The sequence below is a fragment of the Nocardia sp. NPDC004278 genome (genome assembly GCF_053602975.1).
The window spans coordinates 55,533-112,565 of record NZ_JBSGEQ010000027.1 but is presented as its reverse complement, the minus strand read 5'-3'; the positions used below and the strand labels follow the sequence as shown (position 1 = coordinate 112,565).

General features: G+C 66.0%; 55 protein-coding genes. 26 read left to right on the top strand and 29 right to left on the bottom strand.

The window, feature by feature from the left end; translation table 11 throughout:
* Positions 1-53 precede the first annotated feature (53 nt).
* Both dapD and menD read left to right on the top strand, forming a co-directional pair.
* Positions 54-1,001 (top strand): 2,3,4,5-tetrahydropyridine-2,6-dicarboxylate N-succinyltransferase, encoded by a 948-nt coding sequence (gene dapD, locus ACWEO2_RS32495; RefSeq protein WP_452408825.1) that lies wholly within the window; start codon positions 54-56, stop codon positions 999-1,001.
* Positions 1,002-1,281: 280 nt separating this feature from the next.
* Positions 1,282-2,925, top strand: a complete 1,644-nt coding sequence (gene menD / locus ACWEO2_RS32490; protein WP_452408824.1) for a 2-succinyl-5-enolpyruvyl-6-hydroxy-3-cyclohexene-1-carboxylic-acid synthase — start codon at positions 1,282-1,284, stop codon at positions 2,923-2,925.
* 134 nt (positions 2,926-3,059) lie between these two features.
* Here the strand turns inward: menD and ACWEO2_RS32485 are convergent, their stop codons facing one another.
* The gene (locus tag ACWEO2_RS32485) at positions 3,060-4,358 is read right to left on the bottom strand and encodes a phthiocerol/phthiodiolone dimycocerosyl transferase family protein (protein ID WP_452408823.1); all 1,299 of its coding nucleotides are present in this window, start codon (positions 4,356-4,358) and stop codon (positions 3,060-3,062) included.
* Positions 4,359-4,438: 80 nt separating this feature from the next.
* Here ACWEO2_RS32485 and ACWEO2_RS32480 point away from each other — a divergent pair, with 80 nt between their 5' ends.
* The gene (locus ACWEO2_RS32480; RefSeq protein ID WP_452408822.1) at positions 4,439-4,693 is read left to right on the top strand and encodes an acyl carrier protein; all 255 of its coding nucleotides are present in this window, start codon (positions 4,439-4,441) and stop codon (positions 4,691-4,693) included.
* Here ACWEO2_RS32480 and ACWEO2_RS32475 read toward each other — a convergent pair.
* From ACWEO2_RS32475 to ACWEO2_RS32460, 4 genes are all read right to left on the bottom strand, one after another.
* On the bottom strand, positions 4,690-6,150 hold the full coding sequence (locus ACWEO2_RS32475) for a class I adenylate-forming enzyme family protein (RefSeq protein WP_452408821.1): 1,461 nt from the start codon (positions 6,148-6,150) through the stop codon (positions 4,690-4,692). The genes ACWEO2_RS32480 and ACWEO2_RS32475 overlap by 4 nt on opposite strands.
* 164 nt (positions 6,151-6,314) lie before the next feature.
* On the bottom strand, positions 6,315-6,521 hold the full coding sequence (locus ACWEO2_RS32470) for a hypothetical protein (RefSeq protein WP_452408820.1): 207 nt from the start codon (positions 6,519-6,521) through the stop codon (positions 6,315-6,317).
* Between the two features lie 293 nt (positions 6,522-6,814).
* The gene (locus ACWEO2_RS32465; protein WP_355176853.1) at positions 6,815-7,204 is read right to left on the bottom strand and encodes a PPOX class F420-dependent oxidoreductase; all 390 of its coding nucleotides are present in this window, start codon (positions 7,202-7,204) and stop codon (positions 6,815-6,817) included.
* 56 nt (positions 7,205-7,260) lie between these two features.
* The gene (locus tag ACWEO2_RS32460; protein WP_452408819.1) at positions 7,261-8,688 is read right to left on the bottom strand and encodes an acyl-CoA synthetase; all 1,428 of its coding nucleotides are present in this window, start codon (positions 8,686-8,688) and stop codon (positions 7,261-7,263) included.
* Between the two features lie 131 nt (positions 8,689-8,819).
* On the opposite strand from ACWEO2_RS32460, the gene ACWEO2_RS32455 reads away from it, so the two are divergent.
* A complete protein-coding gene (locus tag ACWEO2_RS32455; protein WP_452408818.1) occupies positions 8,820-9,668 on the top strand; it encodes an oxygenase MpaB family protein in 849 nt (282 codons plus the stop codon).
* Positions 9,669-9,794: 126 nt separating this feature from the next.
* Here the strand turns inward: ACWEO2_RS32455 and ACWEO2_RS32450 are convergent, their stop codons facing one another.
* On the bottom strand, positions 9,795-10,424 hold the full coding sequence (locus ACWEO2_RS32450) for a TetR/AcrR family transcriptional regulator (protein ID WP_452408817.1): 630 nt from the start codon (positions 10,422-10,424) through the stop codon (positions 9,795-9,797).
* A 185-nt stretch (positions 10,425-10,609) separates the two neighbouring features.
* Here ACWEO2_RS32450 and ACWEO2_RS32445 point away from each other — a divergent pair, with 185 nt between their 5' ends.
* Positions 10,610-11,485, top strand: coding sequence for an oxygenase MpaB family protein (locus ACWEO2_RS32445; RefSeq protein WP_452408816.1), 876 nt, complete (start codon positions 10,610-10,612; stop codon positions 11,483-11,485).
* A gap of 101 nt (positions 11,486-11,586) precedes the next feature.
* Positions 11,587-12,456 carry an oxygenase MpaB family protein gene (locus ACWEO2_RS32440; RefSeq protein WP_452408815.1) on the top strand — a complete coding sequence of 290 codons (870 nt, stop codon included), beginning with the start codon at positions 11,587-11,589 and terminating at the stop codon, positions 12,454-12,456.
* A gap of 107 nt (positions 12,457-12,563) precedes the next feature.
* On the opposite strand, the gene pruA is transcribed toward ACWEO2_RS32440, so the two are convergent.
* From pruA to ACWEO2_RS32420, 4 genes are all read right to left on the bottom strand, one after another.
* On the bottom strand, positions 12,564-14,201 hold the full coding sequence (gene pruA / locus ACWEO2_RS32435; protein WP_452408814.1) for an L-glutamate gamma-semialdehyde dehydrogenase: 1,638 nt from the start codon (positions 14,199-14,201) through the stop codon (positions 12,564-12,566).
* Positions 14,202-14,262: 61 nt separating this feature from the next.
* A complete protein-coding gene (dapC, locus tag ACWEO2_RS32430) occupies positions 14,263-15,378 on the bottom strand; it encodes a succinyldiaminopimelate transaminase (RefSeq protein ID WP_452408813.1) in 1,116 nt (371 codons plus the stop codon).
* On the bottom strand, positions 15,375-15,698 hold the full coding sequence (gene fdxA / locus ACWEO2_RS32425; protein ID WP_014987978.1) for a ferredoxin: 324 nt from the start codon (positions 15,696-15,698) through the stop codon (positions 15,375-15,377). The genes dapC and fdxA overlap by 4 nt, the downstream gene beginning before the upstream one ends.
* Before the next feature lie 200 nt (positions 15,699-15,898).
* Complete coding sequence (locus ACWEO2_RS32420; protein WP_452408812.1) at positions 15,899-18,502, bottom strand: bifunctional FO biosynthesis protein CofGH; 2,604 nt, start codon at positions 18,500-18,502, stop codon at positions 15,899-15,901.
* A 204-nt stretch (positions 18,503-18,706) separates the two neighbouring features.
* Here ACWEO2_RS32420 and ACWEO2_RS32415 point away from each other — a divergent pair, with 204 nt between their 5' ends.
* Together ACWEO2_RS32415 and ACWEO2_RS32410 are read left to right on the top strand one after the other, a co-directional pair.
* A complete protein-coding gene (locus ACWEO2_RS32415; protein WP_354959240.1) occupies positions 18,707-19,204 on the top strand; it encodes a PH domain-containing protein in 498 nt (165 codons plus the stop codon).
* A complete protein-coding gene (locus ACWEO2_RS32410; protein WP_452408811.1) occupies positions 19,201-20,892 on the top strand; it encodes a PH domain-containing protein in 1,692 nt (563 codons plus the stop codon). The genes ACWEO2_RS32415 and ACWEO2_RS32410 overlap by 4 nt, the downstream gene beginning before the upstream one ends.
* A 1-nt stretch (position 20,893) precedes the next feature.
* On the opposite strand, the gene ACWEO2_RS32405 is transcribed toward ACWEO2_RS32410, so the two are convergent.
* Positions 20,894-21,766, bottom strand: a complete 873-nt coding sequence (locus ACWEO2_RS32405; protein ID WP_452408810.1) for an alpha/beta fold hydrolase — start codon at positions 21,764-21,766, stop codon at positions 20,894-20,896.
* A gap of 134 nt (positions 21,767-21,900) precedes the next feature.
* Here ACWEO2_RS32405 and ACWEO2_RS32400 point away from each other — a divergent pair, with 134 nt between their 5' ends.
* Positions 21,901-23,739, top strand: a complete 1,839-nt coding sequence (locus ACWEO2_RS32400) for an APC family permease (RefSeq protein ID WP_452408809.1) — start codon at positions 21,901-21,903, stop codon at positions 23,737-23,739.
* Positions 23,740-23,772: 33 nt separating this feature from the next.
* Here ACWEO2_RS32400 and ACWEO2_RS32395 read toward each other — a convergent pair whose 3' ends face one another.
* The 6 genes from ACWEO2_RS32395 to typA all read right to left on the bottom strand — a co-directional run bounded on the left by ACWEO2_RS32395 (position 23,773) and on the right by typA (position 30,583).
* On the bottom strand, positions 23,773-24,189 hold the full coding sequence (locus tag ACWEO2_RS32395) for a hypothetical protein (RefSeq protein WP_452408808.1): 417 nt from the start codon (positions 24,187-24,189) through the stop codon (positions 23,773-23,775).
* Complete coding sequence (locus ACWEO2_RS32390; RefSeq protein ID WP_354959244.1) at positions 24,186-24,344, bottom strand: hypothetical protein; 159 nt, start codon at positions 24,342-24,344, stop codon at positions 24,186-24,188. The genes ACWEO2_RS32395 and ACWEO2_RS32390 overlap by 4 nt, the downstream gene beginning before the upstream one ends.
* A gap of 20 nt (positions 24,345-24,364) precedes the next feature.
* Positions 24,365-25,831 carry an amino acid permease gene (locus tag ACWEO2_RS32385; protein ID WP_452408807.1) on the bottom strand — a complete coding sequence of 489 codons (1,467 nt, stop codon included), beginning with the start codon at positions 25,829-25,831 and terminating at the stop codon, positions 24,365-24,367.
* A 126-nt stretch (positions 25,832-25,957) separates the two neighbouring features.
* On the bottom strand, positions 25,958-26,830 hold the full coding sequence (mshB, locus tag ACWEO2_RS32380; RefSeq protein ID WP_452408806.1) for an N-acetyl-1-D-myo-inositol-2-amino-2-deoxy-alpha-D-glucopyranoside deacetylase: 873 nt from the start codon (positions 26,828-26,830) through the stop codon (positions 25,958-25,960).
* The gene (locus tag ACWEO2_RS32375; RefSeq protein ID WP_452408844.1) at positions 26,827-28,578 is read right to left on the bottom strand and encodes an ABC transporter family substrate-binding protein; all 1,752 of its coding nucleotides are present in this window, start codon (positions 28,576-28,578) and stop codon (positions 26,827-26,829) included. The genes mshB and ACWEO2_RS32375 overlap by 4 nt, the downstream gene beginning before the upstream one ends.
* A 106-nt stretch (positions 28,579-28,684) precedes the next feature.
* On the bottom strand, positions 28,685-30,583 hold the full coding sequence (typA, locus tag ACWEO2_RS32370) for a translational GTPase TypA (RefSeq protein ID WP_355176839.1): 1,899 nt from the start codon (positions 30,581-30,583) through the stop codon (positions 28,685-28,687).
* A 230-nt stretch (positions 30,584-30,813) separates the two neighbouring features.
* Between typA and ACWEO2_RS32365 the strand changes: the two genes are divergently transcribed.
* Positions 30,814-30,990, top strand: coding sequence for a hypothetical protein (locus ACWEO2_RS32365; RefSeq protein WP_354959248.1), 177 nt, complete (start codon positions 30,814-30,816; stop codon positions 30,988-30,990).
* A gap of 66 nt (positions 30,991-31,056) precedes the next feature.
* Positions 31,057-31,353: a 4a-hydroxytetrahydrobiopterin dehydratase gene (locus tag ACWEO2_RS32360; RefSeq protein ID WP_452408805.1), complete on the top strand. Its 297-nt coding sequence runs from the start codon at positions 31,057-31,059 to the stop codon at positions 31,351-31,353.
* On the opposite strand, the gene ACWEO2_RS32355 is transcribed toward ACWEO2_RS32360, so the two are convergent.
* The gene (locus ACWEO2_RS32355; protein ID WP_354959250.1) at positions 31,292-32,518 is read right to left on the bottom strand and encodes a mannosyltransferase; all 1,227 of its coding nucleotides are present in this window, start codon (positions 32,516-32,518) and stop codon (positions 31,292-31,294) included. The two genes, ACWEO2_RS32360 and ACWEO2_RS32355, sit on opposite strands and share 62 nt — an antisense overlap.
* Positions 32,519-32,975: 457 nt before the next feature.
* Here ACWEO2_RS32355 and ACWEO2_RS32350 point away from each other — a divergent pair, with 457 nt between their 5' ends.
* Together ACWEO2_RS32350 and ACWEO2_RS32345 are read left to right on the top strand one after the other, a co-directional pair.
* On the top strand, positions 32,976-33,761 hold the full coding sequence (locus ACWEO2_RS32350; protein ID WP_355176835.1) for an Rv1157c family protein: 786 nt from the start codon (positions 32,976-32,978) through the stop codon (positions 33,759-33,761).
* A 118-nt stretch (positions 33,762-33,879) separates the two neighbouring features.
* Complete coding sequence (locus ACWEO2_RS32345) at positions 33,880-34,257, top strand: hypothetical protein (RefSeq protein WP_355176834.1); 378 nt, start codon at positions 33,880-33,882, stop codon at positions 34,255-34,257.
* Positions 34,258-34,326: 69 nt separating this feature from the next.
* Here the strand turns inward: ACWEO2_RS32345 and ACWEO2_RS32340 are convergent, their stop codons facing one another.
* From ACWEO2_RS32340 to ACWEO2_RS32330, 3 genes are all read right to left on the bottom strand, one after another.
* Positions 34,327-35,034: a DUF1906 domain-containing protein gene (locus tag ACWEO2_RS32340; RefSeq protein WP_452408804.1), complete on the bottom strand. Its 708-nt coding sequence runs from the start codon at positions 35,032-35,034 to the stop codon at positions 34,327-34,329.
* Between the two features lie 182 nt (positions 35,035-35,216).
* A complete protein-coding gene (locus ACWEO2_RS32335) occupies positions 35,217-36,344 on the bottom strand; it encodes a hypothetical protein (protein ID WP_355176832.1) in 1,128 nt (375 codons plus the stop codon).
* Between the two features lie 236 nt (positions 36,345-36,580).
* The gene (locus tag ACWEO2_RS32330) at positions 36,581-36,703 is read right to left on the bottom strand and encodes a hypothetical protein (RefSeq protein ID WP_452408803.1); all 123 of its coding nucleotides are present in this window, start codon (positions 36,701-36,703) and stop codon (positions 36,581-36,583) included.
* A 333-nt stretch (positions 36,704-37,036) separates the two neighbouring features.
* On the opposite strand from ACWEO2_RS32330, the gene ACWEO2_RS32325 reads away from it, so the two are divergent.
* From ACWEO2_RS32325 to ACWEO2_RS32310, 4 genes are read left to right on the top strand one after another with little or no spacing between them, the layout of a single operon-like run.
* Positions 37,037-37,687: an ABC transporter permease gene (locus ACWEO2_RS32325; protein ID WP_452408843.1), complete on the top strand. Its 651-nt coding sequence runs from the start codon at positions 37,037-37,039 to the stop codon at positions 37,685-37,687.
* The gene (locus tag ACWEO2_RS32320; RefSeq protein WP_452408802.1) at positions 37,680-38,873 is read left to right on the top strand and encodes an ABC transporter ATP-binding protein; all 1,194 of its coding nucleotides are present in this window, start codon (positions 37,680-37,682) and stop codon (positions 38,871-38,873) included. Before ACWEO2_RS32325 ends, ACWEO2_RS32320 begins: the two co-directional genes overlap by 8 nt.
* Complete coding sequence (locus ACWEO2_RS32315) at positions 38,870-39,649, top strand: ABC transporter permease (protein ID WP_452408801.1); 780 nt, start codon at positions 38,870-38,872, stop codon at positions 39,647-39,649. The genes ACWEO2_RS32320 and ACWEO2_RS32315 overlap by 4 nt, the downstream gene beginning before the upstream one ends.
* Positions 39,646-40,611, top strand: a complete 966-nt coding sequence (locus ACWEO2_RS32310; protein ID WP_452408800.1) for a glycine betaine ABC transporter substrate-binding protein — start codon at positions 39,646-39,648, stop codon at positions 40,609-40,611. The genes ACWEO2_RS32315 and ACWEO2_RS32310 overlap by 4 nt, the downstream gene beginning before the upstream one ends.
* A gap of 99 nt (positions 40,612-40,710) precedes the next feature.
* Here the strand turns inward: ACWEO2_RS32310 and ACWEO2_RS32305 are convergent, their stop codons facing one another.
* Positions 40,711-41,370 (bottom strand): TIGR03086 family metal-binding protein, encoded by a 660-nt coding sequence (locus ACWEO2_RS32305; RefSeq protein WP_354958204.1) that lies wholly within the window; start codon positions 41,368-41,370, stop codon positions 40,711-40,713.
* 120 nt (positions 41,371-41,490) lie between these two features.
* Between ACWEO2_RS32305 and ACWEO2_RS32300 the strand changes: the two genes are divergently transcribed.
* Positions 41,491-42,462 (top strand): helix-turn-helix transcriptional regulator, encoded by a 972-nt coding sequence (locus ACWEO2_RS32300; protein ID WP_452408799.1) that lies wholly within the window; start codon positions 41,491-41,493, stop codon positions 42,460-42,462.
* Between the two features lie 291 nt (positions 42,463-42,753).
* Here ACWEO2_RS32300 and ACWEO2_RS32295 read toward each other — a convergent pair whose 3' ends face one another.
* The gene (locus ACWEO2_RS32295) at positions 42,754-44,211 is read right to left on the bottom strand and encodes an MFS transporter (protein WP_452408798.1); all 1,458 of its coding nucleotides are present in this window, start codon (positions 44,209-44,211) and stop codon (positions 42,754-42,756) included.
* Positions 44,212-44,286: 75 nt separating this feature from the next.
* Here ACWEO2_RS32295 and ACWEO2_RS32290 point away from each other — a divergent pair, with 75 nt between their 5' ends.
* Positions 44,287-44,769, top strand: a complete 483-nt coding sequence (locus ACWEO2_RS32290; RefSeq protein ID WP_452408797.1) for a MarR family winged helix-turn-helix transcriptional regulator — start codon at positions 44,287-44,289, stop codon at positions 44,767-44,769.
* Between the two features lie 52 nt (positions 44,770-44,821).
* Positions 44,822-45,430 (top strand): hypothetical protein, encoded by a 609-nt coding sequence (locus ACWEO2_RS32285; protein ID WP_452408796.1) that lies wholly within the window; start codon positions 44,822-44,824, stop codon positions 45,428-45,430.
* Between the two features lies 1 nt (position 45,431).
* Here ACWEO2_RS32285 and ACWEO2_RS32280 read toward each other — a convergent pair whose 3' ends face one another.
* A complete protein-coding gene (locus ACWEO2_RS32280; protein ID WP_452408795.1) occupies positions 45,432-46,256 on the bottom strand; it encodes an AraC family transcriptional regulator in 825 nt (274 codons plus the stop codon).
* 62 nt (positions 46,257-46,318) lie between these two features.
* On the opposite strand from ACWEO2_RS32280, the gene ACWEO2_RS32275 reads away from it, so the two are divergent.
* Positions 46,319-47,230, top strand: a complete 912-nt coding sequence (locus tag ACWEO2_RS32275) for a DMT family transporter (RefSeq protein ID WP_452408794.1) — start codon at positions 46,319-46,321, stop codon at positions 47,228-47,230.
* A gap of 62 nt (positions 47,231-47,292) precedes the next feature.
* Positions 47,293-49,653, top strand: coding sequence for a protein kinase domain-containing protein (locus tag ACWEO2_RS32270; RefSeq protein ID WP_452408793.1), 2,361 nt, complete (start codon positions 47,293-47,295; stop codon positions 49,651-49,653).
* An 814-nt stretch (positions 49,654-50,467) separates the two neighbouring features.
* Here ACWEO2_RS32270 and ACWEO2_RS32265 read toward each other — a convergent pair.
* Positions 50,468-50,776: an LmrA/YxaF family transcription factor gene (locus ACWEO2_RS32265; RefSeq protein WP_452408842.1), complete on the bottom strand. Its 309-nt coding sequence runs from the start codon at positions 50,774-50,776 to the stop codon at positions 50,468-50,470.
* On the opposite strand from ACWEO2_RS32265, the gene ACWEO2_RS32260 reads away from it, so the two are divergent.
* Positions 50,693-50,947, top strand: a complete 255-nt coding sequence (locus tag ACWEO2_RS32260; RefSeq protein ID WP_452408845.1) for a hypothetical protein — start codon at positions 50,693-50,695, stop codon at positions 50,945-50,947. The two genes, ACWEO2_RS32265 and ACWEO2_RS32260, sit on opposite strands and share 84 nt — an antisense overlap.
* A 37-nt stretch (positions 50,948-50,984) precedes the next feature.
* On the opposite strand, the gene ACWEO2_RS32255 is transcribed toward ACWEO2_RS32260, so the two are convergent.
* From ACWEO2_RS32255 to ACWEO2_RS32240, 4 genes are all read right to left on the bottom strand, one after another.
* Positions 50,985-52,871, bottom strand: coding sequence for a S9 family peptidase (locus ACWEO2_RS32255; RefSeq protein ID WP_452408792.1), 1,887 nt, complete (start codon positions 52,869-52,871; stop codon positions 50,985-50,987).
* Positions 52,872-52,937: 66 nt separating this feature from the next.
* Entirely contained in the window at positions 52,938-53,669 is a 732-nt protein-coding gene (locus ACWEO2_RS32250; RefSeq protein WP_452408791.1) for a helix-turn-helix domain-containing protein, read from the bottom strand.
* A 54-nt stretch (positions 53,670-53,723) separates the two neighbouring features.
* Entirely contained in the window at positions 53,724-54,305 is a 582-nt protein-coding gene (locus tag ACWEO2_RS32245; protein WP_452408790.1) for a helix-turn-helix domain-containing protein, read from the bottom strand.
* Between the two features lie 175 nt (positions 54,306-54,480).
* Positions 54,481-55,164 (bottom strand): GntR family transcriptional regulator, encoded by a 684-nt coding sequence (locus ACWEO2_RS32240; protein WP_452408789.1) that lies wholly within the window; start codon positions 55,162-55,164, stop codon positions 54,481-54,483.
* Positions 55,165-55,253: 89 nt separating this feature from the next.
* Between ACWEO2_RS32240 and ACWEO2_RS32235 the strand changes: the two genes are divergently transcribed.
* From ACWEO2_RS32235 to ACWEO2_RS32225, 3 genes are read left to right on the top strand one after another with little or no spacing between them, the layout of a single operon-like run.
* Positions 55,254-55,787: a YbhB/YbcL family Raf kinase inhibitor-like protein gene (locus ACWEO2_RS32235; RefSeq protein WP_452408788.1), complete on the top strand. Its 534-nt coding sequence runs from the start codon at positions 55,254-55,256 to the stop codon at positions 55,785-55,787.
* Between the two features lie 12 nt (positions 55,788-55,799).
* A complete protein-coding gene (locus tag ACWEO2_RS32230; RefSeq protein WP_452408787.1) occupies positions 55,800-56,057 on the top strand; it encodes a hypothetical protein in 258 nt (85 codons plus the stop codon).
* 17 nt (positions 56,058-56,074) lie between these two features.
* Positions 56,075-56,917 carry an SDR family NAD(P)-dependent oxidoreductase gene (locus tag ACWEO2_RS32225; RefSeq protein WP_452408786.1) on the top strand — a complete coding sequence of 281 codons (843 nt, stop codon included), beginning with the start codon at positions 56,075-56,077 and terminating at the stop codon, positions 56,915-56,917.
* Positions 56,918-57,033 lie beyond the last annotated feature (116 nt).

Below are 57,033 nucleotides of genomic sequence, written 5' to 3'. Positions count from 1 at the left end.
CCGGGTCGACGTGGCTCACCACCGTCATGGTTGGGTGGGTAACCTCTGTTGACGTGAGCATTCAGGGAGCAGCAGCAGTCGGTATCGCCAATGTGACCGCGGACGGGACCGTATTGGATACCTGGTATCCGAATCCGGAGTTGGGCGCGTTCGGCGATACGGGGACGAAGCGGCTGGATGAGGCACCCGCCGAGTACGCCACACTGCTCGGATTCGACGAGGCGCGCGGGGTGGATGTGATCGCGGTGCAGACCACGATCGCCGATCTGTCCGCGGCGCCGGTCGACGCGCACGATGTGTACCTGCGGCTGCATCTGCTCTCGCATCGGCTGGTCAAGCCGCACGAGGTGAGCTTGGACGGGCAGTTCGGGCTGCTCAGCAATGTGGTGTGGACCAACCACGGTCCGGCCGCGGTGGAGGGCTTCGAGGCGACCCGCGCCAAGCTGCGCGCGCGGGGGCCGGTCACGGTGTACAGCATCGATAAGTTCCCACGGATGGTCGACTATGTGGTGCCGTCGGGCGTGCGCATCGGCGACGCCGACCGGGTTCGCCTCGGCGCGCATCTCGCCTCGGGCACCACCGTCATGCACGAGGGCTTCGTGAACTTCAACGCGGGCACTCTCGGTGCCTCGATGGTCGAGGGTCGTATCTCCGCGGGCGTCGTGGTCGGCGACGGCTCCGATATCGGCGGCGGCGCCTCCACCATGGGCACATTGTCCGGCGGCGGTACCACCATCATTTCGATCGGCGAGCGCTCCCTGCTCGGAGCCAACTCCGGGCTCGGCATCCCGCTCGGCGACGACTGCGTGCTGGAAGCGGGTCTGTACCTGACCGCGGGCACCAAGGTCACCACCCCCGACGGCACGGTGGTCAAGGCCGCCACCCTCAGCGGCCAGAACAACCTGCTGTTCCGCCGCAACTCCACCACCGGCGCCGTCGAGGTCGTCCCCCGCAAGGGCACCGGCATCGAACTCAACGCCGACCTGCACGCCAACGACTAGGCTGGACCGCCTCCCCGAGTCTTTAGGCGCCGGACCAAGGCGCGACAACTGTGATGTTGGCGGCCAGCGGCGGGACGGGGACAAAGTTAGCCCGTCGCCGACGAGTTACCCATGTGCCGACTAAATGAAGGGCCACCGGTCACGGTACCCAACGGCACTGTGTGGCCTGCGGCCACTTTGTCATCGGTGCCAACCGCGCGCTGCGGCCGCGGGGGCTCCAGGGCGACCACGACGGAGGGATGACGTGGACGCCGAGATGACCGTCTGAGAGGCTGGAGTCGTGGATCCGTCCACAGCGCAGGCCTACGTGGTCGTCGACGAACTCGCGCGCGGGGGTGTCCGGGACGTTGTTCTGTGTCCCGGCGCACGGAACGCGGCGCTGGCCTTCGCTGTGCAGGCGGCCGATGCTGCGGGTCGACTGCGGCTGCACATCCGCATCGACGAACGGACCGCGGGCTTCCTTGCGATTGGGCTGGCGGTAGCCAGTCGGCTACCGGTGCCGGTCGTGATGACCTCGGGGACCGCGGTGGCGAACCTCGGTCCTGCGGTGCTGGAGGCCAGCTACGCGCGGGTGCCGCTGGTGGTGCTCAGCGCCGATCGGCCCTACGAGATGCCGGGCTCCGGTGCCAGCCAGACCGTGGAGCAGCTCGGTCTGTTCGGCACTCAGGTCCGCACCACCGTCAGCCTCGGCTTCGCCGATGAAGAGTCAGCGTCCGCCGACTGTGCGTCGTACGGGCACCAGAACAACGTGTGGCGCTCGGCGGTCTGCCGGGTGCTCGCCGCGGCCTGCGGCACCCGCTCCGGCAACGCGGGCCCGGTGCAGTTCGATATCCCGCTGCGCGAGCAGCTGGTGCCCGACCTCGCTCCCGGCGAGTGCGCGCCCGAGGGACGCGAGGGCGGACGGGCCTGGACGCTCACCCAGTACGCAATGCTCGATGTGCCGCTCTACATCGACCTGACCCCCGACACGCTCGTTATTTCCGGCCACGGTGCCAGGCTCCGGCCGGAACTGTCCGAGCTGCCGACCGTCGCCGAACCCACGGCCCCCATGCACGGCCCCGCGCTGCACCCATTGGCGCTGCCGCTGCTGAAGCCGCGCCAGGCCATCATCACCGGCCGTCCGACCCTGCACCGTCCGGTGGCCAAGGTGCTGGCCGATCCGAATGTCACCGTGTACGCGGTCACCACCGGGCCGCGCTGGCCCGATGTCTCCGGCAATGTGGTCGGCACCGGTACTCGGGCGATTGTCACCGGCGCATCGCGCCCGGAGTGGCTGGCGCATTGCCGTGAGCTCAGCGCGCGGGCGACCGAGGTGGTCCGGGCCGAACTCGCCGTGCACCCGAAGCCGACCGGCCTGCACGTGGCGGCGGTGGTGATGGACTCGCTGCGCGAGGGCGACCAGCTGCTGCTCGGCGCGTCCAATCCGGTGCGCGACGCGGCCCTGGTGTCGTACCCGCGGCCGGGTATCACGGTGCTGTCCAACCGTGGTGTCGCGGGCATCGACGGCAGCGTGTCCACGGCCGTCGGCGCGGCGCTGCACCACGACGGCCGCACCGTCGCGCTGCTGGGTGATCTGACCTTCCTGCACGACGCGTCCGGCCTGCTGATCGGGTCCGACGAACCGCGCCCGGCCGATCTGACCATCGTGGTCGCCAATGACGACGGCGGCGGCATCTTCGAGCTGCTGGAACAGGGTGAGCCGCAGTATGCCGGAGTATTCGAGCGAGTGTTCGGCACCCCGCACGGCATGGATCTGGCCGCGCTGTGCGCCGCCTACCGCATTCCGCACCGCCAGGTCGATCTGGAGCAGCTGGCCGTCGAGTTGGCCGGGCACGCACACGGCACGCGGGTGCTCGAGGTGGTCACCGAGCGGTCGCACCTGCGCGAGCTGCACGCGACGGTGCGCGCCAAGATCGCGTCCTGATTCGAGCTACTTCGCCCGTGTCCGGACCGGCGCGGTCACGCGTCGAAGTCGTCGTCCAGTGGTCACGGGATGGGTTGTTCGGCGAGGTCGGCCGCCGGAACCTCGTCCACGACGCTGCGATCGGCCCGGCGTTGTTATCCAGCACTTTCGAGCCGGGCCACCGCGTTGTCGGTGAGCCACCGTACCTCCTCCTCGCTCATCGCAATTGCCGCGTACGCGACGCTGAGGTCGAGGCCACCGAGCCGCTCGTTGGCGATCACAAACAGTGACGGGCCGAATATGTCGACCGAAACGGCCCTGGTGACGTCATCGAGCGTGTAGGCGCCGTAGCTGGTCTGAAGGCCGGACTCGTCTGCCGTGGTAACAGCAAGTCCGTCGATGCGCCGGTTGTTCCGGAGCGTTGGGCCGACTTCGCGCCGATACACTTCCCATTCGGGAAACTTCATAATCGAGGCGGACTCCCGGTCCTTTGCCAGCGCGGCGATCAGCTTGAACGAGGCGTCGCGGGCGGTTGCCCAGAAGTCGTCGGTTATCGAGTGCTCGGTACGCAGGATGTCGACGTAGCAACCGCAGGTATCGGGCGGCAGCGCGAGTTTACTGAGGCGACGGAGGTCGACCGTGGTCAACACGGTCATGGCGTCGAGCCGGTACCGCTCGCGCAGGGCAAGCAGGAAGGCCGCCGTTAGCGCACCGTGAAGCGTCGTCCTGTTGGCTTTAACGGCATCCTCGAGCGTTGCCGTTATGGTGAGCCCGAGATGACGCGCCAGTACTCGCGTTTCTTTCTTCGGATCGCGTACCTTCTGCTTGGGTAGCCGAATGGCCGGCGTGTAGGTGGCCTTCTTGCCACTGCCAGACTTCTTGCCACTGCCAGACTTGTTGGGCAGGCCGGCCTCGATCGGCGGGGGCAGGGCGGTGTGCAGCGGCGGTTTCAGTTCCGCCATGGCCGGATCGGCGAGGAATTCGAGAAGCTGGCGAGCGAGCATGTTGGCGGACAGGGCGTCGAGCGTCGCGTGATCGGCGCAGATGACGATGTGGTTGAGGTCGGCGTCGGACGACTGCCGCACTAGCGTTATCCGCAGGCGCGGATGGTTGCCCTTCGGGATCGGCTTGCGGAGGTCAGCGGCAAAAACCTTGCGCCAAGCGTCTGGATCGGTGTCGTCGAGCACCTTCAACGGGATCTCCGTTGTGCCCTCGGTGTCGAACCAGCGCTGGCGATAGGCGAAGGGCGGCACGGGTCGCCAGACAATCTTGCCGTAGCGGATATGAGCGCGAAGGATGGAGTGCTGGGTCTGTAGCCAGGCGAGCGCGCGCTTCACCAGCGCCGGATCGAGGCGGCCGCGCACGTGCAGCACCTGCATGGCGATCAGCCCGCCACTGGCATGCAAATGGTTGAGCAGTTGTTCTCGTCCGCCCAGCGGGCGCGTTTCGCCCAAGCCGTCCTCCCACGTTTTCGAATACCATTTCAGGTCCGATGAAATTGGCTATTATGCCGACTACATAGGGGATTCAATTCATGAACGATATCGAACAACCGATAATTGAGTATATCTCCGCAATGGTGGCTGAAACCGGCGGAGGGTCGGTCGATCGCGAGACCCTTTTGCTCGAAGCCGGCCTGCTGGACTCGATCAGTCTGGTGAAGCTGGTTCATTTCCTCGAGGAGCGATTCGAAATCAGCATCCCCGACTCGGAGATACGGGCGGAACTGTTCGAATCGCCTGCGGACCTCGCAGCCTATGTTTCGCAGCGAGCGGCTCAGCCTGCCTAAAGCTCGCGCAGCCGCGCGCGGAGCACCTTGCCCGCCGGACTCCGCGGCAGTGCGTCGATGAACGCTATCTCGGCCGGGACCTTCTGAACCGACAGCCTTTCGCGGGAATAGCGAATCAATTCATCGGCCGACACATCCGCCCCTTTCACGACAAACGCGATCAGCCGATTGCCGTTGCGCGAGTCCGGGAGACCCGTCACTGCGGCTTCGGCGACGGCGGGCAAGGTCATGAGCGTCTCCTCCACCTCGATGGGGTCGATCTTGTAGCCGGATACCTCGATCAGCAGCTTGCTGCGGCCACGGATGAAGATGCGACCTTGTTCATCGAGCGAGGCAAGATCGCCGGTCCTGAACCAGCCCTCATCGAACGCCTGAGCATTGGCCACGGCATCACCTAGATAGCCCCGCATGAGCGAGGATGATCTCAGTTCCATTTCGCCGACGGATGGGCCGAATTCGGTGTCGAACGGAGCGATGCGGACCCTGGCGTCGCCCGCCGGCTTGCCCACCGAGGCCCAGCTTGCGTCGGGATCGGCGGAGTTATTGTGCGAGACCATGCTGGCCTCGGTCGAGCCGTAGTCCTGACGAAGTGTGACACCAAGGCGCTCACGCACCGCTTCGAAGATCGGCCGCTTCAGTGCGACGCCGCCCGAGAAGGCCATGCGTAGCCTGAGATCGAAACTGCCGGGCTGACCAGCGACGATTTCGTACATTGCCGGAACGGCACCCATGACGGTGACGCGCTCGCGGACCATGGTGTCGAGCAGCTTCTTGCGCGAAAGCGCCAGCGGCAGGGGATCGCTCCAGTAGAGCGTCGTTGCACCGCCGGCGACGGCTTGCGTAGCGGCCATGAGGAAGCCCAACGAGAAGCTGCCCGGCAGAATGTCGAGGACGATATCGTCGGGCTGAATGTCCCAGGCGGTGCTCGCTCGTTCACCATCAGCGATGAGCTCGGCATAGGTGTGCGGCACCACCTTGGGCAACCCGGTCGAGCCGGACGAGAAGAGGTAGAGCGCCGTTGTGTCACCTGGCAGTTTCGGCAGCTGGGCGGTTGCGCTTCCTTCGGGAAGGCTGCTCGTCAGGAACAAGGGAATGCCGGGGGCTGCATCGGCGATCAGCATGTCGGCGACAGAGGCAAGGCCGCGAGTTGAGATAACGGCCTTGGGTCCGGCCTTTTGCGCGAGCGTGGCAAGTTCGGATCGCGTGGCCGTTTCGCCCAGCGGCATCGCGATGGCGCCGATGGCGAAGAGCGCGTGGGCAGTTACGAAAAGATCGGGTGAGTTCGGAATCAGCAGGGCAACAGGATCGCCGTTCTCGATGCCACGTTCGATCAAGCCGGCGGCGAGTCGGCCGATCCGCTCGACCAAAGCGGCGTAGGGGGTAAATGCTTCCCCCTGCCGCAATCCGCTGGTGAGCGGTGCCCGCGCTGTCAACGCGAGCAGATTGTCGTAGATCATCTCTACTCCGCGGGGTCCGCCCCCTCTGCCGCCAGGATAGGAGTGGGATGCGGCATCTACAAGGCGTCAGCGAACACGCCTGTAGGTCAGGCGGAGAACGAGCGTCAAGGCTGCTGTCGGCTTCAGACCGGCCGAGGCCGGGCATAGACGATTCCCAGCTGGCCCTACTCGTTCGTCGCGGCGCTGGAACCGGGCCGCACCAACTGGACGGCCCTGCTGGACGCCCGCCGCTTGCGCGCGACGACGACCTGACCACCGTCACCGCTGAACAGGTCCGTGACCTGGTGGTACGCCTGCACCGGCTGGGACATCACCGGGACGGCGATCCCGAGATCCTGATCGTGTTCGGCGCCGGCACCGGATCTGGTCACCGTGACTTCACCGCGCAGGCCCCGAACCAGCTGTGGGTGGCCGACGCGACCCGGATCCCGGCAGGTGGAGGCATGTTCTGGACGGCCGCGGTCAGGGATGCGTTCGCCAGCCAGATCGTGGGCTGGAAGTGCTCGGACCGCTGTGATACCGAGCCGATGCTCGAGGTGCCCGAGTGCACGGTGTGGGCGCGGGATGTGCGTACGACATCAGCCGTCTCGTTGCTCGATCGATCCGCCCACCACATCAGCGGAGGTCTCGGCGGCGAGGCTGAATGTTGCTGCGAGGCAGATCGCTAGGCGTGGGTGACGTCGGCTGCTAAGCCGAAGGCGATGATTCGGGTGGGGTGGATGCGGATCATTTCGCGGGAGACACCCTGGATGTAGGGGTCTACATCGGTCAATTGTTCTGCGGTGCCGCGGATTTCGAGGCAGCGCACGCGCCAGGGTTGGACCGAGGCAATATCGTCGACGACGAAGGCGACCCGGCTATTGGTGGCAATATTGCGGAACTTCCAGGAGCTGCCCATATTCCAGCCCGCGATATCGATGGTGCCGAGTTCCGCGTTATAGCGGAAGCCGACGGGGCTGTTCTGCGGTGAGCCGTCGGGGCGCACGGTCGCCAATCGGCCGAGGCGCTGCGTGTGTAGATAGTCGATCTGTTCGGAGGTCAGTGGTTCGCTCATGCCGCGACCGTAGGACCTGAACTCATATTGAGGTCAAGCGGTCCGGCCGCCGCCGCTCAGCCGAGCAGCTTCTTCTGCACCTTTCCCATGGCATTGCGCGGCAGTGCATCCACCACGCGCACCTCGCGCGGGCGCTTGTGCACCGAAAGTTGCTCGGCCACGTGCTCGATGAGGTCCTTCTCGATGGAATCGGCTGCGGCACCGCGCAATACGACATAGGCGACGATGCGCTGTCCCAGATCGGCATCGGGCAGCCCGACCACCGCCACCTCGGCGACCTGTGGATGCCCGAGCAGTACGGTCTCGACCTCCCCCGCACCGATGCGGTATCCACCGGATTTGATGAGGTCGACCGATTCCCGGCCGACGATGCGATGGAAGCGCTCGGCATCGATGGCCGCGACATCACCGGTCTTGAACCAGCCATCGTCGGTCCAGCATTCGGCGGTCGCCCCGGGCCGGTTGTAGTAGCCGTCGAAGAGCATCGGACCGCGGACCTGCAGACCACCGATGCTCGCGCCGTCGTGCGGGACGTCCGCGCCGGCTTCATCCCGAAGTCGGGTCTCGACGCCGGCGACCGGAGTACCGACCCAGCCCGGGCGGCGTTCCCCATCGGCACGGGTGGACAGCGTGATCATCGTTTCGCTCATGCCATAGCGCTCGATCGGCGCGTGTCCGGTGAGTTCTCGCAGGCGCTCGAAGACCGGAACCGGCAGCGGCGCACTGCCCGAGACGAGCAATCGCGCATCGGCCAATCGCCTTGCCGCATCGGGGTCTTCGACAACGCGCGACCATACGGTCGGCACACCGAAGTAGAGCGTGCCGCGAGCTTGCGCATAAGCCTGCGGCGTCGGCTTACCGGTGTGGATCAGCGGGCTGCCCACCCGCAGCGGTCCGAGCAGGCCGAGGATCAGTCCGTGCACGTGGAATAGCGGAAGCCCGTGCACCAGTAGGTCATTCGGCGTCCAGGCCCATGCGTCGGCGAGCGCGTCCAACCCGGCCGCGATGGCACCGCGGTTGAGTACGACGCCCTTGGGCAGGCCGGTGGTCCCCGAGGTGTAGAGCACGAATGCCGGTGTGGCCGGGTCGGGTTCGGGATAGGTATGCCAGGAGCGGGCGTGCACACGCACCGGGACCATCGGCAGTTCCGTCCCCTCCGGCGCCGCCCCGAGCCAGGCCTGCGCACCCGAATCGGTGAGGATATGCGCCAGTTCGGCGGTCCCCGAATCCGGCGGCACCGGCACCACCGTCACGCCCGCGATGAGGCAGCCGACGACCGCGAGCACCGTGGTCACGGTCGGCCGGGCCAGCACCGCCACCCGATCCGCGCGCGCAATGCGCTCGGCGACCGACGTCGCGGCGCCGAGCAGATCGCTGCGCGACAAGGTGACCCCATCGATGGTGACGGCATCCGGAATATCCGCCCCCGCAGCGACGGCGAGCGGGTTGAGCGAACGAAGCAGCAACTGCGGACCGAACGACATTCGCTCACGCTACTTCGACGCGACACCGCCGCACTACGCTCCCCCTTGACACCCTCGCGACGGTTGACACACCCATGAGGCAGTGAGAAGGTTGACCAATATCCTTCTCAACGATGAGAACGGGGTCGGCCATGACCAGTCCGCATCGAAAGCCATCGCCGGACGCCCGGGACAGCTTCGATATCGCGCAGTACATCGACGGTGTCGCCGCCTTCTTCGGCGGCACGGCGAATGTCATCATGCAGCTGAGCACGCTGCCGGTCGGCTATGGCGTACTGGAGAGCACCGTCGACAGCGGCAAGGTCATGTTGCATCCGGTCAAGCGGCTGCGCACCACCCTCACCTACCTCTCGGTCGCCATGCTCGGCACCGAAGATGAACGCGCCGCCTACCGCGATGCCGTCAACACCTCGCACCGCACCGTCAAATCCACCACGGCGAGTCCGGTGCAGTACAACGCCTTCGATCCGCAGCTGCAGCTGTGGGTCGCGGCCTGTCTGTACTGGGGCGCCCGCGATATCTACGAGCGCATGCACGGCCCGATGCGCGACACCGATGCGGAGGCCTTCTACTACTACAGCGCCCGACTGGGCACCACCCTGCAGATGCATCCAGGGCTGTGGCCGAGCGACCGCGCCGCGTTCGACGAGTACTGGTCCGAGCATCTCGCGAAAACCACGATCGATCCGCCGATCCGCGACTACTTCACCGACCTCATCGACCTGAAGATGCTCCCGCTGCCCGCCCGCCTACCCTTCGCCCGATTCCACCGATTCGTGGTCACCGGCCTGCTGCCCGAACATCTGCGCGACCAGATGGGGATGAGCTGGACCCCGCGCGACGATCGGATCCTCGCCGCGATCCTGCGCACCCTGGGCGCGGCAACCGCGCGAATGCCCAAGCAGGCCAGGATGTTTCCGATCAATGCCTACCTGTGGGACATGCGCGTGCGCAGACGGTTCGGGCTGCGTCTGGTGTGACCACCGGGGACGGCAGTCGGCGGAGCCGGCGGGGTGGGTGAGCTACGGGGGACGGCAGTCGGCGGAGCCGACGGGGTGGGTGAGCTACGGGGGACGGCAGTCGGCGGAGCCGGCGGGGTGGGTGAGCTACAGCCGGAACGAAACGACCACATGGTCGCGGGCGAACTTCCGGATCGCCGCGTCATCGTCGAGCGGGAGCACCGTCTGCGGCGTCAGCGCCAATGACAGCGCCGTCCGGGCGATCATTTCGGCGAGCGGCTCCGGATCGTAATCGGGCAATTTGCCCTCGTCCTGCAGTCGGCTAATGAATTCGGCCAGGTAGTCGCGCCCGAGCTCGAGGATCGGCGCACCCTTGACCGTGAGATACGGCAGCACGATCTCCGGCTCGGTCTTCAGCAACCGTTCGAGCAGCTTATTGCCGCGCAATCCGTTAAGGAACGCAACGAACAGTTCCACGATCTGCGCCTCGGCGCTGGCGTCGCGATCGACCTGGCGCTGCTGGGCCGCGTCCACCTCCTCGACGAACTGCCGCGCCTGCCGCATCCCGACCGCCTGGATGAGATCGGATTTGCTGGCGAAGCGCCGATAGAGCGTGGCCAGCGAAAGGCCGCACCGCCGTGCGACCTCCACCATGCTGGTTCGCTTGATGCCGAAATCCAGGAACGCCAGCAGGGCGGCGTCCAGTACCCGCGATTGATTGCGGTCCTCCGGGCCGGTGCTGCGGACCAGGGCCAGCAGTCTGGTCAGACTCGCCATAATTTCCCACCCTATTCCTATCCCCTGACACAATGACACTGCCAGCATCGCATGCCATCAGCTGCCGCTGCTCCCGAACACCGGGAAAGCGTGATTGACAGCACGTCGAAGCAATGAGAAGGTTTATATCAAACCTTCTCATCGCTGCCCATCGCCAGGGTGGCCACAGAAAGGCGAGGTCAACGATGACCGAACCCCTCCGCCCCGCCGATAACCTGCCGAATTCCGGCCCCGTTGCCGTCGAATCCATCACCACGGAAACCGTTGTCGAATATATCGACGGACTCGCGGCATTCCTGGGCGGCACCGCCAATGTGATCATGCAGCTGAGCCTGCGGCCCGTCGGCCGCGGCGTACTGGAGAGCACGGTCGACAGCGGCAAGGTCACACTGCACCCGATCAAACGGCTACGCACCACACTCAGCTATCTCGCGGTCGCGCTGATGGGCTCGGAACAGGAGCGCGCGCACTATCGGGACGCGGTCAACGAGTCGCATCGGCCGGTCCGCTCGACCTCGGCGAGCCCGGTGGAATACAACGCCTTCGATCCCACGCTGCAACTCTGGGTGGCCGCCTGTCTGTACTGGGGCATCGACGATCTCTACACCCGCATGCACGGCCCGATGGATCCCGATGTGGCCGAAGCCTTTTACCGGTACTGCGCCCGGCTCGGCACCACACTGCAGATGCGTCCTGACATGTGGCCCGCCAATCGTGCCGAGTTCCAACGGTATTGGGATGAGAACCTGACCGAGCGCGGTATCGAGCCCGCCCTGCGCGACTACTTCAACGATCTCATCGACCTGAAGATGTTGCCGCGCCCGATTCGGTTCACCTTCGCCCGCCTCCAGCGGTTCTTCGTAACCGGCCTGCTGCCAACGCATTTGCGCAACGAGATGCGGATGACCTGGACCGAGCGGGATCAGCGCCGATTCGATCGGCTGCTGCGGACGATCTCGGCGGTGCACACCCGACTGCCGCGGCAGCTGCGAATGTTCCCGATCAACGCCTACCTGTTCGACGTTCGCAGGCGCATCCGATTGGGTAAACCGCTCGTGTAGCGGGATCGTTTGACAGGCTATCGAGTCGATGAGAAGGTAAGCACCTAATCTTCTCATCGATACCTGTTGCCGCTGATCGACCCGGAAAGCCGAGGCCAACGATGACCTTGCCGCTGCGCGCCGAGCCACCAGATCCCGTCGCAACCTGCCGCTATGGCACCGTCGACAACTTCGCCATGGACCGGTTCTGGAGCGGTGTCGCAGCCTTCCTCGGCGGGACGGCCAATGTCATCATGCAGCTGAGCCTGCGGCCCGTCGGCTACGGCGTCATGGAGAGCACGGTCGAATCCGGCCGGATCGATGTGCACCCGTGGAAGCGGATGCGCACCACGCTGACCTATCTCGCCGTAGCGTTGATGGGCACCGAACACGACCGCGCGATCTACCGCGAGGCCGTCAATGGCTCACATCGGGCGGTGCATTCCGAGCCCGGCGCTGCGGTAAAGTACAACGCCTTCGACCCGAAGCTGCAATTGTGGGTCGCCGCCTGTTTGTATTGGGGCGTAGTCGATCTGGAGGAGCGACTACACGGACCGATGGATGAGGACACCGCGGAGGTGTTCTACCAGTATGCGGCTCGGCTCGGCACCACCCTGCAGATGCGCCCGGAGATGTGGCCCGCCGACCGAAAGGCGTTCCAGGAGTACTGGAATACCAATCTGGCGACCAAGTCCATCGATGCGCGCACCCGCGCATACCTAGACGACCTCATCGATCTGAAGATGGTGGCCCGGCCACTGCGGATATTCGCACCGTTGCAGCGACTCTTCGTGACCAGCCTGTTGCCGCCGCACCTGCGCGGCCAGATGCACATGCGCTGGAGCGCCCGCCAGGAACGCTTCGCAAACCGGCTGCTGCGGGTCATCGGCGCCGTGCACCGTCGACTTCCGAAGCAGGCCAGGCTCTTTCCGATGAACCTCTACCTCTGGGATATACGCAGGCGGCATCGGCTCGGCAAACCGCTGGTCTAGGACTTGCTGACCAGCGTGTTGCCCGCGGCCAGCCGCAACTGCTCGATCTATGGGCGTTCCCGTGAGCATCCGCTCGAGCGGTGGCTAATCGGACACCACAAACGGATTCATTCCGACTCCATGTGCGGATACCGGTGATCACCCGGCGGCACGAAGGTCTCCTTGATCGTGCGTGGCGCGACCCAGCGCAGCAGATTCAGCGGTGAGCCCGCCTTATCGTCGGTGCCCGAGGCGCGCGCACCGCCGAAGGGCTGCTGACCGACCACCGCACCGGTCGGCTTATCGTTGATGTAGAAGTTGCCCGCGGCGAATCGCAGTGCGGCCGAGGCCTGTTCGATGGCCTTGCGATCCTGGGCGAAGATCGCGCCGGTCAGTGCGTACGGCGCGGCCGATTCCACCTCGGCCAGCACCGCGGCATAGGAGCCGGGTTCGGCGTCGTCGTAGACGTGCACCGCCAGGATCGGGCCGAAGTATTCGGTGGCGAAGGCGTCGTCGTGCGGATCGTCCACCAGCAGTACGGTCGGCCGCACGAACCAGCCCTCGCTGTCGTCGTATTCGCCGCCCGCCGCAATGGCGATACCCGCCGATCTGGCCCGTTCGATGGCGGCCACATTCTTGTCGTAGGCACGCCGATCGATCAGCGCCCCACCGAAATTCGTCAGATCGGCAACGTCACCGTAGCTGAGTCCCCTGGTCAATTGGAGGAAGTCGTCGCCGATGGTGCGCCACATCGAGCGCGCTATATAGGCGCGCGAGGCCGCCGAGCACTTCTGACCCTGATATTCGTAGGCGCCGCGAATGAGCGCGGTACGCAAGGCATCCGGATCCGCGGACGGATGCGCCACAATGAAGTCCTTGCCGCCGGTCTCACCGACCAACCGAGGATAGGTATGGTAGCGGCCGATATTCGTGCCGACCTGCGACCACAGGAACTGAAATGTCCTGGTGGATCCGGTGAAATGGATGCCCGCAAGTCGCGGATCGACGAGTGCGACCTCCGATAGTTCGACACCGTCGCCGGTCACCATATTGATGACACCGGGCGGCAGTCCGGCCGCCTCGAGCAGCCGCATCGTATAGAACGCCGAAAGTGTCTGGGTGGGAGAGGGTTTCCACACCACGGTATTGCCCATCAGTGCGGGCGCGGTGGGCAGGTTCCCGGCGATCGCGGTGAAGTTGAACGGCGTGATCGCGTAGACGAACCCCTCCAGCGGGCGATAGTCCATCTGGTTCCACACCCCGGCGCTCGACTGCGGCTGCTGCTGCAGGATCTGGCGCGCGAAGGCCACATTGAAGCGCCAGAAGTCGACCAGTTCGCACGGTGCGTCGATCTCGGCCTGCTGGACCGTCTTGGATTGGCCGAGCATGGTCGCGGCGGCGACCGTCTCCCGCCATGGCCCGGACAGCAGATCGGCCGCCCGCAGGAAGATGGCCGCCCGCTCGTCGAAGGCCATGCTCCGCCAGCCGGGTGCCGCCGCCATCGCGGCCTCGATGGCGCCGTGGGCTTCGGAGTGGGTGGTATCGGTATAGGTGCCGAGCACCTGCCGATGTCGATGCGGGGCGACGATATCGTGTCGAGCCCCGATGCCCGGCCGGTGCTTACCACCGATGACCAGCGGAATATCGATGGATTCGGCGGCGATCTCGGTGAGCTCGGCGCTCAGCAGTGCCCGCTCGCGACTGCCCGGCGCGTAGGAATGCACCGGCTCGTTACCAGGGATAGGGACTACCGTGACAGAGTCCATACACCCAGGCTATCGCCGTTCCCGGGCCGTCGGGCGCGATCGGTGGCCGTGTCGGCGAGACTCAGCTCAGCCGCTGTGCCGCGGCCCGAATGCGCTCATCGGTGGCGGTGAGTGCGATGCGCACGTACTCGCCCGCGCCCGGTCCGTAGAAGTCGCCGGGGGCGGCGAGAATGCCGCGCTCGGCCAGCCACTCCAGGGTGGTGCGGCCCGGCTCGCCCCGAGTGGACCACAGGTACAGGCCCGCTTCGGAGTGATCGATGCGAAAACCGGCTTGCTGCAAGGCCGTTCGCAGCACCTCGCGACGCGCGCGGTAGCGCTCACGCTGCTGCGCCTCATGGTTGTCGTCACCGAGTGCGGCGGCCATGGCCGCCTGGATCGGGAACGGCACCATCATGCCGGAATGCTTGCGCACCTCGAGCATTTCGGCGACGAGTTCCGGATCGCCCACCACGAAACCGGCCCGGTAGCTGGCCAAGTTGGAGGTCTTCGACAGCGAGTGCACCGCGAGCAGGCCGGTGTGGTCGCCGTCGCACACCTCGGGATCGAGGATCGAGACGGCACGCCCCTCCCAGGTGAGGCCCAGGTAGCACTCGTCGGAGGCGACGACCGTGCCGCGCTCGCGGGCGAACTGCACCACCTTGCGCAGATGCTCGACACCGAGCACCCGCCCCGTCGGGTTCGACGGTGAGTTCACATAGATGAGGGCGGGCGAGCGCGGACCCAACTGGGTCAGCCCGTCGGCCCGCACCACCTGGGCACCGGCCAGCAGTGCACCCACCTCGTAGGTCGGGTAGGCGACCTCGGGGATGACGACCAGATCGTCCGCGCCGAGGCCGAGCAGCCGCGGCAGCCCGGCGATCAGTTCCTTGGTGCCGATCACCGGCAAGACCGCGGCCGGGTCCACACCCGTGATCCCGTACCGCCGCTTCAGCGCATCGACCGCCGCGGCGCGCAACTCCGGGGTGCCGTGCGTGGTCGGATAGCCGGGTACCTCGGCGACCGAACTCAATGCGGCACGGATCAGCGGGTCCACCGGATCGACCGGAGTGCCGACCGACAGGTCGACGATGCCGTCCGGATGCGCGGCGGCCTTGGCCTTCACCGCCGCGATGGTGTCCCAGGGGAAGTCAGGGAGCAGTGCACTGACCCGGCGACGCGGTGACACCTCAGAGCTCATTCACTCGCCATCGGCGGCAGCTCTTTGATGAACGGCGGGTCGTAATCCACCTTGCCGACCTTCGTCGCGCCGCCGGGCGAACCCAGCTCGTCGAAGAAGTCGACATTGGCGTTCACATATCCGCTCCACTGGTCCGGGGTGTCGTCTTCATAGAAGATCGCCTCCACCGGGCACACCGGCTCACATGCACCACAGTCCACGCACTCGTCCGGATGGATGTACAGCATGCGACCACCCTCGTAGATGCAGTCCACGGGGCATTCCTCGATGCATGCCTTGTCCTTCACGTCAACGCACGGTTCAGCGATGATGTACGGCACTGCCGCTCTCCTAGTCTGTCCTCACGGGGATACTCCGCCCGGCGTCACACTATCCCGGCAGCTCAGGCTACTCCTGGTCAGCCTGCCCTAACTAACTTTGTTCCGCACGCCACTCGATGGATACGAAACACCCCTTGCATCCGCGTCTTTGCGAATCGACCCAGCGCGACGACCGCGAGTCCGGTACGGCCCCGGTGCCGCTAGCCCACCGACAGTGGCAGCGCCGCGGAGATCTTCCGTTGCGGCACCCCGTAGGTGGTGGTGCGCTCGCGCACCGAACGGCCGATACCATCCGCGATCTCGGTGAGTTCGGCGACGGTCTTGGCGGACCCGTGTTGGGACCCGGCCATGCGGGAGATGGTCTCCTCCATCAACGTACCGCCCAGATCGTTGGCGCCACCGTTGAGCATGGTGCGAGTACCCGCGGTACCGAGCTTCACCCAGCTGGTCTGGATGTTGTCGATGCGGCCGTGCAGCATGATCCGCGCCAAGGCGTGCGCCGCCCGGTTGTCCCGGATGGTCGGCCCCGGCCGCGCCGCACCCGCCAGATACAGCGGCGAACTCTGATGCACGAACGGCAACAGCACGAATTCGGTGAAACCGCCTGTCTCATCCTGGATTCCGCGCAGCACCCGCAGATGTCCGACCCAGTGCTTCGGATTGTCCACGTGGCCGTACATCATCGTGGAACTGGAGCGCAGGCCGACCTGATGCGCGGTGGTGATCACCTCGATCCAGGCGGAGGTCGGCAGTTTGCCCTTGGTGAGCACCCAGCGGACCTCGTCGTCGAGGATCTCCGCGGCCGTGCCCGGAATCGTGTCCAGCCCGGCTTCCTTCAGCGCGACCAGCCAATCGCGGATGCTCTGACCGCCGCGCGAGGCGCCGTTCACGATCTCCATCGGGCTGAACGCGTGCACATGCATCGACGGCACCCGCTGCTTGATCGCGCGCACCAGATCGGCATAGCCGGTGACCGGCAGATCCGGGTCGATACCACCCTGCATGCAGATTTCGGTCGCACCGTCGACATGCGCCTCCCAAGCGCGGTCGGCGACCTCGTCCATGCTCAGGGTGAACGCGTCGGCATCGCCCTTGCGCTGGGCGAATGCGCAGAAGCGGCAACCGGTGTAGCAGATATTGGTGAAGTTGATATTCCGGTTCACCACGTAGGTGACATCGTCGCCGTTGACATCGCGGCGCAGTTGGTCGGCCAGTGCGGCGACGGCTTCCAGTGCTGGCCCCTCCGCGGTTGCCAGCGCGAGGTATTCGGCGTCGGTGAGACCAGCCGGATCGCTTTCGGCGGCACGCAGCGCGGCGAGCACATCGGAATCGACCCGCTCCGGTGCTGCCACCGCGAGATCGCGAGCCTGTTCACGGATGGTGTCCCAATCGCCGAAGGCCCCCACCACATCCTGCCCGAGCGCGGAATCACTGCGGCTCTCGGTATTTCGGCCCTCGGTATCGATCGAGGTGTTCAGATCGACGCGGCCCGCCGACTCCCATGACTCGTCCGGTTCCTGCCAGGGCAGGCCCACCGGAATCGCATCCGGATTCGCCAGACCGGTCTTCGGATCGGTGAGCGCCGCGACATGCGCGCCGATGCGCGGATCGACCCACGGATTGCCCGCGCGCACATATTTCGGATGCGCGGAGGTGCGTTCGACGAGCTGATAGCCCGCGGCCTCGGTGATCTCGCGCAGCGTATCCAGATTCGGCCAGGGCCGTTCCGGATTCACATGGTCGGGGGTGACCGGCGAGACACCGCCCCAGTCATCGATGCCCGCGTCGATCAGTGCGCGACATTCCTCGTGCGACACCAGATTCGGCGGCGCCTGCACTGGCACATCGGGTCCGAGCAGCAGTCGGGTGACCGCGATGGTGGCGCGGAACTCCGCCATACCCGCGTCCGGAACATCGCGCATGGCGGTGTCGTCCTTGGCGCGGAAGTTCTGGATGATCACTTCCTGGATATGCCCGAACGCCTTGTGCTGCTTGCGGATCGCCATGATCGAATCGGCCCGCTCGTTCAGCGTCTCACCGATGCCGACCAGAATGCCGGTGGTGTAGGGCACCGACAGCCGACCCGCGTCGGTGATGGCGCGCAGCCGCACCGCCGGATCCTTATCGGGACTTCCGTAGTGGCAGTTGCCCTTCTCGGTGAACAGCCGGGTTGCGGTCGTCTCGAGCATCATGCCCATCGACTGCGCGACCGGCTTGAGCCGGGAGATCTCCTCCCAGCTCATCACGCCCGGATTCAGATGCGGCAGCAGGCCGGTCTCCTCGAGCACCATGATCGAGACGGCGCGCAGGTAGTCCAGGGTGGAATCGTAGCCGCGCTCATCGAGCCACTGCGCGGCCTCCGGCCAGCGGTCCTCGGGCCGATCACCAAGGGTGAACAACGCCTCCTTGCAGCCGAGCGCCGCACCGCGGCGCGCGATATCGAGCACCTCGTCGGGCTCCAGGAACATGCCCTTGCCCTCGGCGCGCAATTTGCCCGGCACCGTGACGAAGGTGCAGTAGTGACATTTGTCCCGACACAGCCTGGTCAGCGGGATGAAGACATTGCGCGAATAACTGATCGTCTTCGGCCGCCCCGCCGATTCCAGTCCGGCATCACGCACCCGGGCGGCGCTGCGACACAGGTCGACGAGGTCGTCACCGCGCGCGTGCAGCAGTACGGCTGCCTCGTCCACGTTCAGTGTCACGCCATCGCGGGCCCGCCGCAGCGCACGGCGCATTGCCGATGGCGTTGGCGGTGCGGGCGGGACGCTCGGGGTCGCTAGCTCGGTCACGCCCTCGATCATGCGCTACACATCCTGGGCTGTCTCCCTCCAGTGCTCGTGACCGTTGCCAACTCCGGGGTCGCGCGCACTATTCCGACTTCGCGAGCCAATGTATTCCCGCCCAGGCCGAGGCAGTTTTGCGATGGTTCATGATCGCATCGGCGGCGGCCGGTCCGCTCGGCACAAGGGTGGGAAAGCCTGCTTGCGCGTGCAACCATGGCAGGCATGTCGCAGTCGCGCACCATCATGGCCGATCCGGCCTGGCGTCCGAGCACCAAGGCCAAGCTCTTGTGGTCTGTTCAGGCCGCGATGGGGTGGGTGGTTCCCTTCGTGGCGCTGATCGTCTGGGCGCTCGTCGACAGCGGACATCGGGGTGCGCAGTTGGTCGTCTTCGCGGTGGCGGTGCTGCTCGCGGCGCTCAGCATCGGGGTGGTGCCGCTGTGGCGGTACGCGGTGCATCGGTGGGAGGTGACCGATGAGGCGGTGTACACCCGGGTCGGCTGGTTGGCGGTGGAGAGCCGGGTGGCGCCGATCTCCAGGGTGCAGACCGTTGATACCGAGCGCGGGCCACTGGAGCGGCTGCTCGGCCTGGCGACGGTGACCGTGACGACGGCATCATCGGCCGGAGCGGTGCGGATCTCGGCACTGGATCTGCCGGTCGCCGAGCAGACCGTCACGCGGCTGACCGCGATTGCCGCACAGCACCGCGGGGATGCGACATGAGTGTGCCGGAAAGCGATTTCGGGCCGCAGGCGGATCAGCCGTGGTTGCGGCTGGATAAGCGAATGTTGTTGGTACACCCCATTACCGAAGTGGTGAAGTTCATCCCGGTGCTGATCGGATCGGTGATCCTCGGCACCAATACCGGCAACCACCTGTGGGGCCTCATCGCCCTGGCACTGATCGTCGGCTTCGCGCTGACGCGCTGGTTCACCACCACCTACCGGGTCGGGCCGACGCATGTGGAGTTGCGCACCGGGTTGATCCAACGCAAGAAGCTGTCGGTGCCGCGGTCGCGGATCCGGTCGGTGGATATCGAAGCCGATCTGCTGCATCGGGTGCTCGGACTCGCCGTACTGGCGATAGGTACCGGACAGCACGCGGATTCGAGCGAGAAGTTCAAGTTGGACGCGTTGGACGCGGATGTGGTGCCACCGTTGCGTGCGGCTTTGCTCGCGCATACCTCGGCCGGGGTGCCGCCCGCTGCGCAACAGACCGCGGATCCGCTGCGAAAAGCTCTGCCGGAGTACGCGTCCGGGGACGTCCGCGAGATCGGTCATTGGCAGGCGAGCTGGGTGCGTTACGCGCCGCTGTCGCTGACCGGTTTCGCGATCATCGCACCCATTGTCGGTATCGCGTTCCAATATGGGTTCGGCCAGGTGCTGTTCAGTTCGGACGCGGTGCACAGCATCGAGGACGGCAGTGCCGCACTCATCGCCGTCGCCGTTGCGCTGCTGATCGTCGCCATCGTGGTGATCGTCAGCCTGGCGGCCTGCGCGCGATATCTGGCAACGTATTTCGGACTGCGGGTGCTCGATAACGATCGCACCCTGCACCTGCGCCACGGCCTGTTCACGACTCGGCAGATCACCCTGGATCTGGCCCGCTTCCGCGGCGCGACGGTCAACGAACCGCTGCTGCTGCGCTTGGCCGGTGCCGCCGAACTCGAAGCCATCATGACCGGTCAGAGCCCGCGCCAGAAGATCCTTCCGCAGGCACCCCGCGCCGCCATCGAACGCACCCTTGCGGAATTGCTCGTGCCCCGAGGTGCGAGTTCGCCCGATATCGCGGCGTCGCGAACTGCGCTGGCAGACATTGCCGCGCCGGACCGCGAAATCGTTGGCGTACCGGACCTTTCGACGACCGAATTCCCGGCCGTCAGTATTGCGAAAGGCCGAGCGCTACAACGAGAATCGGTGACCGGCCAGGGGGCGACGGTGAGCACCGCACCGCTGATCGCGCACGGCCCGGTCGCGCGCCGCCGCCGCTACACCCGCGCGCTGAGCCCGATTCTGATCGTCGCGGCCGCAATGCTGATCTTTTCCCTTGCCGGAGCGGACTTTTCACCGTGGTGGTGGCTGCTGCCCGCGGTCACGGCCCTGATCGCCGCTGCGCTGGCCGCGGACCGCTACCGCGGACTCGGCCACGCCGTCCTGCCCGCAACCGAGCACAGCCCGGCCTGGCTGATCACCCGCTCCGGCTCCCTCGACCGTGATCGCGACTGCCTGGAGGCTCCCGGCATTATCGGCTGGACCGTCCGCCAATCCTTCTGGCAGCGCCGCTCCGGCATCGCCACCGTGGTGGCCGCCACCGCGGCGGGGAAGAAGCGCTATCACGTCGTCGATATTCCGCTCGAACAGGCCTGGGAACTCATCGAATCCGCGACGCCCGGACGCCTCGGCACTCGCTGAATCAGCTTGCTGCCGAACGCGATACGGTCGGATCGGCGAGGAAGGCGCGCAGTGCGGCGGCGACCCGGTCGGGGGTTTCCACATTGGGTGCATGGCCAGCGGTGTCGATCAGCTCGATGCGCGCACCGGCGGCGGCGTACCGGTCGACGGTATTGCGCCAACCATAGAGGCTGTCGTGTCGGCCGTGAATCACCAAGGCGGGCAGGCCGAGAGCGCGGATCTGCGCATCCAGCGGCCGTGCCGCCAGCTCCTGCGGACGTTCCACCAGGACGGCTCGGTTGGCGCGCCAGGACATGGCGCGGTGATCCGAACGCAGCTGGGACCAGCCCGGTGCGGCGGCATCCGGATCGAATCCCGGTGCGAATCCGGCACCGAGCGCACGCCGCAGAATCCAGTTGTTGTTCAGCAGCGCATGCGCGCATCGCCCGAACGGCGCCCAGCCGAGCAGCCGCAGCACCGGACGCAGAATCCGCAGAATCCGCAGTTCTTCGCAGTCCGGGGCCTGATCGACGACGACCACCTCAGTGACCCGACCGGACAGTTCCGCGAGCCCGAGCGCACTGTCGGCACCCCACGAATGCCCGATCACGGCGGCATCGGTGATATCGAGCCGCTCGAGCACCGCCGTGAGCATTTCGCTCTGCGAGCGCTGATCGAATCCGGGTTCGGCTGTGGTGCAACCGAACCCGAGCAGATCGACCCGGATCACCCGGTAGGTATCGGCCAGTAGCGGGGTCAGTCCGTCCCACCAGTGCACCGAACCCTCGAATCCGTGCAGCAATACGATGGGTTTGCCATCGGCCGGACCGTCCTGTCGAACGTGTATCGCGCCGGCTGGCACTCGGACGAGTTCGCCGATCATGCGCCGTTCCATTACTGCTCCGTACTTCGGTGTCTGAGACTGTCCGCTTCGAGAATAGAGTGCGACTGAGCCGATCCGTCCGTTCGGCCCGACTCACATGGTGTCGCTGACCAATTGCCAGCACCTCGCCGAGTTCAATAGTTGGCGTGGTCCAGACCCCGACATCGCCGACCAGGGAGTTGCCCATCGCCGATCGCCGGGTGCGGCGAATGCAGCGGGGCGATAAATATCGACTGACCGCGATCGGCGGTTTGGCGGCATTATCGCTGGATGCGCTGTCCAGCGTGGCGTATGGACCCGAGGCGATCGTGCTGGTGCTCGTCGCGGCGGGTGCGGCCGCGGTGTCGTGGACCCTGCCGGTGTCGATGGCGATCGCGGGGCTGTTGCTGGTATTGGTGTTGTCGTATCGGCAGGTTATCGCCGCACATCCGGACGGCGGCGGGTCCTATGCGGTGGCGAAGCAGGAACTCGGCCGCGGCGCCAGCCTGCTCGCGGCGGCGGGTCTGGTGGTGGACTATGTGCTGACCGTCGCGGTGAGTCTCGCCGCCGGTGCGGCCAGCCTGGCCAGCGCGTTTCCCGAACTGGCCGATCATCTGCTGTTGCTCACGCTGACCGGACTCGCACTGCTGACCGTGATCAATCTGATCGGGGTGGCCGAATCGGCGAAAGTGCTGATGGGGCCGGCGCTGCTGTTCATTGTCGCGATACTCGCGGTGATCGCGGTCGGATTGTTCCGGCCGGAACCCGTCGCGATGATCGGCACCGATCTCGGCCCGATCGTGCCCACCGATACCGTCGGAATCCTATTGCTGCTCAAGGCATTTTCCGCGGGCTGCTCGGCGCTGACCGGTGTCGAGGCGATCGCCAATGCGGTGCCCTCGTTTCGAACTCCCGCGGTACAGCGGGCCCAGCACACCGAGGTCGCCCTGGGCGTATTGCTGTGCACGATGCTGCTCGGTCTGGCCTACCTGATTCGCCGTCATCACGCGGTACCACGCGGTGACGTAACCCTGCTCGCCCAACTGACGGCGGCGGCATTCGGCACTGGCTGGGCGTTCTACGTCACCAGTCTGGCTGTCACCCTGGCCCTTTGCCTGGCCGCCAATACCAGCTTCGGCGGGCTGCCGGTGCTACTGTCACTGCTGGCCAAGGACCACCGCGTCGCGCACCTGTTCGCATTGCGCTCCGAACGCCCGGTATTCCGCTACGGCGTGACGGCCCTTGCCGTCCTGGCGGCCACCGTGCTCCTTGTGGTCCATGCCGAAACCCATCGGTTGCTACCGGTTTACGCGGTCGGCGTCTTCATCGGCTTCACCATCAGCCAGACCGGCCTGGTGCGACACTGGCGCAAAGAGCGTGGACCCGGCTGGCTCCCGCGCGCCGCGCTCAATGGCTTCGGCGCGGTGCTCACCGCGGTCGCCGCGGTGGTCCTGCTCATCGAGAAATTCACCGAGGGCGCCTGGCTGCTGCTGATCATCGTGCCCGCATTGGTCATCCTGTTCGCCCGCACCGAGAACTACTACCGCAGCGTCGCCGAACAACTCGGCCTCGGCCGAATCCCGTTCCTGCCACCGCAACCCCCGGACCAGGAACCGATGCTCATCGTTGTCCCGGTGGTCGCGGTCAGCGAGGTCGCCGCCCGCGCCCTGCACACCGCACGAGCCTTCGGCGGTGAAATCGTCGCCGTAGCAGCCGAAATCGACCCCGCCGCCACGCGTCGCCTGAGCACCCAGTGGAAGGAATGGGATCCTGGCGTCCCGCTGATGGTGCTCCCCAGTCCCCGCCGCAGCCTCGTCGCCACCCTCGTCGGCTATGTCCGCAACCAAACCCGGAAGGGTCGCCAGGTCACCGTCCTCCTGGCCCAGGTCGAAGCCAATCGCTGGTGGCACCGCCCCCTGCACAACCCGCGCGGACCCGTCCTGGCCGCCGCCTTGCGCGCCCGCACCGATGCCGTGATCGCGTCGCTGGCGGTCCGGCTGGACTGACACCGACGGCCCGGCCGTGAAATTCGGCGTCGCTCAGCGACCGAACAGTCCGGCGTTGATGCGGAAGTAGAGGTACAGCAAGGGCGGGACCAAGCCGCAGATCAGCAGAAGTAAGGTGCGCCAGTCGGTTCCCAGCATGATGTCGCCGCCGGGTCCGGTGAACGAGCAGATGAGGAAGCCGAAGGTCCACGCGCCCAAGGGCAGCAGCGCCGCGCCGATGCGGTGGGTCACCGAGCGGACACCCATGACCAGCGCGATATTCACCACCCCCGCCAACACCGCGGACAGCGGGAAGGCGACGGTATGGATATAGGTGGGGAGGTAGAGGACCTCCAGGGCCAGGGTGACCAGGGCGTCCAAGACCAGAACGCCGATGATCACCGCGCCCAGCCGGAGGGGCTCGGGGGTGCCGTAGCCGCGATCCGTTGCCTTCTCGACGTCGACCCTCACGCGACCGGCGGGTAACCGAGGAGGGTGAGCAAATGGCTCTGCATATCGACGAATGAGTACAGCACCGACATGTAGAGGTCGTGCTGTTGCTGCGCGCCGGGGCGCAGACTGTCCACGAAGGCAGCGATGCTGTTCTGCAGGTCCCAGTTGTACATGATCGGAGTCTATTCCGAGATCAGTCACCCTCGATGGGGATGTTCGCGACAACCGGGAATTCGCCGGTGTAGCCGCCGCGCATCGCCGCGATGGCGAGTACCCGCTTGCGGGCGGCGTACCAGCCGATGATCAGCGCCGGAACGATCAGCACCAGCGAGGCAACGGTCCAGGTGCCGACCGGATAGTCGACACCGGTGAGCACCACCACGAAGAACAGGAAGGCCAGCGTGAGCAGGCCGGTCCACGGCGCGCCCCACATGCGGAACTCCGGACGCTCCAGCTTGCCCCGCTGCCACCAGCGCCACAGCTGCAACTGGCACAGCACGATGGTGGCCCAGGAGGCGATGATGCCGAGCGAGGCCATATTCAGCACGATCTCGAAGGCGCGTTCGGGCACGATGCCATTGAGCGCGATACCACACAGCGCGATCAGACTGGTGAGCATGATGCCGCCGTAGGGCACACCGTTGGCGCCCATCACCCCGGTGAACTTGGGCGCGCTGCCGTTCATCGACATCGACCGCAGGATGCGTCCGGTGGAGTACAGGCCAGCGTTGAGGCTGGAGAAGGCGGCGGTGAGCACGACGAGGTTCATGATGCTGCCGATACCTGGCACGCCGAGCATGGTGAAGAAGGTGACGAACGGGCTCTCACCGGATTTGAAGCTGGTGTAGGGCAGCAGCATTCCGAGCAGTACGAGCGAACCGACATAGAAGACCGCGATCCGCAGGATGACCGAATTGATCGCGCGCGGCATGATCTTGGCCGGATTCTCCGTCTCCCCCGCCGCGGTGCCAACCAATTCGACTGCGGCATAGGCGAATACGACACCCGTGGTGACCACCACCAGCGGCAGGATCCCGGTCGGGAACAGTCCGCCGTGATCGGTGATCACACTCGGACCGGTCGCCGCACCCTGCACGGTGAATCGGCCGATCAGGAATACGGCGCCGATGATCAGGAATGCGCTCAGCGCCGCCACCTTCACCAGCGCGGCCCAGAACTCCATCTCGCCGAACCATTTGACCGAGACCAGATTGACCCCGAGCACGATCACCAGCGCGATGAGCGCGAGCAGCCACTGCGGAATATGGGTGAATCCGGCCCAGTAGTGGAAATACTGAGCAATCGCGGTGGTATCGGCGATTCCGGTCATCGACCAGTTCAGGAAGTACATCCAACCGGCGACGAATGCGGCCTTCTCACCGAAGAATTCGCGGGCATAGGAGACGAACGAACCGGACGACGGCCGGTGCAGCACCAGCTCACCGAGCGCGCGCAGGATGAAGAAGACGAAGACACCGCATACCGCGTAGACGATGAAAAGTCCTGGTCCCGCGCTCGACAGCCGACCGCCCGCACCGAGGAACAGACCGGTCCCAATGGCACCGCCGATAGCGATCATCTGGAGCTGACGCGGTTTGAGACTCTTGTGGTACCCGTGGTCCTCGATATTCAGGTGAGCCCTGTCGCCAACCGCTGTCATGAACCGCTATCTCCTCATCGATGTGCAAAATCACACAGACGGTACCCGGTGCTATTAACCGCCGCGACAGCAACCCTCAGGCAACAGTCCGTAGCCCGCACGGTGTCGGGCCGAGACATGCTGCTGCTACAGCCCCGCCAGTAGGTCGTGCTCGCGTCCGTCCGCCCCCACCGGACCCCGGATGCCGCGAACCAGCACGAAGTGCTCCTCCGGAAGTACCGGCTGCGCAACGTTATTGGAGAGCGCGAATTCCCGCCCCGACGGCGCGACGGTCACCTGCGTGGCATGCGCACGCAGCGCCGCCCGCTTGGCGGCCAGCGAATCGGATACATCGACGGTGGTCGTCACCGTATGACTCGGCACGCTCGCGAGTTCCCCCGCGGCGGGTAGCCGCCAGCCGGGCGGCAATGCCCCGGGCAGACCGTCCACGGTCCGCCGGGCCAGCGCCTCGGTGTGCAGGCGCAACATATCGGCGTCGGTCACCGTCCAATAGAACTTCGGGGTGTCCCAGCCCTGCTCGGCCGCCGCGGTGACCGCCGCCGAGGTGACCCAGTGCGCCCGGATATGGTCCGGATGCCCGTAGCCGCCGTGCGGGTCGTAGCCGATCACCACGGCGGGCCGCAGTTCCAGCACGATCGCGGTGAGCGCGTCCACCGCGGCGGCGCCGGAATGCACGAAGGCCCGCGGATGCTCGGCGGACGCAGTGCCCGCCATTCCGGAGTCCCGCCAACGGCCCGCACCGCCGAGGAAACGCGGCGGTCCGGCCCGCAGCGCGGCCAGTGCCGCGGTCAGCTCGGATATCCGATATCCGCCGAGTTGATCGGCGTGCTCGGCGGTCAACTGCGCCCACTCGTCCCCGATCACCTCACCCTCTTCGCCGAGGGTGCAGGTCACCACGGTGACCGGTACGCCACGGCGGCGGTAGTGCGCGATGGTGCCACCGGTGGAGATGGACTCATCGTCCGGGTGGGCGTGCACCAGCAGCAGTCCACCCGTCATGGGATCCTGCGCCACATTGCGGCATCACCGAAGATGCCGACCTGGATGGCCCCGCTCAACGACGCGCCGTCGACCCGCGGTCCGGATGCGGCGACGACGTTGTCCTGCACGATCGGCAGCACCGTGGCCAGCGCCCACAGCCGCGGTTCGGCATCGGCCAGTGCCCGGCCGAGTTCGATACCGCGCAACGCCTCGTCGATCGAGGGCTGCAGTCCGGGATCACAGACGCCGGACAGATTACTCGGCGCCTTCTTGGCCGCCTCGATGGCGGTCTGCGAATTCCCATTGCTGGCACCGGCTTCCACCGGCGGGCAGCCGTAACGGGAGGCGAGTACGGTGGCCGGATCCGAACCGGCGACCTCCCAGCCGACAATGGCATCGACGCCGCCCTCGGTGAGTTCCTTGCCGTAGAGCGTATCCGCGGGGAGGCTGCGCACACTGGCATCGATTCCGGCACTGCGCAATTGGTCCGCGGCGGTATTGGCGACCGCGAGCGCGGTGGCGTCACCCTGCACCGCACCGATCCGAATCGCCAGCGCCTTGCCGTTTTTCGCGACCGAGCGGGGCCGGGGCGCGGGTGAGGTCGGCGACTGCACCGGCGGCGTCTCCGGCGCACGTCCATACCCCGCCTCGGCGAGCAGCGCGAACGCCTCATCCGCGGACGGGCGCGGCGGCGCCGTTGGTGCGTAACCGGGATCGGACGGCGTCAGGATCTGCGCGCGCACCGGCTCGACCCAGCCACCGGTCTGCCCGGCGACGGTGGCCAGCAGCGTCGGATCGATCAGCGCGGTCACCCCGCGGCGCACCCGCGGATCGCTGAGATCGCCGCTGCGCCCGTTGATCACGAACTGCAGCTCACGCGATTGCGGCATGATCGCGGTCCGCACCGACGGGATCGCCGCCAGCTGTGCCTGGGTCGCGACACCGCCGTGCACCAGCGCCATCTGGGCATCGCCGGTGCGCAGCGAATCGGCCAGCTGCGCGGGAGTTCCGCCGCGGCGCAGCAGAATCTGATCCGGCGCCGCGGGCGTGCCCCAATAGCGATCGTTGCGTTCGAGCAGAATCTCGTCGCGCCCGCGATCGGTCGATTTGATGCGGAAGTTGCCGCCCGAGACCTGAACTCCCTCGACCAGACCGGTGGCGAAACCGCCGGGCTGATCCTTGATCAGGTGTGAGGGCAGCAGATTCGTGAACAGCTCACGCCAGGCCGGATATGGCTCGGTCATCGTGACGGTGACCGTCTTACCGCCGCCGGAGGAGCTGATATCGGCGATGTGCCGATAGCCCGCCGGATCGACGACACCCGGCTGGCTGATCATCTGCTGCCACAGGAATCGGAAGTCCTCCGCGGCGATGGGCGCGCCATCGGACCAGTTCGCCTGGTTGCGCAGCGTGTAGGTGATGGTGAACGGTTCCTGCGCGGTGATATCGGCCGAAACCATCAGCGCCGTATCGGGCACCCACTCGGTGGCGCCGGGCACTGCCGGATTCGGCACCGGCCGGAACGGGCTCGGCAGCACCATCGAACTCACCGCCGCGGTAGCCGGTGACTGATCGGAACGCAGGTGCGGATTGAACCCGATGCCGATGTCGTCGATGGCCACCACGACCGTGTTCTTACCCGGTTTGGCCGGTGTCGTCTTGGGGCTGTCGGTGCTCTCGATCGGCGGTGGCGGATTCGCGGTGCATCCGGCGAGCACCGATGCCACTGATCCGAAGACAGCCAGCGCCGTCATCATGATCAGCATCGTGCGCATCGTCGCGCGTCGTATAGCCCCCGTGCTCACGTGCCGCACTCTACTTGGCCGCGCCGTCGCTCGGCCACGCAGACCAATCCGATAAAGGGCCATGCCTTTACAGCGCGGCCCGGTCCCGAGCCTTCCGTCTCGACAGCTCGCGCCCGCGTTCGGTGGCGCCCAGGATGACCTTGCGCACCCGGACGATCTCGGGTGTGACCTCGACACATTCATCGGCTGCGCAGAACTCCATCGCCGCCTCCAGGTCGAGTTGCAGCGGCTTGGCCAGCGTCTCCATCACATCGGCGGTCGAGCTGCGCATATTGGTCAGCTTCTTCTCGCGGGTGACATTGATATCGAGATCTTCGGCACGCGGGTTGATGCCGACGACGTGCCCCTCATAGGTGTCCGCACCCGGCTCCACGAAGAACTGACCGCGATCGGCCAGCTGGATCATGGCGAACGGGGTCACCGAACCGGCGCGGTCGGAGACCAGCGAACCGGTGTGGCGGGCACGGATCTCCCCGGCCCATGGCGCATAGCCGTGCGAGACCGCGTTGGCGATACCGGTGCCGCGGGTTTCGGTGAGGAAGTCGGTGCGGAAGCCGATCAGACCGCGCGAAGGCACGATGAACTCCATCCGCACCCATCCGGCGGCGTGGTTGTTCATCTGCACCATCTTGCCCTTGCGGGCCGCGAGCAACTGGGTGATCGCACCGAGGTACTCGTCGGGGCAGTCGATGGTCAGCTCTTCATAGGGCTCGTGCACCTTGCCGTCGACCTGCCTGGTGACCACCTGCGGCTTGCCGACGGTCAACTCGAAGCCCTCGCGGCGCATCTGCTCGACCAGGATGGCCAGCGCCAGCTCGCCGCGGCCCTGCACCTCCCAGGCATCCGGGCGGCCGATATCCAGCACGCGCAGCGAGACATTGCCGACCAGTTCGGAATCCAGCCGCGACTTCACCATGCGGGCGGTCAGCTTGTGCCCCTGCACCCGGCCGACCAACGGCGAGGTATTGGTGCCGATGGTGACCGAGATGGCGGGCTCATCGACGGTGATGCGCGGCAGTGCGACGGGGTTGTCGAGGTCGGCCAGGGTATCGCCGATCATGATGTCCGGAATGCCCGCGATGGCGACGATGTCACCGGCCACCGCGACCTCGCCGGGCTGACGCTCGACACCGATGGTCTGCAGCAATTCGGTGATCTTGACCTGTTTGGTGCCGTCGGCGTGCATCCAGGAGACGTTCTGGCCCTTACGCAGCTCACCGCTGTAGATGCGGACCAGCGCGAGACGGCCGAGGAAGGCCGAGGCGTCGAGGTTGGTGACATGCGCCTGCAGCGGCGCGGCCGGATCGCCCTTGGGCGCCGGGATGTTCTCCATCAGCACGTCGAACAGCGCGTCCAGATTCTCCGCATTCGGCGCGCTGCCGTTCTCGGGCCGTTCCTTGGACGCCTTGCCCTCACGGCCGGAGGCGTAGAGGACCGGCAGGTCCAGCGCGAGTTCGGCGGCCTCCGCGGCCTCGTCGTCCAGATCGGAGGCGAGGTCGAGCAACAGATCGTGGCTCTCCTCGACGACCTCTTCGATCCGGGCGTCCGGACGGTCGGTCTTGTTCACCACCAGGATGACCGGCAACTTCGCGGCCAGCGCCTTGCGCAGCACGAAGCGGGTCTGCGGCAGCGGCCCCTCGGACGCGTCGACCAGCAGCACGACACCGTCGACCATGGACAGACCGCGCTCGACCTCACCACCGAAATCGGCGTGGCCGGGGGTGTCGATGACATTGATCACGGTGACCGAACCGTCCTGGTGATGCCGGTGCACCGCGGTGTTCTTGGCGAGAATGGTGATGCCCTTCTCGCGCTCCAGGTCGCCGGAGTCCATCACCCGGTCGACCAGCTCGGCCCGCTCGGCGAAGGCGCCCGACTGGCGCAGCATGGCGTCGACCAGCGTCGTCTTACCGTGGTCGACGTGGGCCACGATGGCGACGTTGCGAAAATCGCGTGCAGACGACACGCCTCAATCCTCCTGCTGTTGGGTGTAGATTCCGGCTGCATCCGATTTCGGCGTGATCGAGACCCTACGTGGTTACGCAGGCTTCCTCCTCCGGGTCCTGACGATCCCGCCGGGCACCCTGCAAACAGGTGGAGAATCGATACTCACCGAGCATTGCGGCCAGCTACACACAGTACCGGTATCCCGTGGCACCGCAGACCAGGAGTCCGCTAAGGGTATGCTAACCAATCATGGGCAAGGTAAAGGCTAAGAAGGTTTCGAGCCTGAAACCCAAGAAGAAGTGCTGTCGCAAGAAGACGCGCTGCTTGAAGTGCCCTGTCGTCATCATGCGGATGAAACGCCTGGAAGCGGCCGGTTGCTGCGGTAAGGAACTGAAGAAGGGCCTGAAGAGGGCCCGCGCCGCCTGAATCGACGATTTCGCCACGCGCCCCGATTTCCGGATGCTTTCGCCGTGACCGGGGTACAACTCGGATATGAGCGCTCCCAAACTAACTGAGGCAGAACTCACCGAAGCTTTGACCCAACTGCCGGACTGGACCCACTCCGGCGACACCATCACCCGCACCGTCAAGGCCAAGACCTTCCCCGCGGGCATCGAACTCGTCCGGCAGGTCGCCGAAGTCGCCGAGGCGGCGAACCATCATCCCGATATCGATATCCGCTGGCGTCGGGTGACCTTCATACTGTCCACCCACGACTCGGGCGGACTCACTGCGCTGGACGTGTCGCTGGCTCGCGAGATAGATCGGCTTGTGGTGCAATCCGATTGACCAGACGCCCCGCCCACATCACCCAGACATAGCAGACCAGCACGCCGAGCACATCGACGGTGCCGAGCCAGGACAGCACCCCTGGCCGCGAGATGGTCCAGATCGACGGCTGCGCGAACGACAGCACCCACGGCACCCCGATCAACGTGGTGACCAACCAATAGCCCGCGAGTATGCGCGCGCCGGGCGCCTGCCGCAGCGGCCCGTACACCAGCCACATCACCGTGGGCAGCAGCCACACGAAGTGATGCGACCACGAGATGGGCGACACCATCAGCCCGAACAGCTGCACGATGATCAGAGTGCCCAATCGGTCATCGGGACCCAGTGCGCGCCAAGCGAAGAAGGCCAGGACGGCGACCACCGCGACGGCCGCCAGCCACCACGGTCCGGATTGGACGTCATGGCCGAGCAGGCGGCTCAGCGCACCGCGCAGCGACTGGTTCCAGACCGAGCCGACCGGACCGATTCGGTCGGCGTCACCGAGCAGGGTGCCGAAGTACCGCTTCGCCTCCTTATGGTTGATCAGGAAGCTGACCCCGACCGTCGCGCCGAATACCACCGCCGACCACAGCGCGGTGCCCCAACGCCGCCGGGCCACGAAGTACAGACCCGAAATCGCTGGCGTCAGTTTGATTCCCGCGATCACACCGATCAGCCCACCGGATAGCCACCAGCGCGAGCTGCGCACCGCGAGCATGGCCCCGAGCACCAGGAACACATTGACCTGGCCGTAGTCGATCGTGGTCCGCACCGGCTCCATCCAGATGCCGATCGCGGTCCACCAGACGGCGGCGGTGCGCCACTTCGGCTCGCGCATCCGCTCTTTGCCGAGGATCAACTCGAAGGCGATCCACACCACGACATAGAGCGCGGCGACAATGGCCAGCAGCCAGAGCACCGCGATCACCGTGAACGGCAGATAGTGCAGTGGGAAGAAGACCAGCGCCGCGAACGGCGGATAGGTGAACGGCAGCGGGAAGTCCGGGGTCTTCTCGGCATAGGTGAAGTCGTAGAGCCGGTCGGTCAGCAGATCCGCCGAACCGTCGACATAGACGTGCAGGTCGACGAGATTCATCCCGTTCTTCGACAGCAGCATCCACAGCAGCCTGGCCAACACGGACAGACCGAGCACCGGTACAGCCAATCGGAGGCTTCGGTTCAATTCGCAGGCTTTCGAGTCGGTTCCGGGTCGTCGGCCTGGTCCCGCAGGGTTCGGGCATTCGGCGTCAGAGAACTGGAGGTTGTGACTACATTAACCGTCGTCTCGATAGATCCCACCAATCCCCTGTACTCCGGTACGACCCGCCGAGCCGACCCGCGTCTCATGGCACTGCGCGTGCGGCGGGGCCAGAATGCGGTAGTTTGCGTAGCCGCAGCGCGCCCCACGCACTAATGCACACTGATAACATTTGCATCACCTTTCACTCTGGTAACAGCAGATGGCGCTACCGTCTGATACCACTGATCGTCCACAACAGAATTAGGGGCTTGGCGGCTGTACAACATGGCGATCATGTCCCTAGAGTGACCCCGAAACGATGGCTTTTTGCATCGCTCCTGTGATGTACCCGAGGTTAAGGACGGCTAGACCAGTGCTTCGCACCCGAGGATCGCGGATCATGTTGTCCGCGCTCGCCATCGCAGCGAGCGCTTCGCTCGCCGCGCCGTCGACGGCAGTCGCGGCACCGGCCCCAGCACCCGTCGCATCACGGAACGCCATTCCTATGGTTCCCGAGGGCGTCCCGATCGATATGCTCGCCGCATTGGCCCCGGCCATTGTCGGCGCCATCGCCGGACCGGCCGATGCCAAGCCGGTCGCCGATGCCAAGCCGACCGCGGATTCGCCGAAGAACGCGATCCTCGATCAGGCGCGCGCCCTGCTGGCGTCGCTGAACCTGCCACCGCAGATCAAGTCCACGCTGGAACGGATCATCACCTTCCTGGACGGCAGCGGTGGCGGCGGCCCCGAGGTCCCGCAGGGTGGCCCGGCCATCGCCCAGTTCCTTTACCCGAGCATCGGCAAGGGTTGCATCGGCCCCGGCGCCGATTCGGTCGGCACCGCACTTGCCGTCCCGGGCCCGGCCACGCTGCCGCCGCCGGGACCGCAGGCCGGTCAGACCGGATTCGTCTTCACCGCACTCGGCACCAAGGGGCCGACGCCGGACCAGAATCCGCCGATGACGGTCCAGTGGCTGAATCTCGACACCCGCCAGTCCGGCGTCCAGCCGCTGACCGACGAGGCGAAGATCAACCCGGACGGTCCGGCCACGCTCTCGGCGATCGTCAACACCGGTTCGGGACGGGTCGTCGCGGTCGTCGGCGGTTCGCTGACCACCAAGGCCGAGGACGCCGACCCTCGGACCTGCTCGTTCCTGCCGATGCTCGGCTTCTTCACCGTCGCCTGATTCCTCCCCGCGAAGCCCGGTGGCCCGAACAGGGCCGCCGGGCTTCGCTGCTGTCGACACATCGTCCGAATCGTCCCGATAGCGCGCCGTCGGGAAAGGACTGTGGTAGACCAAAGCCATGGCGACTGTCGATAATTCGCTTCGGTCCCGTTCCGCGATCCACCCGGGTCATTCGATCCGGAGCAAGCGTTCGCGCCGTTCGATCCTGTCCATCCGCTCGGAAGGCTCGATCCTGTCCATCGGCTCCGCCTACTCGATCCTGTCGATCGGCAGCGTGGGCTCGATTCTGTCCATCGGCGCCGTCGGCTCGTTCGGCTCGGTGATCTCGTCGTTCTCGATCGGCAGCCTCGGCTCCGCCTTCTCCGGCATCTCCCGCTGGTCGCTGTTCTCCTGGCGCGGCGACCATGAGGCCCCCGATAACCGCCCCACCCTGCGCGTGGTCCCCGACGACGAACCCGAACTCCGCGTCGCCGCTACCGGCCACTGCCAAACGTAGTTCGATCGAGATCAGGTGGAATCGCTTCGGCCCGGGTAGGTGCGCGGTTCCACCTGATCTCGGTCTAGTTCACCACTGGCCGTATTCGGCGGCCAGGATGTTGTTCACGTCGACACCTATGCCGTCGATGGCTCGCTTGTCGATCTCGATCTGGTGCAGATGGGCGGATGGGTGCACGAAGCCCTTCGGTGTGCCCCAATTGTGCTGCCAGTACCAGGACCCCAGGTCCGCGACCCGGGCCAGCTCAATGGTCGGTGAGTTCGCGTAGATACCGACGTTCTGCTTGCCGATCACCGACTCCCAGCCCAGGATGTAGGGCGCGATCATGGTGGCGAAATCGACCGCGGTCGGATTGTCGTCGATGGAGGCGTAGATCGGACAGTTCTCCGGGCCACCCGCGGCGAGGTGCAGTTCCAGCCCGCGTGCCGCGTGCTTCTTGCCCGCCTCCATGCCGCCGCGCCAGTCGGCGGTCGATCCCTTGCCGAACTGGTAGTTCGACACGATTGTCAGACCCGCGGCATGTAATTGGTCGACCTCGCTGGCGCGCAGTGGCTTACCCGCCATCCATTCCGCACCGGGGCGGCGATCCGAGACGTAGCGGATAACGCCGAGGTGGCCGTCGTCCCGAATGGCGCTGGCGGCGGGGACGCCACCGGCGTAGTCGACGAGCGTGCCCAGCACACCGGCGGCCGCGGCCCGCGGTGCGGCGATGCCGACGGCTGCGGCAGCGGCGGTATAGGCGAACAGTTGGCGGCGAGACACAGAGATGGAACGCATCGCAGGACTCCTTACGCACAAACCCGACCATGGACAGGTAGCGTGCCCGGCGCACCTTCCCCAAGGTCAACTCGCGCGCCGGGAGCCTCGAACGTGCACTAATTTCACCATATTTCACATTGGAACCGCCAGGCCCAATGGAAACATGAATCACATTCGCCACATGCGTTAAGTGAGCCGGTCTAGGCGATGCCGTCGATGCGCGCGGCCACGTCGATGGTCCGGCCCGAACTGTCCGCGAGCTCTTCGCGTACTACCCCCGCCACCTGCGCGACGACCTGCTTTTTGATACCAGCGAGCACACCGAGCGTCGCGGCCCGCATTCCGTGCGCCTTGAACTCCAGCCGCAGGTCATCCGGTGCGGGCGGCGGCACATCGACGACGATCAGCAGCGGATCGGCCGCTCGCGCGATCAGCACCAGCGGAATCTCCACATCAGCGCGATAGCGGTTGGCCTTGAGCACATCGACGGTGATATCCAGGCTCACCGGCAGCGTCAGGTCGAAGGCCACCGGCTCGTCGGAGCGCACCGCCAGCTGCGGCAGCCGGACACTCCCCTGCACCGTCACCGTCGCGGAGTTGCGCGGGCCGGTGCGCAGCGGTCCGATCTCGATCGGACGGCCCGCTATCCGCTCGACGAATTCGAAGACCCGATCGCGGGTCACGATGCGCGCAAAGAACTCGTGCCCGAATTCGTCGTAGCCGATCCAGTCGAAATCGGCCCGGGTCGTATGCGCCGAACGAACGCCGTTGATCATGGCCTCGACGTCGAAGACCCGGCCGCGCCGGGCCTGCGGATCGGCCAGCATCACATTCACCCGATTCGCGACCTCGCGCTGCACCACCCCGGCGATCGGGTCGAGCAACCACTCCCAGGCCGCATCGATGGCCCGGGCACGCAGCACAAAGCTGACGTCGCGGGCGGTGATCGGCGGGATATCGATCACGATGAGCAGCGGGGCGGCAGTGCGCGCGTGCAGTACGAGGTCGATTTCGGCGACCGCCTCCAGCCGTAATTTCCGACCGCCGAGGGTGACCTTCACCGCCATCGACAGCGGCACGGTGACCTCGAATGTGACATGCGGGCCATTGCGCAGAATGACCGGTTTGCCCACCTTGCCCTCGGCGACGAACCCGGCCAGCCCTGCGGGTCCGAGGGAAAACGGTCCGATCGTGACACCGCGTCCGGTCATCGCGGAAACCGCCGCCTCGATCCGCTCCGCCGTCACCGCGTGGGTGACGAATCGTTCCCCGAAATCGGCATAGTCGATCCACATCGGAGCGTCGGTCGTTTCCTCGGTCGGCAGCATCAGAGTTTCCGAAACCCTTACCTTTCAACGGACACCCGACACGGTACGCGACGCGGATTTGGGGGAGGTGCGGCCGATGTGCCCGATCCAGGGGTCCCTGTCCTGCTGATGAGGGGGTAGCAGGACAGGGACCGAATGACGACGCTGCCGGGCGCCGCCGAGTCAATGGTAAGTGCTGCCGCAGGACCCGCCGACAGTGCACACGCACTGGTGGACCGGCTCAGCCGCAACACCATTCACAATCGGACGAATCCGACCACCCCGGGCACCTCGGCCGGCGTGCAGCGGTGGGCCGAGACCGCGCCGAACTCGTTGCCGCCGACGGTCGTCACGGTGGTCTCATCGGCCGCGATAACCATATTCGGGTGCTGACCAAAGGGGCTCTGTTCACTATAAAACAGCACGTCACCGGCGAATCGAACCCCCGTTCGAGCACCGTGACGATGCGCCATGGGTCGGATCCGGGTTCCCGCGACAAGACGCTCCTGCCCTGATGCTCCGTTCGATGCTCGAGCGACCAACGGATCTCGTGCCGCACCGAATGGTTGTTTCAACGGGCCGAAGGCGGGGCAGTCTCGTCGAAGGCGTAGCGGCACTTGGTCATTGCCGGTGCCGCACCGGCCGATTCGCATCGCGGCCGAGCGGCCGACGCGATAGTCTCCGAGGACACCGGGCAACGGGGAGGTACGGCCCTGGACACACTGTGGAAGTTCGTGGTGCATCGGCGTGCACAGCTGATCACCGACTCGTATCTGCACGTCTCGGCGGTGGTGCAGGCACTGCTGCTCGCGACGATCGTCGCCGTGCTGATCGGGGTGCTGGTCTATCGCAGCCCGATCGGTTCCTCGGTGGCGACCGCGCTGGCCAGCGCCATTCTCACCGTGCCGTCGTTCGCACTGCTCGGGCTGCTGATTCCATTCCTCGGACTCGGTGTCGGCCCGACCATTACCGCACTGGTGCTCTATGCCCTGCTGCCGATTCTGCGCAACACCATTATCGGGCTGGCCTCGGTGGATCCGGCGATCGTCGACGCCGCGCGCGGGGTCGGGATGAATCGGCTGCGGGTGCTCGCGCGCATCGAACTGCCGCTGGCCTGGCCAGCGATTCTGACCGGTATGCGCGTCAGCACCCAGATGATCATGGGCATCCTCGCCATCGCCGCCTATGCCAAGGGACCCGGACTCGGCAACCTGATCTTCTCCGGCCTGGCCCGGCTCGGCAGCCCGAACGCGGTGCCACAGGCGCTGGTCGGCACGATCCTCATCGTCGTGCTCGCGCTGCTGCTCGACGGGATCTTCGTCATTGTCGGCCGACTCACCACCTCTAGGGGAATCCGTGACTGATACCGAAACCCGCGGCGACAGTACGGCATCGGCGGTATCCGGCGTCGAGATCGTGCTCGATGCGGTCACCAAACACTATCCGGGCCAACGCGATCCGGCCGTCGACCGGGTTTCGCTGACCATCCCGGCTGGCGAAATCGTGGTACTCGTCGGGCCGTCCGGCTGCGGTAAGACCACCACCATGCGGATGATCAACCGACTGATCGAACCGACCTCGGGCACCATCACGATCGGCGGTCGCGATGTCACGGGCGTGAATCCGGACCAATTACGCAGGGGCATCGGCTATTCGATCCAGCAGGCCGGGCTGTTTCCGCATATGACCGTCGCGAAAAACGTTGCGACGGTGCCGGGTCTGATCGGCTGGGACCGCAAGAAGGTCGCCGCACGCACCGATGAAATGCTCGATCTGGTCGGCCTGGATCCCGATACCTACCGCCATCGCTACCCCAGGCAGCTATCGGGAGGTCAGCAGCAGCGCGTCGGCGTGGCCCGTGCGCTGGCGGCCGATCCGCCGGTGCTGTTGATGGACGAGCCGTTCGGCGCGGTCGATCCGATCACCCGCGGACTGCTGCAGGACGAACTGCTGCGCCTGCAATCCGAACTGGGCAAGACCATTGTCTTCGTCACCCACGACTTCAATGAGGCGGTGAAGCTCGGCGACCGAATCGCGGTGCTGGGAAACCGATCCCGCATTCTGCAGTACGACACCCCGGCGGCGATCCTGGCCGATCCCGCGGATGAGACGGTGGCCGGTTTCGTCGGCGCGGACGCCTCACTCAAACAGCTCACCCTCACCCGGGTACGCGATGTCGAACTCGGCGATTGCCCGACGGCAGTCGATACCGATTCGGTCGATGGCCTTCGTGCCGCACTGGCCGGACGCGATTGGCCATGGGCGCTGATTCTCGACGCGCAGCAGCGGCCGCTGCGCTGGGTGTCGAGCGAGCAACTGGCGCAGGCGAATTCACTGCGGGAAAGCGGATCACCGGTCGGCGAGCAACTGTCGTTGCAGTCGACCTTGCAGGATGCGTTGGAGGCCCTACTCGCCGAGCAGACCGCGACTGCGGTCGTCACCGGCCGCCGCGGCGAATACGCCGGGCTGATCACGATCGATACGCTGGTCGGTCATCTGTCGGCCATGCGCGCAACGCATGCGGGCGCGCAGACGGACGCGCCGATATGACCACGGCCACCACCACACCACCGAGCACCTCGCCGACGACACTGCGCCGGGCCGAACGGATTCGGCTGCTCGTCCAACCGGCGCTCGTGCTGGTGCTCACCGCGGGCGTGCTGGTGTGGGCGTTCCGGCGCGATCTCACCGTCACCCAGCAGGCCAGCATCAGCGTATCCAATATCGCGACCGTCACCTGGCAGCATGTACTGATCACCGCGACGGTGGTGGTGATCGTCGTCGCGGTCGCGGTACCGCTGGGCACGCTGCTCACGCGGCCCGGATATCGCCGTCTGGCACCGCTTTTCGTCGGCATCGCCAATATCGGCGCTGCTGCGCCCGCCATCGGCCTGATCGTGCTGTTCTATCTCGCGACCCGTACCACCGGGTTCTGGATCGGCGTGGCGCCGATCGCGTTCTATGCACTGCTTCCGGTGCTGCGCAATACGATCCTGGGCTACCAGCAGGTGGACAGCGCGGTTATCGACGCCGGGCGCGGCCAGGGCATGTCGGCGCTGACGGTATTGCGCCGCATCGAATTTCCGCTCGCCATTCCCTACATTCTGGCCGGGCTGCGCACCTCACTCGTGCTGGCCGTCGGTACTGCGACGCTGTCGTTCCTGGTGAGCGCGGGTGGTCTCGGCATTCTGATCGATACCGGATACAAGCTGCGCGATAACGTCACGCTGGTGGTCGGGGCGGTGCTGGCGGTCGCGCTGGCACTGCTCGTCGACTGGCTGGGGGCGTTGGCCGAACAGTATCTGGGCCCGAGGGGGTTGAAGTGAGGGCGTGCGTACTGGCCATCGCGGCGGTATTCGTTTTGGGCGGCTGCGGATTACAGTCCGGCAGCGCGGTGCCGCTTCGGGTGGGTCCGGGCAGTATCCGTCCGGTGCCGGAACTCGACGGTGTGGCGATCACGGTGGGCTCCAAGGATTTCACCGAGCAGAACATCCTCGGCTACATCATCGAATTCGCACTGTCCGCGGCCGGTGCGCAGGTCCGCGATCTGACGAATATCCAGGGCTCCAACAGTGTTCGCGATGCGCAGTTGCACGGACAAATCGATATCTCCTACGAATACACCGGCACCGGCTGGATCAACTATCTGGGCAATGAGAAACCGGTTCCGGATGAGGTCGGTCAGTTCGAGGCGGTCCGCGACGCCGATCTGGCCGCGCACGGCATCGTGTGGACGGATATGGCACCTATGAACAACACCTACGCGCTGGTAATGAGCGCCAGCACCGCGAAGCAGACCGGTGTTGTGACGCTATCCGACTATGCCCGGCTGATCGGCACCGATGCCGATGCCGCCGCGACATGCGTCGGCACCGAATTCAATGTGCGCCAAGACGGTTATCCGGGAATGGCGCGCAAGTACGGGATCGATATCGGCAGGGTGCACAAGCAGATCGTGCAGGACGCGGTCGTCTATCAGGCGACGGCGGATGCCAAGCAGTGCCGGTTCGGATCGGTCGCGGCGACCGATGGCCGCATCCCCGCCCTCGGGCTCGTATTACTGAAGGACGATCTCGGGTTCTTCCCGAAATACAATGCGGCGCTGGTGATGCGGAAATCCTTCGCCGACGCCCACCCACAGGTCGCGGCCATCATGGAGCCGATCTCCGAGAAGCTGACCAATGCGGCGATCACCGAATTGAACCGCCAGGTCGATGTCGATGGGCGCGAACCTGCCGAGGTGGCACGCGATTGGATGGTCGCCGAGGGCTTCGTCACCGCTCGCTGACCGAGCCGAACCGGCCTGAGCGTGCGCATTTCGCGTGAATGCGGGAGGAAACTGCCCACTTCAGCGATACCGTGCACGCTCAGGCCGGATGCGGGGCGACTACGCCCGCGGGTCGCGACCCAGGTAGCGCAGCAGCTCATCGACCACCGTGTCGCCCGACTCACCGTCGACGATCGCGGCGTACGCACCCCACTGACGCAGCGGCTCGATGATTTCCGCCTCCGGACCGCCACCCGGGGCCGGGTTCACGGTCCGCGCCGCGGTGAGCAGGTGGCCGGCGAGTTCATCGTTCAACGGGGACGCCTGCCCGGTCGCGATCGCGATATCCCAGGCGTGCACGGCGGCGTCCAGTGCGCACATGACCGCGGCCACCGGAGTCGGCAGCGCGCCGTGCGGCAGCGGGGTGGGGACGGTCTCGGTCTCGTCGGTGACCGTGGCCCAGGCGGCCGCGGTCTGCTCGACCGCATCCCGCACCAGCTCGGCGGCGGTGCCGTCGAGTGCGCCGGAGGGGGCGAAGGGGTTGTACGCGGGCCCGTTTCCGATGCCGAGCGCCATGGCGAAGGCGAGCTGATCACCCGTGGCGTGCTGAATCACCTGCGTGACATCCCATTCCGAGCACGGGGTCGACAGCTGCCACTGATCGTCGCGGATACCGGCGACGACATCGGTCAGCGCGCGGTAGGAGGTGGCAACTACATCCCGCCAGACGGGGCGCAGGGTCGCGGTGGCGTCGACGGCGGTGGTGGCGGTGATGCTCATTATGGGCCTTTCGGGCTGTGCTGTGTGCTTCTTGCTGATGTCACCAAGCCTATGGGGCTATTAGGCTAGTTTCGTTCCTAATACATCGGCTTCATCCAAATTAATTTTCGGGAGGCAACAGTGGCGGCCACCACAACACGAGTCCTGCGCTTGCTATCCCTGCTGCAGGACCGCGCGCATACCGGCCGTGAGCTGGCCGAACGGCTTGGTATCACGGACCGCACGCTGCGCAACGACATCCAGCGACTGCGCGAACTCGGCTATCCGGTGCATGCGGAACGCGGCGCGATCGGCGGCTACCGGCTCGGCCGCGGCAGCACCATGCCACCGCTGCTGCTCGATGACGATGAGGCGGTCGCGGTGGCCGTGGCAATCGGCTTGGCCGAGGACGGTTCCACCGGCATCGCCGATATCACCGACAATTCCGCCCGCGCACTGGCGAAACTCGAACAGATCCTGCCGAAACGCTTGCAGCGCAAGGTAACCGCATTGCGCAATGCCACCGCGATCGGACCGGCTACCACCGGCTCACGCGAGCCGGATGCCCCCGTCCCCGCCGCCGTGCTCACCACCCTCGCGGGCGCCATTCGCGATGGCGTCACCGTGCTGATCGGCCTGGATACCGACGCGGACAAGGAAATCGAGCCCTACCGGCTGATCAACTGGCAGCGCCGCTGGTATCTGGTCGCCTACGATCTCGAAACCCATTCCTGGCGGGCGATTCCCGTCGCCCAGGTGCGGCGCGCGGTGGCGGGCTCGCGCCGCTTCGCCGCCCGGTCGCTGCCGGATGAAGACCTGGTCGCCTTCGTCATGCGCAATATCGCGACCACCGGCTGGAAGGTACAGGCCAGGGTCACCGTGCTGGCCCCCGCCGAAACGGTGATCGCGCGCATCAACCCGGCCGTCGGCGTGGTGGAGGCCGTCGATGCCGATACCTGCGTCCTGCTGACCGGTGCCGACGCCCTGGAGACCATTGCCATCTACCTGAGCATGCTGATGATGGATTTCCGGGTCGACCGCCCGCCCGAGCTGGTCGCGCATCTGCGCACGCTCGCGCGGCGATACACCGAGTCGGTGGCACTGGCGCCTTAGCGCTGCGGCATGCCCACAAGATCAGTGGCGTGGCGGGCGTCGGCGCGCTGCTGGGGTCGAAACGATGACGGCCGACGAGTTGTTCCTCGAACCCACTATCGGTAAGCCGAGCGCGAAGGTCGGATAGGTCGAGGTGTGGCCGCAGGCCTCGCACGCCATCAACGGCGAATTCCCGGATCGGATCGCCGCACGGTTCGCCGAATTCGCTGCCGGGCTTCCCGACGACAACGGGACCGATCCTCGCCGTTGAGGATCGGTCCCGAGGGCCGTTCGGGCGCGCTCGCCCAAAGATCAGGCGTGCCCCGCCTTATCGGCGGCATCGGCGGCCTTGCGCATCGGAATGATCAGCGTGAGCACGATGGCGACCAGGGCAGCGGCGGTGGCGATCAGGAAGGTGGTGTGGAAGCCGTCGCGCGATGGCAGCACGTGCGTGCCGAGCTGGATCGTCATATGCGCCAGCACCACGCTCATCACGGCCGAGGAAGTGGACGTGCCGATCGAGCGCATCAGCGAGTTGAGGCCATTGGCCGCCGCGGTCTCGGTAACCGGAACCGCGCCCATGATCAGCGCGGGCATCGCGGCGTAGGCCAGGCCGACACCACCCGCGACGATCATCGCCGCCACCATGAGCTCCCAGACGCTGTTCATCAACACCACGGCACACAGGTAGCCGACCGCGATGACCGCCGAGCCGAGCGCCAGCGTGACCTTCGGTCCGCGCGCCGCGGACAGTCGGGCGGAGACCGGCGACAGCAGAATCATCACGAATCCGGTTGGGGCCAGCGCCAATCCGGCATTGACCATGGACAGGCCGAAGCCGTATCCGGTCTGCTCCGGCGCCATCATCAGCTGCGGGAAGGTCAGCGACATGCCGTAGAGGGCGAATCCGACCGCGATGGAAGCCGCGTTGGTGAACAGCACCCGCGGCCGCGCCGAGACCCGCAGGTCGACCAGCGGCGAGCGCTGCTTCAGTTCGAAGAAGCCCCAGATCAGGAAGACCACTACCGACAGCGCGAACAGGCCGAGAGTGCTCGCACTGCCCCAGCCCCAGTCCGCACCCTTGGTGATCGGAATCAGCAAGGCCAGCAAGGCGATCGACAGTCCGACCGCACCACCGAAATCGAACCTCGCGGGGGTCCGCACCGGCGACTCCGGCACAAAGACGAAAACCAGTGCGGCACAGACGACACCGAGTCCGGCCGCGGTCCAGAACAGCATGTGCCAGTCCGCGTTCTGGGCGATCGCCGCAGCCAGCGGCAGGCCGAGCGCACCGCCGACGCCGAGCGTCGCACTCATGATCGCCATCGCCGAACCCACCTTCTCGGCGGGCAATTCGTCGCGCATGATGCTGATGCCGAGCGGGATCGCACCGACGGCCGCACCCTGCAGCGAGCGTCCGATGATCTCGGGAACCAGCGAGGAGAACAGCGCGCAGACCACCGAACCGGCGACCAGCAACACCAGGTTGGCGAACAGAACTCGGCGCTTGCCGAACATATCGCCGAGTCGGCCGCTGATCGGGGTCGCGACCGCACCGGCGAGCAGGGTGGCGGTGATCACCCAGGACGCATTGGACGCCGAGGTGCTCAGCAGCGTCGGCAGCGTGGGAATGATCGGAATGACCAGCGTCTGCATCAGCGATACGACCACACCGACCATGCCGAGGGTCGCGATGAGCAGGCTGGATGCCGGACGACGCCGGGCGTCGTCCGCGGTGACGGTCGGAGACGCGTCGGCTGCAACAGTCATAAATGTGTAAGGTACACATCATGTGCATCGTGCACAATTTGCTATCGACGTGATTCAGCCGACATAGTGTGGGCCATGCCCGAACCAGGTCCCGCAGATAGCGACGCGCTCACCCGCCTCGTCTTCGAGTTGACCCTGCTGTCCCGGCACTTCCCCGCCTCACTGCTGCGGCGGCCGGGATTCCAGCTCGATCGGTCGGCGTATCTGCTCCTGACCAGACTGGAGATCGATTCTCCGCTCAGCCTGCGCGAACTGTCGGAGGCCTTCCAACTCGATATCTCCACCATCAACCGGCAGGTCGGCGCCATGTTGAAGCAGGGCCTGGTGGAGCGGGTCCCCGATCCGGAGGGCGGTATCGCCCGCAAGATCCGGGCCAGCGCCAAGGGCCTGGAATTGGTCGCCGCCGATCGGGAGCAGAGCAACGAGGGCATCGGCGCCGTCGTCGCCGACTGGAAGACCGCCGATATCGCGCAGCTGAGCCTGCTGGTCTCCCGGTTCAACGAGTCGATCGAGCACATCGAAGACAACCCGTGGCCGCGCCCGCCATGGGCCAGGTAGCGCGCAGCCCGGACGGTCGGGCAATATCGCTGCGGTGAGGTTCGGGTTCGGGATGATCGCGGGAGCGCTGCTCATGGCGTCCCCGCTCGCGTCCGGCTGCGGGCTCAGCGCCGAGACCGACGAATGGGACGGCTGGACGGTGACGGTCTATTACACGGCGGTCGAGTCCTACCACTCCGGACCGACCGAAACCGTGCGCGGCTGCAGCGATCTCGAATGCACCGACGCCAATATCGAAATCGGCGCACTACCGGAGAATTTCGTCGACGCGGTGCGCGAGGAAGGCACCGGCCGGATCACCAGCGGCGACCATGCCGGCGCCTACCTGAACTGGTCCTACGACGTCGGCTTCTGGCTCGATACCGAACCGCGCGATATCAGCGGCGAGGCGCTGCACCCGTTCGAGAGCGCAGCGGCCGACGGGCTCGACCCGGGAACGCGATTGCGGCTCATCGATTGCGGGACCGTTGATTTCGAATCCGACAGCGTGTGCAGCAGATTCAGCACCGCCACCTGGACGATCGGCGACGAATTCACGCCGGGTCTCGGCGGGCCACGACATCTGGACGTCTACATCGGCGAGGAGAACTGCGAAAGCTTCACCGAGGGACCGGATTTCGTGACGTTCGCCAATGCGACGCTCGAACCCGTCGGATACTGACTTATCCGGCCGCGAGGTAGACGCCCGGTGTGATGCCGTAACAGCGCCGGAACCAGCGGGTCAGATGCGCTTGATCGGCGAATCCGGCGGCGACCGCCGCCTCGCTGATCGGTTGGCCAGCGGCGATCAATCGACGGGCGGCGCGCAGTCGGAGCAGTCGTTGGTATTCGCTCGGCGCCAGACCATAATTGGCGCGGAAGGCACGGTACATGGCGAATCTGCTGCATTCGGTCGCCTCGGCAAGATCGTCCATGGAAATGGGATCGAGATAGCGATCGTGGAGTACGGCACGGACCCGCCGCGCGATATCGGCTGCCGAACCAGCTTGCACGACTGATGTTTTCGTCGGTGTGCGGGTGCCACGCTGCACCAGCGCGGCAACCGATCCGGCAAGTGCCTCGTCGGCGGCGAGTTCGGTGGCGGGCCCGATCAGACTCGCACACAGTCTGCCGAGCGCGGCCGACAGCAGCGGATCAGGCAACACCGGATCGGCGAACAGCGGCAGACCGGTCGGGCGGCCCATCCGGTCGGTGAGCAGATCGCTGATCAACTCGGATCCAATATGGACGATCCAGTAGGTGAATCCGAGTTCGGTCGTGCTGTGGCCGTCGTGTGGCTCGTCCGGATTGAAGGCCATCACCATGCCCACCGTGCTGGTGCGCGTCGCGCCGCGGCAGTGGAAGGTCTGCGCGCCGAATTCGGTCAGTCCGAAGGAATACGTTTCGTGACTGTGCGGGTCGTAGACGTGGCGTTCGAAATGCGCGTGCATGACCTCGACGGGCCGATCCGTCATCCGCCGGTACTGGACCCATTCGTGCTCGGTCACCGGTCCATTGTGGCCGCACCAGCGTTCAAGACTTGCTCCCGGCCCCCGCCGAGTATTGATCCGTGCGTATCCGATTGCTTTTGGTCCTGGTGATGGCATTGTGGGGCAGCGCGTTCGCCTCCTCGAAGCTAGCGGTGCACGAGGTACCGCACGCGGTCGCGGGATTCCTGCGGTTCCTGATCGGCACGATCGTGCTGCTCATCGTGCTGCGCGCACCGCGGCTGCCCGTCGCCGATGCCGCGCGCGCCGCCGGGCTCGGGCTGATCGGTGTGTTCGGCTACAACTTTCTGTTCTTCCTCGGGCTTTCGCTGGCGCCAGCGGCCGATGGGAGCGTGATCGTGCCCATGGCCGCGCCGATTTTCACGGTTGCCGTGACGACGTTGTTCGGGCGTACCCGGTTGTCGCTCATCCGTACGGTCGGACTGACCACAGCGATTGCTGGCGCGGGTGTGTTCTTCCTCGGAATTCCGGCGAGCGGATCTCACCGGCTGCTCGGAGATCTCGTCTTCCTCGCCGCGGCAGCTTGCTGGGCGGGCTATACAATTTTGGGCGCGCCGTTGCTGTCCAGGCTCTCGGCACCGACCGTCACGGTGTACGCCACCGCTGCGGGCACGCTCGTGCTCGGGTTCGTCGCGGCACCGGATCTCGCCGACGTCCCGTGGTCCGGGTTGGATCTGGAATTCTGGCTCAACCAGGCATATCTCGGGATGTTGCCCACCGCGCTCGCCTATGTCCTCTACTACCATGCGGTGGGTCAGCTCGGTGCGGCCACCGCGTCCGCGGCGATATTTCTCGTCCCCGCCTTCGGGCTCAGCTGTGCATGGGTGTTGCTCGGGGAATCCATCTCCGCTGTTCAGGGCCTGGGTGCGGCGCTGATGTTCGTCGGAGCCTGGCTCAATACCCGCACTCCCGGAGTCGAGCAGGCCGACAGCACGCACGCCGGAGCGGACCGCCTGGTCGCCGCCGACCAATAGTGCTGCGCCTCATGTGAAACAGGCATGTCGCGTGGGTGCGGCAATGCACATAGGCTTGCGCAGTGGTTTCCGGGCGGACAGTGGTCGACGGGCGTTTCGAGTTGCTCGAGCCGCTCGGCAGTGGCGGGATGGGCACGGTGTGGCGCGCGTATGACCTCGCGCTGCATCGCGAGGTCGCGCTGAAAGAGGTGCGGGCGGAGGCCGACGAGGGCCGCTCGCCCGGCGTGCACCGTGAGCGCGTCCTGCGGGAGGCCAGGGCGCTGGCCCGAATCGGCCATCCGAACGTTGTTGCCATTCACCACATCGTGGATTCGGCCGAAGTGGCGAATCCGTGGATCGTCATGGAACTGGTTCGCGGGCAGAGCCTGGCCGATCATCTGGCCGATGGGCCGCTGCCGCCCACCCGAGTGGCGCACCTCGGCCGCGGCATACTCGCCGCCCTGCGCGCCGCGCATCAAGTGGGGGTACTGCACCGCGATATCAAACCCGCGAATGTGCTGCTGCGCCAAGATGGTTCACCGGTATTGACCGATTTCGGTATCGCCGCGATCAATGGCATGACCGCATTGACCTCCACCGGCAGTGTGGTCGGCTCGCTGGATTATGTTGCGCCGGAACGCCTCAGCGGTCAGGAGGGACATCCGGCCTCGGACCTGTGGTCGCTCGGGCTGTTGCTGTATGTCGCGGTGGAGGGGTTCCATCCGATGCGGCGCGAGTCGACTGTCGCCACGCTGGCGGCGGTCATCCGAGGTGAGGTGCCGCCGCCGCAGCGCGCCGGGGCTATGACAGCCGTGCTCACGGCAGTGCTCGTACCCGATCCGAGTCGTCGGCCGACTGCCGAGCAGGTGGACCGGATGCTTGCGCAGGCGGTTGGTGCGGGAGGGACGTTCGGTGCGCTCGGGACCTTCAATACTCCAGGCGCGGGTAGCGCACCGGGAGATTTCAACACACCAGGCGCGGGCGATGCTCCGAACGCAGCGGCGTTCGAAACTCCCGGCGTCGGTGGCGCGTTCAATACTCCTGGGGCAGTTGAGCTACCCGGGGGGTTCCATACTCCCGGACCGGTCGATTCGCCGCCTGCGATCAACACTCCCAGTCCGGCCAGCGCATCGGGCGACTTCAACCCTCTGGGCGCAGCCAACTTTTCGGCCGCGGCCAGTTCACCGACTGTGTTCGACACACCCGCCGTAGCCGACGTACCCGGTGCGTTCAACACACCCGGGGGAGTCAACTATTCGGGCGCGCCCAGTTCACCGACCGTGTTCGACACACCCGGCGCAGCCCACCTACCGGGCGCATTCAACACACCCGGCGCGGTCAACTATTCGGGCGCAGCCAGTCCACCAGATTCGTTCAACACACCCGGCGCAGCCCACCTACCAGGTGCGTTCAACACACCCGACGCGGTCAACTACTCGGGCGCAGCCAGTCCACCAGATTCGTTCAACACACCCGGCGCAGCCCACCTACCAGGTGCGTTCAACACACCCGACGCGGTCAACTATTCGGGCGCGCCCAGTTCACCGGATTCGTTCAACACACCCGGCGCAGCCCACCTACCGGGCGCGTTCAACACACCCGACGCGGTCTACCCTCCGGGCGCAGTTGGACAGGGCGTGTTCGATACCCCTGGCGCAAGTAGTGCACCGGGTGCGTTCAATGCCGCTGGCGCGGTCAACACGCCTGGTGCATTCGGTCCGCGCGGGCCGGTCCGTGTACAGGGCGTGCACAACTCGGCTTCTGCACCTCAGCTTTCCACGAATAGTCCTGCGCGCAAACCATTCTCACGCGGAGTCGCCATTGGACTTGCCGCCGCAATTGCTGTCGCCGCTGTCGTAGCCACGATTGTGATCGTGGCCCTGCGCCCGGATTCGACCGCAAGCCAGGCCATTTCGAGCACGCCGCCTACCACCGGTAGCCTTCCACCCACGACCCGATCCGCGGGCCCGACATCCGCACATGTGACCGGAAATTCCGTCGACCTCCTCACCCCGAACGGTATCCGCCAGGCCATCACGGCACTCGAAAAGGTTTCTGGTAGTGAGGAATTCAACGAGGCGACCTTCTACCCGACCTACGCCAACGTCGGCGCCCCGGTCAAGGACAAACCCACTCTCTTCGACCTCTTCGTCTACCGCGACGGAACAGCCACCCGAAAGGGCGCAGGCGGCCCACTCTCCGGCCACGCCACGGTAAAACTGAACTCGATCAACTGGGACATCCTCCCCACTCTGCTCCGCACCGCCGAAGAAAGCCTCGGCATCCCGACCCCCACCCTGCGCTACGTAATCGTCGACCCATCCTGGACCTTCAACAACAACCAGCCAACCGTCATGGTCTACCTAACCGACGACTACGGCGGCGCCTACCTGGCCGCCAACACCGACGGCACCGTAGTAACGATGTACCCCCGAGGCCGATAACCCCCGCCAGTTCCGGACCTCACTGAACCCCCACAACTTTCACCCTGGCTACACGAAACCCCGCGCACCCAACCAAAATTGGGTGCCACAGCGGAGTCGAACAACGTCAGGTATTCATACCAGGAATAACACACCGCCCATCGACCCCAACAGTCCCGACAATCATCCCATCCGTCATCGTGCAGACACTGCCAACGGCAACACACTCCTGATTAGTGTTCGTCACCATATTGTCCCCACACGGCGTACCAGGATCCTCCGGCGCGGCCAGCACCCCACCAGCCCCCAACGCCACCCCAAATCCAGCAGCAGCGATAGCAAGAAAATGCGAAAAACGGAGCATAACAAACCCTCCAAACCAAATTCCGAACACAGATTTCTTCTATTGACACCCCCTGAAAAACCCATAGACCCCATCAACCAATAACCCACCCCGACCTGCAAGATCATACTCCCGAGCCCCCCAATTGCCCACACCCGAACACTCACCCAACACCCCAATCCTCCGCGAGAATGCGCTGGTGCAGGTGCGCTCTCGACGTTTGCCTGCATGAGCGCATGGTGATCAATTGTCCAATGGCTGGCCCCCTGCTCTATGCGGAGTGCCCGGTGCTTATGTATTCCCGTGGTCTACTGCAAGGGGGGATTACACCGAGTATGGGTTGCTGTGGTCGTTGAGCAAGCCGTTCTCGCGTACGGAACCGTTCGCTCGCCGAAACAACGGAACGTACAGCTCGGAGTCCCATCTTCGCATTGAAGGCGAGCAGGGCCCAGACCGGTGAATCGAGTTCAGTTCGCCACCATCGAATTTCGGTTATGTGATTACGTCCATGCCATTACCGGACCAGTTTTGGCCGGTGACCGCGCGGACTACGTTTTCGAAGGCGTCTGCGGTTCGGTCGAGGGGGTGGGTGCTGCGCTGGGCTCGGCACATCGCGACGGTGCCTTGGATGGCGGCGACGATCAGGGTGGCGGTCTGGTCGGCGGCGGATGCTGTTGCGCCATGGGCGCGTAGGGATTCGGCGAGCAGCGCCGTCCAATGATCGAAGGCGGCGGCGGCCGCGCGCCGGGGTTCATCGCCGTCGTCGGGCTGGTCCTCTACCGAGACGCCAGCACCGGGCACCACAACCGAAAGTCGCTGTTCACCAAGACCTTTCGCCACATCTCCACGAATGCGCGTAGCCCGGCAACCGGGCCGCCGGACAGCTCTATGACCAAGGGCACCTGGGGTGCCGCGGGCAATATCGTCCGCTTCGCCGAACTGAAGGCGCTGGCGGCCGGAACACGCGCCTGATGCGGCCCGCACGTCGGCAGTTGCCTTCCGGGTCGGGTCAAGCCTGGAGATGCCTGGCGAAGAACCGTTCGACCACATGGAACATCTCGATCTGGTTGTCCGGGTTGACGAATCCGTGTCCCTCGTCCGCTGCGAGCAGGTATTCGACCTCGACCCCGCGAGCGCGGAGGGCTGCGACGAGGTTGTCGGACTCGGCGCGGACCACGCGAACGTCGTTGGCGCCCTGGATCACCAGCAGTGGAGTGCGGATTCGGTCCACGTGGGTGATGGGTGAACGGGCGAGCATGTCGGCCTCCTGTTCGGGGTCGTCGGGATCGCCGACGAACAGGTGCCAGTTGTTGGCCACCTGGGGTTTCGAGAAGGGCGGGATCGTGCGCAAGAAGTTCGCGAGGTTGGACATGCCGACGTAGTCGACGGCGGCGGCGAACACATCGGGGGTGAAGGTGACCCCGACCAGGGCGGCATAGCCGCCGTAGGAGCCGCCGATGATCCCGACCCGCTCCGCGTCGGCATAACCCTGCGCCACGGCCCATCGCACGGCATCGATGACATCGTCGTGCATGGTGCCCGCGAACTGTCCGATGGCGGCTTTCACGAAGGCCTTGCCGTAACCGATGGATCCGCGGAAATTGACCTGCAGCACCGCGTAGCCGCGGTTGGCGAGCAGTTGCACGGCCGGGTCGAATTCCCAGCTGTCGCGAAACCACGGGCCGCCATGGAGCATCACGACCATCGGCAATCCGACCGGCTCGACACCGACGGGCAACGTCAGATACGCCGGAACCCGCAGCCCGTCCCGCGCAGTGATGGACACCGGGGCCATCGGCGCCAGCGCGTCGGCATCCAGATGCGGGTACGGGCGGAACAGCAACCGGCTTTCGCCTGTGGTGTGGTCGTAGTAGTAGGTCACGTCGGGATCGCGGTCATGAATGAAGGTGACCACCCAGCGTTGCCCGCTGGCGTCGGAGGACAGCGCGCCCAGGTCCCCGTCGGAGAGCTGCCGCAAATTCTCCAGTGCCGCGGCGAAGTTCGGATCCAGAGCGTGGATCACCTGACGTTCTCCGAGGTAGCGCGCCCCGATCAGCGCCCCGGTCCGCCGGTCGAGAATCAGCGGACCGGGCAGTGCGGGCACAACCGCGCCACGGATGTCGAGGTCGTAGGCCGGATGACTGTCGACCTCGGTCTCGGCGCCGGTGGTGAGGTCGAGCCGGACCAGTCGGGTTCGGTCGGTGCCGCGGTTCGAGCCGATCCACATCCCGGTCCCGTCCGGTGTGAGCTGCAGCGGCAGCACGCCGACCGGATAGTCGGCGCCGTCGAAGAAGGCGATGGGGTGCAGTGTGCCCGCGGCGGCTTCCCAGCGCGAGATCTCGACATCCCCGTCCGAGGTGAGGCTCCGGGCGAACACCGAGCCGTCGGGACCGCACATCCAGAAGGCCACCCGGCCGGGGTTCTCGGCCAGCATCGTGAGGTCAGCGGTCGCGAGGTCGAGCTCGCACAGGTCGAACACCTCGACCTTCCGTTTGTTCAGGTGGAGCAATGCCTTCCCGGGCCGCCCTTTGGGGAGCTCGAGCAGCGCAACCGTCACTCCGGGAAAGGGTGTCAGGTCGACCGCCGGTGCGCCCGGGTCGTCCAGATCGACCCGGTACAGATGCCACTGTTCGTCACCCCCTCCGTCTTGGGTGTACAGCAACCAGCGCGGATCGTCGGTCCAGTAGAAGCTCTGCACGCTGCGGTTCTCGTCCGCGGTCACGCACCGTGGCTCCGCCCCGGCATCGAGGTCCTGGATCCACACGTTCAGCCGGTTCCGCCACGGCGCCAGGAAGGCGATCGCGGTGCCGTCCGGCGAAATCACCGCGCCCGTGCGGACGGGTGGGGTGAAGAAGTCCTCGACGGAGATGAATTCCGGCAATGTCGGCGATGTCATGGCGATCCTCTCGATTGATGGTCTCGTCGGGATCACACCCCCGGCCGTAACGGCACAGTCAAGACGTCACTTCGGGATCGGCCGGGGTGCCTGGAGTCCGAGCCCGATGCGCCGCAGGACGTCGATTTGTGCGGCGTTGTAGAGCTCCGTCATCGCTGCGCCGATGGCACGGGTCACGCTGTGCGCGTTGCCTCCGGTGCCGAGGTTCTGCAGCCCGGGATAGTTCGCGTACAGGTCCCGGACCTGCGGAATCAGGCGTTCGGCCAGCGCGATGCGGGCTTGCTCGTCGGCGTCGGCGGGCAGGTCGTCGAGCTCTGGGCCCGCGGGTAGCGCGCCGGGAAGGGACTGCAGCATCCGTTTGTAGGCGTCGAATGCCGACGGATCGAGCGCTCGGGTGATGACGCTGATGAAGGCGCGGTCGGCGGCGGACAGGCCGCCGGCGGTCGGGGCCAGCTCGGGCGGCAGATCGGTCGGCGAGCCGTGCCGCAGGATCAGAGCGAGTTCGGACCGCGCGCGCTGCAGCCGCTCGATGGTCGCGGCCAGTTCGGTATCCAGTGCCCGCAGCTCTGCTTCCGGGTGCTCGTCGGCGGCCCCGAGGGCAGCGATCTGGGCGAGTGAAAAGCCAAGCGCTGTAAGCTTTTTGATCCGAAGCAACCGGACCAGGTGGGTCACCCCGTAGCGTTTGTAGCCGTTGGCCGCGCGTTCGGGCTCGGCGAGCAGTCCGACGTCGTGGTAGTGCCGCACCGTCCGCAGGCTGGTGCCTGCGAGTTCGGCGAGTTCACGGGTGCTCCATGCCATGCCCGTCACCTTCCTCGTTGCGTCGACACCGCACGAGCCGGCGGCCGGGGAACCTTACCGATGCGAGTCGACGTGTACATGCGATCGCAGACCCTGCAAGCCGAACAGGATGAGCAACTCGACCGTGCCGCCGTCGGCGCTGCCCAGCCAGTGCGGTACGGAGGTGTCGAATTCCGCGGCCTCGCCGGGCGGCAAGGTCAGGTCGCGCTCGCCGACCACCAATCGGAGGCGGCCGTTGAGCACATACAGCCACTCGAAGCCGTCGTGTGTCTGCGGCGTCGGCTCCAGCGGTGCCGGACGCGCGGGAATGATCATCTTGAACGCGTGCACCCCGCCCGGCCGCCGGGACAGCGGCACGAAGATCATCCCGAACCGACGGATCGGTTTCAGATGGATTCGGGGATCGCCGGTGCGGGGCGCACCGACGAGGTCGTCCAACGGCACGTCGTAGGTGCGAGCGAGCGGCAGCAGCAACTCGAGGGTTGCCCGGCGCTGCCCGCTCTCCAGCCGGGACAGCGTGCTCTCGGACACGCCGGTCGTCATCGCGAGGTCCGCGAGGGTGATGCCGCGCTCGCGCCGTAACGCACGCAGTCGCGGTCCCACCGCGTCGAGCACGTCATCTGTTTCGGGGTCCATGCGCCCATCTTGCCGGAACCGCAAGATTGCGTGTCAGATCGTGCTGCCCCAACCACCCACCGCCGCACCGGACCGGAAGAAGCGAGGCCGAGGTGCTACGCGACTCTCTCGACTACCGCGTGGCGGTCGAGCGTGCCAACGAACTGACAGACCGACTGGCCGGATTGTCGGCGTTTCAGCCTTCTTGCTCTATCAGTGCGGACGTCGTCAGGGTGAGGTGTCGAGTCAGTATGTCGACGGCGGTGTCGGGGTCACGGGCCAGCGCCGCCTGCTCCAATCGGCGATGCTCGTCAATGCCATCGCGCTCCGGGTTGCGGTATGTAGACCAGCGGCGGGCCAGCTCGCTCGCGACCCACAATCGGTCGAAGGTTTCCAATAACACCGGGTTGCCACACCCTTCCAAGAGTGTGCGATGGAACACCCGATGGGCCTCGGCCCATGCCTCGCTGTAGTACTCACCGTCCTCCGGGGTGAATACCGGCGTGCGCGCCATGCGGTGGTGGGCAGCTCGGACGTCGCCCTCCCAGTTGACGTCACCACGTTCGATCGACATGCGCAGCAGGACCGGCTCGACGGCCCGGCGGGCCTCGCCGATCTGCTGCCAGCGGTGATCGGAAAATGCCGGGACCGCGAAGCCGCGATTGGTCAGCCGTTCGGCCAGGCCCTCACCGACCAGCCGCACCAGCGCCTCACGCACCACAGCCAGGCTCACCCCGTGCTGCCTGGATAGATCCTGCGGCTTGAGCGCGTCACCGGGCGCGTACTCGCCGCGCATGATCGCGTTCCGCAAGTGTGCGTAGATCTGCTCGGAGAGCATCTGCTTCTCCGGCGAGGTCGGGGTGTGGACCGTCCCAGTCATGATTCGATCATAGACGATTTGAAAAATAATCGATTATTTCTGATATCGTCGATCTTGCATGTTCGGCACGACTCGAAAGGCACGACACGATGAGCGCAAACAATCCCTTCGCCCGCCTCCCCGAGGCAGCCTCGTTCACGGTCACCAGCACCACGGTGAGCGACGGCGCCGCCTGGCAACCCGCACAGTGGTCCTCCAGCGCTCCCGGCGGCAAAGACGTTTCTCCGCAACTGAGTTGGACTGGCGCCCCAGCAGGCACCAAGAGCTACGCCGTTACCGTGTACGACCCCGATGCCCCCACCGGCTCCGGCTTCTGGCACTGGGCTGTCGCCAACATCCCGGCCACGACCACGAGCCTTCCCGAGGGCGCCGGAGACGACGCCGGCATCGGTTTGCCGGTCGGCTCCTTCCAATTGCCGAACGATGCGCGCCTACCTCGATACATCGGTGCGGCACCGCCGGCAGGGCATGGTGGGCACCGCTATTTCGTCACCGTGCACGCGCTGGATGTGGCGGACATCGGCATCGCCGCCGACTCCACGCCGGCTCTGCTCGGGTTCACTATCGCCGGCCACATCCTGGGCCGGGCGACGCTCGTCGCCACGGCGGAGGCGATGCAGTGAATTCCGTTCGAGGTGCCGGTTCCGCCAAAAACGCGGATTCGTCGTCATGCGCGGCTTCCAGTGGCTGAGTCGCTCCCGTGCGAAGTCGAGATCGTTCGTCATTCGCGGCGCGACGGCGACGCCATCGTCCGCTGGGTCGAGGTCATCGTGAACGGCATACCGATGCCGGCCACCGGCGATCCGCGCGTCGTGCACACGCCGCTCGGCACGCACGTCGCGCTCGACCTGACCGCCACTTCGGTCAGCATCCGGACCGAGGACGGGACCTGAGACTGCAAGGAAAGGCTATGCGCGACAACGATATCGATCGCCTGGTCGATCGCACTGTGCTGATCACGGGCGCGACGGACGGACTCGGCCGCGAACTCGCGGTGCGGCTCGGCTCCGCGGGTGCCCGGCTGATCCTGCACGGCCGCAACCCCGATCGGGCCGCGGCGGTCGCGGCCGAGGTGACGGCCGCGAGCGGACACGCTCCACAGCTCATCCTGGCCGACCTGTCGCGACTCGCGGAGGTGGACCGGCTGGCCGACGAGATCATCGCCCGCACTTCGCGATTGGATGTGCTGGTGAACAATGCCGGCACCGGCGGCCGACCGGATGGGAGACGTGCACTCAGCGCCGACGGCAACGAATTGCTGTGGGCGGTCAACCATCTGGCCCCGTATCGGCTGACGCGGCGGCTGCTGCCGCTGCTGCAGGCCTCGGCTCCGGCGCGGGTGGTGAACGTAGCCTCCGCCGGGCAGCAGGAGATCGACCTCGACGATCCGACCCCCGAGCACGACTACGACGTGTACACCGCCTATTGCCGCGCCAAGCTGGCGATGATCATGGCGACCATCGAGTATGCCGAGGAACTCGACGGAACCGGTGTCACGGTGAACGCCCTGCACCCGGCCACCCTCATGGCGACGACCATGGTGCTGGCATCCGGTGTTACGCCGATAAGCACCGTCGCCGAAGGCGCGGACGCGACCCTCCGGCTGATTTGCGATCCGGCCCTGTCGCAGACGACAGGCCGGTATTTCAACGGCAGCAGACAAAGCCATCCGCACGCGCAGGCGGGCGATCCGACGGCGCGCCGTCGCCTGCTCGAAATCAGTGACACCGCAGTCATTTCGGCGCTCTACTGAGGTGATGGGCCGCGTCCGATCCGCCGGAGGCGGATGCGAGAAAGCTTGCGCGACAGGCTATGTCCGCGACAATGCTCCGTAGGCGACTACGCTCATCGCAATATCGGCATAGGTCA

Coding starts and splice junctions, on each gene's coding strand:
- ACWEO2_RS32480 (WP_452408822.1), top strand. CDS start 4,439: ATGAACGATATCGAACAACCGATAATTGAGTATATCTCCGCAATGGTG.
- ACWEO2_RS32475 (WP_452408821.1), bottom strand. CDS start 6,150: ATGATCTACGACAATCTGCTCGCGTTGACAGCGCGGGCACCGCTCACC.
- ACWEO2_RS32465 (WP_355176853.1), bottom strand. CDS start 7,204: ATGAGCGAACCACTGACCTCCGAACAGATCGACTATCTACACACGCAG.
- ACWEO2_RS32460 (WP_452408819.1), bottom strand. CDS start 8,688: ATGTCGTTCGGTCCGCAGTTGCTGCTTCGTTCGCTCAACCCGCTCGCC.
- ACWEO2_RS32455 (WP_452408818.1), top strand. CDS start 8,820: ATGACCAGTCCGCATCGAAAGCCATCGCCGGACGCCCGGGACAGCTTC.
- ACWEO2_RS32450 (WP_452408817.1), bottom strand. CDS start 10,424: ATGGCGAGTCTGACCAGACTGCTGGCCCTGGTCCGCAGCACCGGCCCG.
- ACWEO2_RS32445 (WP_452408816.1), top strand. CDS start 10,610: ATGACCGAACCCCTCCGCCCCGCCGATAACCTGCCGAATTCCGGCCCC.
- ACWEO2_RS32440 (WP_452408815.1), top strand. CDS start 11,587: ATGACCTTGCCGCTGCGCGCCGAGCCACCAGATCCCGTCGCAACCTGC.
- pruA (WP_452408814.1), bottom strand. CDS start 14,201: ATGGACTCTGTCACGGTAGTCCCTATCCCTGGTAACGAGCCGGTGCAT.
- dapC (WP_452408813.1), bottom strand. CDS start 15,378: ATGAGCTCTGAGGTGTCACCGCGTCGCCGGGTCAGTGCACTGCTCCCT.
- ACWEO2_RS32420 (WP_452408812.1), bottom strand. CDS start 18,502: ATGATCGAGGGCGTGACCGAGCTAGCGACCCCGAGCGTCCCGCCCGCA.
- ACWEO2_RS32415 (WP_354959240.1), top strand. CDS start 18,707: ATGTCGCAGTCGCGCACCATCATGGCCGATCCGGCCTGGCGTCCGAGC.
- ACWEO2_RS32410 (WP_452408811.1), top strand. CDS start 19,201: ATGAGTGTGCCGGAAAGCGATTTCGGGCCGCAGGCGGATCAGCCGTGG.
- ACWEO2_RS32405 (WP_452408810.1), bottom strand. CDS start 21,766: ATGGAACGGCGCATGATCGGCGAACTCGTCCGAGTGCCAGCCGGCGCG.
- ACWEO2_RS32390 (WP_354959244.1), bottom strand. CDS start 24,344: ATGTACAACTGGGACCTGCAGAACAGCATCGCTGCCTTCGTGGACAGT.
- ACWEO2_RS32385 (WP_452408807.1), bottom strand. CDS start 25,831: ATGACAGCGGTTGGCGACAGGGCTCACCTGAATATCGAGGACCACGGG.
- mshB (WP_452408806.1), bottom strand. CDS start 26,830: ATGACGGGTGGACTGCTGCTGGTGCACGCCCACCCGGACGATGAGTCC.
- ACWEO2_RS32375 (WP_452408844.1), bottom strand. CDS start 28,578: ATGCTGATCATGATGACGGCGCTGGCTGTCTTCGGATCAGTGGCATCG.
- ACWEO2_RS32365 (WP_354959248.1), top strand. CDS start 30,814: ATGGGCAAGGTAAAGGCTAAGAAGGTTTCGAGCCTGAAACCCAAGAAG.
- ACWEO2_RS32360 (WP_452408805.1), top strand. CDS start 31,057: ATGAGCGCTCCCAAACTAACTGAGGCAGAACTCACCGAAGCTTTGACC.
- ACWEO2_RS32350 (WP_355176835.1), top strand. CDS start 32,976: ATGTTGTCCGCGCTCGCCATCGCAGCGAGCGCTTCGCTCGCCGCGCCG.
- ACWEO2_RS32345 (WP_355176834.1), top strand. CDS start 33,880: ATGGCGACTGTCGATAATTCGCTTCGGTCCCGTTCCGCGATCCACCCG.
- ACWEO2_RS32340 (WP_452408804.1), bottom strand. CDS start 35,034: ATGCGTTCCATCTCTGTGTCTCGCCGCCAACTGTTCGCCTATACCGCC.
- ACWEO2_RS32335 (WP_355176832.1), bottom strand. CDS start 36,344: ATGCTGCCGACCGAGGAAACGACCGACGCTCCGATGTGGATCGACTAT.
- ACWEO2_RS32330 (WP_452408803.1), bottom strand. CDS start 36,703: ATGGTTATCGCGGCCGATGAGACCACCGTGACGACCGTCGGCGGCAAC.
- ACWEO2_RS32315 (WP_452408801.1), top strand. CDS start 38,870: ATGACCACGGCCACCACCACACCACCGAGCACCTCGCCGACGACACTG.
- ACWEO2_RS32305 (WP_354958204.1), bottom strand. CDS start 41,370: ATGAGCATCACCGCCACCACCGCCGTCGACGCCACCGCGACCCTGCGC.
- ACWEO2_RS32295 (WP_452408798.1), bottom strand. CDS start 44,211: ATGACTGTTGCAGCCGACGCGTCTCCGACCGTCACCGCGGACGACGCC.
- ACWEO2_RS32290 (WP_452408797.1), top strand. CDS start 44,287: ATGCCCGAACCAGGTCCCGCAGATAGCGACGCGCTCACCCGCCTCGTC.
- ACWEO2_RS32285 (WP_452408796.1), top strand. CDS start 44,822: ATGATCGCGGGAGCGCTGCTCATGGCGTCCCCGCTCGCGTCCGGCTGC.
- ACWEO2_RS32260 (WP_452408845.1), top strand. CDS start 50,693: ATGATCGAAGGCGGCGGCGGCCGCGCGCCGGGGTTCATCGCCGTCGTC.
- ACWEO2_RS32255 (WP_452408792.1), bottom strand. CDS start 52,871: ATGACATCGCCGACATTGCCGGAATTCATCTCCGTCGAGGACTTCTTC.
- ACWEO2_RS32250 (WP_452408791.1), bottom strand. CDS start 53,669: ATGGCATGGAGCACCCGTGAACTCGCCGAACTCGCAGGCACCAGCCTG.
- ACWEO2_RS32245 (WP_452408790.1), bottom strand. CDS start 54,305: ATGGACCCCGAAACAGATGACGTGCTCGACGCGGTGGGACCGCGACTG.
- ACWEO2_RS32240 (WP_452408789.1), bottom strand. CDS start 55,164: ATGACTGGGACGGTCCACACCCCGACCTCGCCGGAGAAGCAGATGCTC.
- ACWEO2_RS32235 (WP_452408788.1), top strand. CDS start 55,254: ATGAGCGCAAACAATCCCTTCGCCCGCCTCCCCGAGGCAGCCTCGTTC.
- ACWEO2_RS32225 (WP_452408786.1), top strand. CDS start 56,075: ATGCGCGACAACGATATCGATCGCCTGGTCGATCGCACTGTGCTGATC.